The sequence below is a fragment of the Micromonospora sp. IBSANI012 genome (assembly GCF_052814045.1).
The window spans coordinates 6284477-6341896 of sequence record NZ_CP199933.1; the positions used below are offsets into that span (position 1 = coordinate 6284477).

At 73.7% G+C, this 57420-nt stretch carries 47 protein-coding genes, 1 tRNA gene and 1 pseudogene (1 of these 49 running past the window's edge); 23 read left to right on the forward strand and 26 right to left on the reverse strand.

The annotated features are described in order from the left end of the window. Positions 1 to 486: 486 nt before the first annotated feature. Complete coding sequence (locus ACTWM8_RS29155) at positions 487 to 993, forward strand: inorganic diphosphatase (protein ID WP_334570879.1); 507 nt, start codon at positions 487 to 489, stop codon at positions 991 to 993. A gap of 51 nt (positions 994 to 1044) precedes the next feature. On the opposite strand, the gene eccD is transcribed toward ACTWM8_RS29155, so the two are convergent. Beyond that, a complete protein-coding gene (gene eccD / locus ACTWM8_RS29160) occupies positions 1045 to 2445 on the reverse strand; it encodes a type VII secretion integral membrane protein EccD (RefSeq protein ID WP_446211726.1) in 1401 nt (466 codons plus the stop codon). Between the two features lie 101 nt (positions 2446 to 2546). Here eccD and eccCa point away from each other — a divergent pair, with 101 nt between their 5' ends. The 4 genes from eccCa to ACTWM8_RS29180 all read left to right on the forward strand — a co-directional run bounded on the left by eccCa (position 2547) and on the right by ACTWM8_RS29180 (position 9533). Beyond that, entirely contained in the window at positions 2547 to 6500 is a 3954-nt protein-coding gene (gene eccCa / locus ACTWM8_RS29165; RefSeq protein ID WP_446211727.1) for a type VII secretion protein EccCa, read from the forward strand. Positions 6501 to 6575: 75 nt separating this feature from the next. Next, positions 6576 to 7937, forward strand: coding sequence for a type VII secretion-associated serine protease mycosin (gene mycP, locus ACTWM8_RS29170; protein ID WP_446211728.1), 1362 nt, complete (start codon positions 6576 to 6578; stop codon positions 7935 to 7937). A 42-nt stretch (positions 7938 to 7979) separates the two neighbouring features. Beyond that, on the forward strand, positions 7980 to 8780 hold the full coding sequence (locus ACTWM8_RS29175) for a phosphatase PAP2 family protein (protein ID WP_446211729.1): 801 nt from the start codon (positions 7980 to 7982) through the stop codon (positions 8778 to 8780). A 30-nt stretch (positions 8781 to 8810) separates the two neighbouring features. Then, positions 8811 to 9533, forward strand: a complete 723-nt coding sequence (locus tag ACTWM8_RS29180) for a phosphatase PAP2 family protein (protein ID WP_446211730.1) — start codon at positions 8811 to 8813, stop codon at positions 9531 to 9533. A 35-nt stretch (positions 9534 to 9568) separates the two neighbouring features. Here the strand turns inward: ACTWM8_RS29180 and ACTWM8_RS29185 are convergent, their stop codons facing one another. The 6 genes from ACTWM8_RS29185 to ACTWM8_RS29210 all read right to left on the reverse strand — a co-directional run bounded on the left by ACTWM8_RS29185 (position 9569) and on the right by ACTWM8_RS29210 (position 15101). Beyond that, positions 9569 to 10747: a MarP family serine protease gene (locus ACTWM8_RS29185; protein ID WP_446211731.1), complete on the reverse strand. Its 1179-nt coding sequence runs from the start codon at positions 10745 to 10747 to the stop codon at positions 9569 to 9571. A 58-nt stretch (positions 10748 to 10805) separates the two neighbouring features. Then, positions 10806 to 11501, reverse strand: a complete 696-nt coding sequence (locus ACTWM8_RS29190; protein ID WP_446211732.1) for an NUDIX hydrolase — start codon at positions 11499 to 11501, stop codon at positions 10806 to 10808. A 173-nt stretch (positions 11502 to 11674) separates the two neighbouring features. Beyond that, positions 11675 to 12397: a TlpA family protein disulfide reductase gene (locus ACTWM8_RS29195; RefSeq protein ID WP_446211733.1), complete on the reverse strand. Its 723-nt coding sequence runs from the start codon at positions 12395 to 12397 to the stop codon at positions 11675 to 11677. Next, positions 12394 to 13173, reverse strand: a complete 780-nt coding sequence (gene nth / locus ACTWM8_RS29200) for an endonuclease III (RefSeq protein ID WP_088959914.1) — start codon at positions 13171 to 13173, stop codon at positions 12394 to 12396. Before nth ends, ACTWM8_RS29195 begins: the two co-directional genes overlap by 4 nt. A gap of 51 nt (positions 13174 to 13224) precedes the next feature. Further along, positions 13225 to 14382 carry a CapA family protein gene (locus tag ACTWM8_RS29205; RefSeq protein WP_446211734.1) on the reverse strand — a complete coding sequence of 386 codons (1158 nt, stop codon included), beginning with the start codon at positions 14380 to 14382 and terminating at the stop codon, positions 13225 to 13227. Between the two features lie 56 nt (positions 14383 to 14438). Further along, positions 14439 to 15101, reverse strand: coding sequence for an adenosylcobinamide amidohydrolase (locus ACTWM8_RS29210; protein ID WP_446211735.1), 663 nt, complete (start codon positions 15099 to 15101; stop codon positions 14439 to 14441). 222 nt (positions 15102 to 15323) lie between these two features. On the opposite strand from ACTWM8_RS29210, the gene ACTWM8_RS29215 reads away from it, so the two are divergent. Further along, the gene (locus ACTWM8_RS29215; protein ID WP_067306583.1) at positions 15324 to 16001 is read left to right on the forward strand and encodes a Crp/Fnr family transcriptional regulator; all 678 of its coding nucleotides are present in this window, start codon (positions 15324 to 15326) and stop codon (positions 15999 to 16001) included. A 64-nt stretch (positions 16002 to 16065) separates the two neighbouring features. Here ACTWM8_RS29215 and ACTWM8_RS29220 read toward each other — a convergent pair whose 3' ends face one another. Beyond that, positions 16066 to 16638 carry a hypothetical protein gene (locus ACTWM8_RS29220; protein ID WP_446211736.1) on the reverse strand — a complete coding sequence of 191 codons (573 nt, stop codon included), beginning with the start codon at positions 16636 to 16638 and terminating at the stop codon, positions 16066 to 16068. A gap of 193 nt (positions 16639 to 16831) precedes the next feature. Here ACTWM8_RS29220 and ACTWM8_RS29225 point away from each other — a divergent pair, with 193 nt between their 5' ends. From ACTWM8_RS29225 to ACTWM8_RS29265, 9 genes are all read left to right on the forward strand, one after another. After that, positions 16832 to 17575 (forward strand): metallophosphoesterase family protein, encoded by a 744-nt coding sequence (locus tag ACTWM8_RS29225; protein WP_446211737.1) that lies wholly within the window; start codon positions 16832 to 16834, stop codon positions 17573 to 17575. Positions 17576 to 17754: 179 nt separating this feature from the next. Further along, complete coding sequence (locus tag ACTWM8_RS29230; RefSeq protein WP_446211738.1) at positions 17755 to 18420, forward strand: TetR/AcrR family transcriptional regulator; 666 nt, start codon at positions 17755 to 17757, stop codon at positions 18418 to 18420. A gap of 39 nt (positions 18421 to 18459) precedes the next feature. After that, a complete protein-coding gene (locus ACTWM8_RS29235; RefSeq protein WP_446211739.1) occupies positions 18460 to 19317 on the forward strand; it encodes a TIGR03084 family metal-binding protein in 858 nt (285 codons plus the stop codon). After that, a complete protein-coding gene (locus ACTWM8_RS29240) occupies positions 19314 to 21041 on the forward strand; it encodes an acyclic terpene utilization AtuA family protein (protein WP_446211740.1) in 1728 nt (575 codons plus the stop codon). Before ACTWM8_RS29235 ends, ACTWM8_RS29240 begins: the two co-directional genes overlap by 4 nt. Continuing rightward, positions 21038 to 22234, forward strand: a complete 1197-nt coding sequence (locus tag ACTWM8_RS29245) for an acyl-CoA dehydrogenase family protein (RefSeq protein ID WP_446211741.1) — start codon at positions 21038 to 21040, stop codon at positions 22232 to 22234. The genes ACTWM8_RS29240 and ACTWM8_RS29245 overlap by 4 nt, the downstream gene beginning before the upstream one ends. Continuing rightward, on the forward strand, positions 22231 to 23832 hold the full coding sequence (locus ACTWM8_RS29250) for an acyl-CoA carboxylase subunit beta (RefSeq protein WP_446211742.1): 1602 nt from the start codon (positions 22231 to 22233) through the stop codon (positions 23830 to 23832). Before ACTWM8_RS29245 ends, ACTWM8_RS29250 begins: the two co-directional genes overlap by 4 nt. A gap of 11 nt (positions 23833 to 23843) precedes the next feature. Then, positions 23844 to 25877: an acetyl/propionyl/methylcrotonyl-CoA carboxylase subunit alpha gene (locus ACTWM8_RS29255; protein WP_446211743.1), complete on the forward strand. Its 2034-nt coding sequence runs from the start codon at positions 23844 to 23846 to the stop codon at positions 25875 to 25877. Continuing rightward, a complete protein-coding gene (locus ACTWM8_RS29260) occupies positions 25874 to 27064 on the forward strand; it encodes an acyl-CoA dehydrogenase family protein (RefSeq protein WP_446211744.1) in 1191 nt (396 codons plus the stop codon). The genes ACTWM8_RS29255 and ACTWM8_RS29260 overlap by 4 nt, the downstream gene beginning before the upstream one ends. Positions 27065 to 27174: 110 nt before the next feature. After that, on the forward strand, positions 27175 to 28164 hold the full coding sequence (locus ACTWM8_RS29265; RefSeq protein WP_446211745.1) for a hypothetical protein: 990 nt from the start codon (positions 27175 to 27177) through the stop codon (positions 28162 to 28164). A gap of 87 nt (positions 28165 to 28251) precedes the next feature. Here the strand turns inward: ACTWM8_RS29265 and ACTWM8_RS29270 are convergent, their stop codons facing one another. The 4 genes from ACTWM8_RS29270 to ACTWM8_RS29285 form a co-directional block, all read right to left on the reverse strand. Continuing rightward, complete coding sequence (locus tag ACTWM8_RS29270) at positions 28252 to 29292, reverse strand: hypothetical protein (protein WP_446211746.1); 1041 nt, start codon at positions 29290 to 29292, stop codon at positions 28252 to 28254. Next, positions 29289 to 30227, reverse strand: coding sequence for a transporter substrate-binding domain-containing protein (locus ACTWM8_RS29275; RefSeq protein ID WP_446211747.1), 939 nt, complete (start codon positions 30225 to 30227; stop codon positions 29289 to 29291). The genes ACTWM8_RS29270 and ACTWM8_RS29275 overlap by 4 nt, the downstream gene beginning before the upstream one ends. A 150-nt stretch (positions 30228 to 30377) precedes the next feature. Further along, a complete protein-coding gene (locus ACTWM8_RS29280; protein ID WP_446211748.1) occupies positions 30378 to 32180 on the reverse strand; it encodes an alpha/beta hydrolase in 1803 nt (600 codons plus the stop codon). 170 nt (positions 32181 to 32350) lie between these two features. After that, on the reverse strand, positions 32351 to 32488 hold the full coding sequence (locus ACTWM8_RS29285; protein WP_446211749.1) for a hypothetical protein: 138 nt from the start codon (positions 32486 to 32488) through the stop codon (positions 32351 to 32353). Between the two features lie 118 nt (positions 32489 to 32606). On the opposite strand from ACTWM8_RS29285, the gene ACTWM8_RS29290 reads away from it, so the two are divergent. Then, positions 32607 to 32927 (forward strand): hypothetical protein, encoded by a 321-nt coding sequence (locus ACTWM8_RS29290; RefSeq protein WP_446211750.1) that lies wholly within the window; start codon positions 32607 to 32609, stop codon positions 32925 to 32927. Here ACTWM8_RS29290 and ACTWM8_RS29295 read toward each other — a convergent pair. The 7 genes from ACTWM8_RS29295 to ACTWM8_RS29325 form a co-directional block, all read right to left on the reverse strand. Further along, positions 32914 to 34434: a serine/threonine-protein kinase gene (locus tag ACTWM8_RS29295; RefSeq protein WP_446211751.1), complete on the reverse strand. Its 1521-nt coding sequence runs from the start codon at positions 34432 to 34434 to the stop codon at positions 32914 to 32916. The two genes, ACTWM8_RS29290 and ACTWM8_RS29295, sit on opposite strands and share 14 nt — an antisense overlap. 31 nt (positions 34435 to 34465) lie before the next feature. Then, positions 34466 to 34957, reverse strand: a complete 492-nt coding sequence (locus ACTWM8_RS29300) for a hypothetical protein (protein ID WP_446211752.1) — start codon at positions 34955 to 34957, stop codon at positions 34466 to 34468. Between the two features lie 225 nt (positions 34958 to 35182). Continuing rightward, positions 35183 to 38776: an adenylate/guanylate cyclase domain-containing protein gene (locus ACTWM8_RS29305; protein WP_446211753.1), complete on the reverse strand. Its 3594-nt coding sequence runs from the start codon at positions 38774 to 38776 to the stop codon at positions 35183 to 35185. Beyond that, positions 38773 to 39609: an MBL fold metallo-hydrolase gene (locus ACTWM8_RS29310; RefSeq protein WP_446211754.1), complete on the reverse strand. Its 837-nt coding sequence runs from the start codon at positions 39607 to 39609 to the stop codon at positions 38773 to 38775. Before ACTWM8_RS29310 ends, ACTWM8_RS29305 begins: the two co-directional genes overlap by 4 nt. Before the next feature lie 131 nt (positions 39610 to 39740). Next, the gene (locus ACTWM8_RS29315; protein ID WP_154941322.1) at positions 39741 to 40202 is read right to left on the reverse strand and encodes a RidA family protein; all 462 of its coding nucleotides are present in this window, start codon (positions 40200 to 40202) and stop codon (positions 39741 to 39743) included. Between the two features lie 5 nt (positions 40203 to 40207). Then, on the reverse strand, positions 40208 to 40363 hold the full coding sequence (locus tag ACTWM8_RS29320) for a hypothetical protein (protein ID WP_088959894.1): 156 nt from the start codon (positions 40361 to 40363) through the stop codon (positions 40208 to 40210). Positions 40364 to 40409: 46 nt separating this feature from the next. Then, on the reverse strand, positions 40410 to 40886 hold the full coding sequence (locus tag ACTWM8_RS29325) for a hypothetical protein (protein WP_446211755.1): 477 nt from the start codon (positions 40884 to 40886) through the stop codon (positions 40410 to 40412). 329 nt (positions 40887 to 41215) lie between these two features. On the opposite strand from ACTWM8_RS29325, the gene ACTWM8_RS29330 reads away from it, so the two are divergent. Genes ACTWM8_RS29330 through ACTWM8_RS29340 form a run of 3 tightly spaced genes read left to right on the forward strand, consistent with a single transcriptional unit; the run spans position 41216 to position 44007 of the window. Next, the gene (locus ACTWM8_RS29330) at positions 41216 to 41797 is read left to right on the forward strand and encodes an Rv0361 family membrane protein (protein ID WP_446211756.1); all 582 of its coding nucleotides are present in this window, start codon (positions 41216 to 41218) and stop codon (positions 41795 to 41797) included. Between the two features lie 26 nt (positions 41798 to 41823). Beyond that, positions 41824 to 42801, forward strand: a complete 978-nt coding sequence (locus ACTWM8_RS29335) for an ArsA-related P-loop ATPase (RefSeq protein WP_446211757.1) — start codon at positions 41824 to 41826, stop codon at positions 42799 to 42801. A 54-nt stretch (positions 42802 to 42855) separates the two neighbouring features. Further along, positions 42856 to 44007: an ArsA family ATPase gene (locus tag ACTWM8_RS29340; protein ID WP_446211758.1), complete on the forward strand. Its 1152-nt coding sequence runs from the start codon at positions 42856 to 42858 to the stop codon at positions 44005 to 44007. Positions 44008 to 44013: 6 nt separating this feature from the next. On the opposite strand, the gene ACTWM8_RS29345 is transcribed toward ACTWM8_RS29340, so the two are convergent. Next, entirely contained in the window at positions 44014 to 44334 is a 321-nt protein-coding gene (locus ACTWM8_RS29345) for a WhiB family transcriptional regulator (protein WP_088959889.1), read from the reverse strand. Between the two features lie 404 nt (positions 44335 to 44738). Between ACTWM8_RS29345 and ACTWM8_RS29350 the strand changes: the two genes are divergently transcribed. Beyond that, complete coding sequence (locus ACTWM8_RS29350) at positions 44739 to 47177, forward strand: penicillin-binding protein (protein ID WP_446211759.1); 2439 nt, start codon at positions 44739 to 44741, stop codon at positions 47175 to 47177. Positions 47178 to 47239: 62 nt separating this feature from the next. On the opposite strand, the gene ACTWM8_RS29355 is transcribed toward ACTWM8_RS29350, so the two are convergent. Next, entirely contained in the window at positions 47240 to 47695 is a 456-nt protein-coding gene (locus ACTWM8_RS29355) for a GatB/YqeY domain-containing protein (protein ID WP_154941316.1), read from the reverse strand. A gap of 25 nt (positions 47696 to 47720) precedes the next feature. Between ACTWM8_RS29355 and ACTWM8_RS29360 the strand changes: the two genes are divergently transcribed. Both ACTWM8_RS29360 and ACTWM8_RS29365 read left to right on the forward strand, forming a co-directional pair. Next, positions 47721 to 48614 (forward strand): metallophosphoesterase, encoded by an 894-nt coding sequence (locus tag ACTWM8_RS29360; protein ID WP_446211760.1) that lies wholly within the window; start codon positions 47721 to 47723, stop codon positions 48612 to 48614. 87 nt (positions 48615 to 48701) lie between these two features. Next, positions 48702 to 48778 (forward strand) — tRNA-Pro (locus ACTWM8_RS29365). A 170-nt stretch (positions 48779 to 48948) separates the two neighbouring features. Here ACTWM8_RS29365 and ACTWM8_RS29370 read toward each other — a convergent pair. Further along, the gene (locus ACTWM8_RS29370) at positions 48949 to 50175 is read right to left on the reverse strand and encodes an epoxide hydrolase family protein (RefSeq protein ID WP_446211761.1); all 1227 of its coding nucleotides are present in this window, start codon (positions 50173 to 50175) and stop codon (positions 48949 to 48951) included. A 371-nt stretch (positions 50176 to 50546) separates the two neighbouring features. Between ACTWM8_RS29370 and ACTWM8_RS29375 the strand changes: the two genes are divergently transcribed. Further along, complete coding sequence (locus ACTWM8_RS29375) at positions 50547 to 50894, forward strand: DoxX family protein (protein WP_446211762.1); 348 nt, start codon at positions 50547 to 50549, stop codon at positions 50892 to 50894. A gap of 67 nt (positions 50895 to 50961) precedes the next feature. Here the strand turns inward: ACTWM8_RS29375 and ACTWM8_RS29380 are convergent, their stop codons facing one another. From ACTWM8_RS29380 to ACTWM8_RS29395, 4 genes and pseudogenes are all read right to left on the reverse strand, one after another. Beyond that, positions 50962 to 52398, reverse strand: coding sequence for a PKD domain-containing protein (locus ACTWM8_RS29380; protein ID WP_446211763.1), 1437 nt, complete (start codon positions 52396 to 52398; stop codon positions 50962 to 50964). Positions 52399 to 52863: 465 nt separating this feature from the next. Beyond that, positions 52864 to 53310: pseudogene (locus tag ACTWM8_RS29385) on the reverse strand (SRPBCC family protein); the annotation flags it as partial. Positions 53311 to 53467: 157 nt separating this feature from the next. Beyond that, positions 53468 to 56089, reverse strand: coding sequence for a right-handed parallel beta-helix repeat-containing protein (locus ACTWM8_RS29390; protein WP_446211764.1), 2622 nt, complete (start codon positions 56087 to 56089; stop codon positions 53468 to 53470). Positions 56090 to 56275: 186 nt separating this feature from the next. Beyond that, positions 56276 to 57420 carry the 3' portion of a hypothetical protein gene (locus tag ACTWM8_RS29395; protein WP_446211765.1) on the reverse strand. 1444 nt of this gene lie beyond the right edge of the window, so the window shows 1145 of its 2589 coding nt (coding positions 1445-2589); the start codon falls outside the window, past its right edge — the gene reads right to left on this strand; the stop codon is at positions 56276 to 56278.

Below are 57420 nucleotides of genomic sequence, written 5' to 3' on the forward strand. Positions count from 1 at the left end.
GTGGACCTGGCCGGGCCGGGTCGCCGGGGCGTCCCAGGTCGGCGGCGGGACCCGGGCCGACCCGGCGGCCGGCGGCGGCCCGGATGGCACGCGGGCGGAGCCGGCGGCGGGGCGACCGGGCGGGTTCACCTCGGGGAACCGGCCGGCGTTGCGGGGATCGCCCGGCCAGGCCGGCGGAACCGGCCCCGACGGCGGCTGCCCGGCGCCGGGCCCGGACGGGGCAGAACGGTCGGACGGGTGCGCACCGGGCACCGGAACGCGTCCGCTCGCGGATCCACCGGACCCGCGCCCGTCAACCCCCTCCGGGCGGTAGTGTGAATCTTCCCTCCCCACGACCCCCTCCTCCCGCCTCCGGAACCAGCCTGGGTGACACTACTTCGGTCCGAAGACTATGCGGCGTCCGGAGCCGGTGGGTGGCCAATCACCCGTACCGGGGGCGTCTGTGGTTCCGTTCAGCCAGCGTGGGCAGACGAGGGAGCGTGGGAGATGGATTTCGACGTCACGGTTGAGATCCCGAAGGGTCACCGAAACAAGTACGAGGTGGACCACGTGACCGGCCGGATCCGGCTGGACCGCACCCTCTTCACGTCGACCCAGTACCCGGCCGACTACGGCTTCATCGAGGGCACCCTCGGCGAGGACGGCGACCCGCTGGACGCGCTGGTGCTCGTCCCCGAGCCGACCTTCCCGGGCTGCCTGATCCGCTGCCGCACGATCGGCATGTTCCGGATGACGGACGAGAAGGGCGGCGACGACAAGGTCCTCTGCGTGCCCTACGAGGACCCGCGCCAGGAGCACCTGCGCGACATCCACCACCTGGGCGAGTTCGACCGGCTGGAGATCCAGCACTTCTTCGAGGTCTACAAGGACCTGGAGCCGGGCAAGTCGGTCGAGGGTGCCACCTGGGTGGGCCGGGTCGAGGCCGAGGCCGAGATCCGCGCGTCGTACCAGCGGGCCAAGGACGCCGAGGAGCACGGCGACACCGCGCACTGACCTGCACCGCCACGTTGGGCCCGGGCTCACCCCCGGGCCCTTCGCCGTCCCTCAGCCGAGCAGGCCGCGCGCGGCGTCGTAGAGGCCCAGCACGGCGCAGGCCACCGGCACGACGGAGACCACCAGCGCGGTGTCGGTCAGGTCGGCCACCCGACCGACGTACGGCGACACCGGCCGCCGGGCGTACGTGGTGCCGGCCGCCACGGCGGTGAGCGCCACCAGCAGCCCGCCCACGGTCAGCGCCAGCACCCCCGCATCGCCGGCCCCGGCGGCCAGCACCACGCCGAGCACCGCGAACCCGGCCAGCCCGGCGAGCACGGGCGGCACCCGGTGGCGGACCGCCACGAAGAGCCGGGAGCGCAGCAGCAGCACCGCCGAGACGACGGCCACCAGCAGCCGTCCGGCCAGCCCGCCGGTGACGCCGAGCACCAGCGCCGCGGCGAGCGCCAGCGCGCCGTGCCCGATCAGCATCCCGGTCAGCATCTCCTCGGTCCGGGCCACCGCCGCGTGCACCCGCGCCCGGTCGGGCAGGTCCCGCACGCCGTCCGTGCCGCCGGTCGGGCCGGTGGGCAGGGTGATCGGCGGCAGCGGCATCTTGCCCAGCCGGATCGCCAGCAGCGGCAGCCCGCCGAGGGCGAAGACCAGCACGCAGAGCAGCACCGCCGCGGTCTCGGCCGGCCCGAGCAGGAGCCCGCCGAGGGCGGCTGCCGCGCCGACCGCGCCGAGGGTCGCGCCGGCCACGAAGACCCGCAGCCGGGTGGCGGTGCCGAGCAGGCCGAGCACCGACACCAGCAGCAGCGCCACCGCACCGGCCAGCAGCTCGGGGGCGCCCAGCCAGGGCAGTGACCGGAACGCACCGACCGGGTCGCCGGAGCTGACCGCGAGGGCGCCGGCCGCCGCGGCGTACGGCAGCGCGTAGCCGCCGAGGGTGGCGCCGGTCGGGCCGTCCCCGTACGCCCGGGAGGCGACCGTGCCGGCGAGCGCGAGCAGCAGCGCGACGGTGACCGCCAGCGGCCAGCCGGCCCGGTGCTGCGGCCCGCCGGCCAGGACGGCGACCAGCCCGACGGCCAGCGGCACGCCCGCACCCGCGAGCGCGGCGGCCCGGGTGGCGGCCGGGGACCAGGCGCTGCCGCGCCGGCGGGCGCCGTCGGCGATCGCCTCCACGACGTCGTCGTACTCCAGCTCGGGCCACTCGGCGTGGGCCGGCACGAGGTGCAGCACCTCGCCGTCGCGCACCCCCTGCGGGAGCAGCGCCTGCGCGGTCGCCAGCACCGCCCCGTCGGTGCGGCGCAGCACCCAGCCGCCGTGCCGCTCGCCGTCGTCGGCCAGCCCCTCGCCGGCGTGCCGCAGCACCTCGGGCAGCAGCTCGGCGAGGGGCACCTGCTCCGGCAGGGCCACGTCGACGCGTCGTTGCGGAGCGCTGATGGTGACCCTGGCCAGCCCGGTAGTCATCGACTGATCTCCATATCGAGCGGGAGCGGTGGCTGACGGACGACAGGACTTTACCTACCATGAGCCAGGCTCGGGTTACCGAGCGCCACCTTGGAGGGTCAGTGTCCACTGTCGTCATCAAGCGACCGCCGCGCCGTCCGGCGCCGGAGATACCGGTCGGTGAGCTGCCCGTCGAGGCGCCGCCGGAGATCCCCGCAGTTGCCGGCGGGCGCTGGCAGCAGGCGCTGATGGTGCTGCCCATGCTGGGCGGCACGGTGGCGATGGCGATGATGTTCGGCCGGGGCGGCGGCGCCTACTCGTACGTGGTGGGCGGCATGTTCGGGCTCTCCTCGGTGGCGATGCTGGTGACCTCCTGGGGCAGCGCCGCCGGCACCCCAAAGAAGTCGGAGATGATGGCCGCCCGCCGCGAGTACCTGCGGCACCTGGCCGCGCTGCGCCGCCGGGTCCGGCAGACGGCCGGGCAGCAGCGGGCCGGGCTCTTCTACCGGCACCCGGACCCGGGCCGGCTCTGGTCGACCGTCGACAGCCACCGGGTCTGGGAGCGCCGGCCGGGTGACCCGGACTTCGCCGTGGTCCGGGTGGCCGTCGGCCCGCAGACCCTGGCGACGCCCCTGATCCCCCCGGTCACCCGGCCGCTGGAGGAGCTGGAACCGATGACCGCGGGGGCGCTGCGGCGCTTCCTCGACGCGTACTCGGTGGTGCCGGACCTCCCGGTGGCGCTGTCGATGCGCAGCTTCGCCCGGGTCTTCCTCCGCGGTGCGGCCGGGGACGCGCGTGGCGGCACCGGCTCGCCCGGCGCGCAGGCGCTGGCCCGGGCCATGCTCACCCAGCTCGCCGTCTTCCACGCCCCGGACGAACTGCTCATCGCGGTCTGCGCCGGGCCGGAACGGCGGGCGCTCTGGGAGTGGGTCAAGTGGCTGCCGCACGCCCACCACCCCGGCCGCACCGACGCCCTCGGCCCGGTCCGGCTGGTCACCAGCTCCGCCGCCGAACTGGAACGGCTGCTCGACGAGGTGCTGGCCAGCCGGTCCCGGTTCAGCCCGGCCGGCCCGGCCACCGACGGGCCGCACGTGGTCGTCCTGCTCGACGGCGGCGACCTGACCGGGGCGACCGAGCTGGCCGGGGACGGCGGCATCGACGCGGTCACCGTCATCGACCTGGACACCCCGCCGCCGCGGCTGCTCGACCGCTTCGCCCTCCTGCTGGAGCTGCGCGGCGACCGGCTGCACTCCCGGTCGGCCGAGGGGCACGCCGAGGTGGGCACCGCCGACCGGCTTGAGGTCGCCGACGCCGAGGCGGTGGCCCGCCGGCTCGCGCCACTGCGGCTCGCCACCACCGTACGCGGGGGCGAGACCGCGCCCGGGGCTGAGCTGGGCCTGCCCGAGCTGCTCGGCATCGGCGACCCGGAGGGCTTCACCGCCGAGCAGGGCTGGGCGCCCCGCTCGGGGCGGGACCGGCTGCGGGTGCCGATCGGGGTCGGCGCCGACGGCGGCACGATCGAGCTGGACCTGAAGGAGTCGGCGCAGGACGGCATGGGTCCGCACGGCCTGCTGATCGGCGCGACCGGCTCCGGCAAGTCGGAGCTGCTGCGCACCCTGGTGCTCGGCCTGGCCGCCACGCACAGCTCGGAACAGCTCAACTTCGTGCTGGTCGACTTCAAGGGCGGCGCCACCTTCGCCTCCTTCGACCGGTTGCCGCACACCGCTGCCGTGATCACCAACCTGGCCGACGCGCTGCCGCTGGTGGACCGGATGGTGGACGCCATCAACGGCGAGCTGATGCGCCGCCAGGAGCTGCTGCGCCGGGCCGGCAACTTCGCCAGCCTGCGCGACTACGAGCGGGCCCGGGCCGCCGGGACCCCGCTGGCCCCGCTGCCCTCGCTGCTGCTGATCTGCGACGAGTTCTCCGAGCTGCTCTCCGCCAAGCCGGACTTCATCGACCTGTTCGTCCAGATCGGACGGGTGGGCCGGTCGCTCGGGGTGCACCTGCTGCTGGCCAGCCAACGCCTGGAGGAGGGGCGGCTCCGGGGCCTCGACACCCACCTGTCGTACCGGATCGGGTTGCGCACCTTCTCGGCGCTGGAGTCCCGGACGGTGCTCGGGGTGCCGGACGCGCACGAGCTGCCCCGCTCGCCCGGGCACGGCTACCTGCGCGCCGGCACCGACCCGCTGGTCCGGTTCAAGGCCGCGTACGTCTCCGGCCCGGTCCGCCGGCGGGGCACGGCGGCCGGCGGCGGCGCGGGCGGCGGCAACCGGCTGCTCACCTTCTCCACCCACCTGGTGCCGGTGCCGGAGCCGGCCACCCCGGCGCTGCCCGCCGTCGAGGAGGAGACGGAGAACCTGCTCGACGTGCTGGTCGGCCGGCTCGCCGGGCAGGGCCCGCCGGCGCACCAGGTCTGGCTGCCCCCGCTCGACACCGCACCCGCCCTGGACGAGCTGCTCGGGCCGGCCGCCGTCGACCCGCAACGCGGCCTCACCGTGGCCAACCCGGGGCTGCACGGCGCGCTCCAGGTGCCGGTGGCCGTGGTGGACAAGCCCTTCGAGCAGCGCCGCGACGTGCTCTGGCTGGCGCTGGACTCCGCCGCCGGGCACGTGGCGGTGGTCGGCGGGCCGCAGAGCGGCAAGTCGCACCTGCTCCGGACGCTGATCTGCGCGCTGGCGCTCACCCACACGCCGGCCGAGGCGCAGGTCTACTGCCTGGACTTCGGCGGTGGCGGGCTCGCCGCGCTGCGCGACCTGCCGCACGTCGGTCAGGTGGCGGGGCGGTCCGACCCGACGGTGGTGCGCCGGACCATCGGCGAGATCGCCACCCTGCTCGCCGAGCGGGAGCGGCGCTTCGCCGAGCTGGGCGTCGAGTCGATGGCGGCCTGGCGGCAGCGCCGGTCCGGGTTGGCGGGGGCCGGCCAGCCGACCGTCGATCCGTTCGGCGACGTCTTCCTGGTGGTCGACGGCTGGGCCACCCTGCGCGGCGAGTACGACGACCTGGAACCACTGGTCACCGACCTGGCCACCCGCGGCCTGTCGTACGGGGTGCACGTGGTGGCGAGCGCGGTCCGCTGGATGGACTTCCGGCCGGCCATCCGGGACCTGTTCGGCTCCCGGCTGGAGCTGCGCCTCGGCGACCCGTCGGACTCGGCGGTGAAGCGGGTCGCCGCGGCGAGCGTGCCGGAGAAGTCACCCGGCCGGGGCATCACCGCGCAGAGCCTGCACTTCCTCACCGCGCTGCCCCAGCTGGCCGGGACGGAGCCGGCCGACCTGGTGAAGGCGGTCGCCGGAGCCTGGTCCGGTCCGCCCGCCCCGCGGGTGCGGCTGCTTCCGCCGGTGCTCCCCTACGCCGACCTCGACACCTCCGTCGCCACCGGGCTGGCCTTCCCGATCGGCGTGGCCGAGGCGGACCTGCGCCCGGTGGCGGTGGACTTCGCCACCGAGCCGCACTTCGTGGTCTTCGGCGACGCGGAGTGCGGCAAGTCCTCGTTCCTGCGCGCGCTGGCCACCTCGATCATCGACCGGTTCACCCCGGAGCAGGCCCGGATCATCCTGGTCGACTACCGGCGCAGCCTGTACAGCCTGATCGACGACCCGCACGTGATCGGGTACGGCAGCGCGGCGGCGCACACCGCCGAGCTGGTCGAGTCGGTCGCCGGCTACATGCAGGCCCGGCTGCCCGGGCCGGACGTGACCCCGGCGCAGCTGCGGGAGCGGTCCTGGTGGTCCGGGCCGGAGCTGTTCGTGCTGGTCGACGACTACGACCTGGTGTCCAGCGGCCCGGCGAACCCGCTGCGCGGCCTGGAGGAGCACCTGCCGCAGGCCCGCGACATCGGGCTGCACCTGGTGCTGGTCCGCCGTTCCGGCGGCGCCGCCCGGGCCCAGTACGAGCCGATCGTGCAGCGGCTGCGCGAGCTCTCCACCGCCGGGCTGGTGATGAGCGGCAGCCCGGACGAGGGGCCGCTGGTCGGTCAGGTCCGCCCCGGGCCGCTGCCGCCCGGGCGGGGCCGGCTGGTCACCCGGCGTGAGGGCGTACGCCTGGTCCAGTTGGCACATCTGCCCCCACCGTGAGCGTGTCCGGCGGAACGTCCCGCCGGGGAGGGGAAAACCGGTAATCTGCCGAGCAGCACGTGTCACGAACGATGAATGGCGGAGGATGTGACCAGGGTTCGGCACGGCTCCCCGACCGCGCTCCACCGGTTCGCCGGCCGGGCGTTGCTCGGTGTCGCGGCGACCGCCGTGGCGGTCGTCGGCGCGGCGCCGCCACCGGTGTCGGCCGCCCCGTCCCGACCGGTCACCGTCGCCGCGCGGGCCGCCGGCGCGCCGCTGGCCGAGCCGGGTTTCGCCCCGGTGGAGACCACGGCCCGGGCCGACCGGGTCCGCGACGACCAGTGGCAGCTCGAGGAGTTGCGGGCCAGCACCGCGTGGAGCGCCTCCACCGGCCGGGGGGTCACCGTCGCGGTGATCGACTCCGGTGTGGACGCCTCCCACCCGGATCTGGCCGGTCAGGTGCTGCCCGGCATCGACCTGGTCTCCCCCGCCGGCGCCGACGAGCCGGACCCGGTGGGCCACGGGACCACGGTGGCCAGCCTGATCGCCGGGCGCAACGACGACCGGAAGGGCGTGGCCGGGCTGGCCCCGGGCGCCCGCATCCTGCCGGTCCGGGTGCTCGACGACGAGAACCGGTACGACGACGCGATGATCGTCGCCAAGGGGGTGCGCTGGGCGGTCGACAACGGCGCCCGCGTGATCAACCTGTCCCTGGGCGGCAGCGGCGACAGCCCGGCGCTGGCCGCCGCGCTCGACTACGCCTTCGCCCGGGACGTGGTCGTGGTCGCCTGCACCGGCAACCTCGCCACCTCGTCCAGCCCCAAGGTCTGGTACCCGGCCCGGGAGCCCGGCGTGATCGCCGTGGCCGGGCTGGAGGGCAGCAGCGAGAACCTGTGGTCCGGCTCGATCACCGGGCACGCCACCACCCTCACCGCGCCGGCCACCCGCCTGGTCGGGGCCCGTCCGGGCGGGATCTACTGGGGGGTGCAGGGCACCAGCTTCGCCTCGCCGCTGGTGGCGGCGACCGCCGCGCTGGTGCGGGCCCGGTTCCCGGAGATGTCCGCCGGGGACGTGGTCAACCGGCTGCTGGCCACCGCGAAGGACATCGGCCCGACCGGCCGGGACGACCGCTTCGGGTACGGCATGGTCGACCCGGTGGCCGCGTTGACCGCGGACGTGCCGCTGGTGCACCGCAACCCGCTCGACGACCAGACCTCTCCCGGCGTGGTCGGCTTCGGCCCGGCGCCCGGGTCGACCGACGACGCCCAGGCCGGCGGCACCGGCTCCGACCCGCTCGGCTTCACCGCACCCCGGCAGCACACCCCCTGGTCCGCCCAGCCAGCCGGCGCCGAGGACGACACCGCGCCGCGCCGGCTCTGGACCGGCGTGGCCATCCTCGTCGCCCTGGTCACCGGCACCGCGCTGATGATCCGCCGGTTCCGCCTCTGGGGCCGCTGACCCCGGCCTGATCGGCCGCGTCGCTGGGTAAGAGCTGACGCCATGAGCAACCCCGGCCCGCACACCCCCATACGCCCGTCGGCCGGCTCCTGGCGGGGCCGACGCCTGGACCGCGACCACTCGCTGGGCCTGCGGCTGACCCTGGCCTCGGCGGCGGCGTTCCTGGTGCTGGTGCCGTTCGCGCTGCTGGCCGTGCTGGTGGTGGGCGCCTGGCCGCCGCTGCACCACCTGGACGCGGTGGTGACCGACGCGCTGTACCGCTACGCCGTCGACCACCCCGGTTGGGTGCGGGCGATGAACGGGTGGACCACCGTCTTCGGTCCGGGACCGCTGCGGGTGGCGGCGCTGGCCGTGGTGGTCTGGCTGTGGACCCGCCGGGCCCGCCGGCTGGCCCTCTGGGTGGTCACCACGATGACCGTCGGCGGGCTGCTCGGCGCGCTGCTGAAACTGCTGGTCGGCCGGGGCCGGCCGGACCTGCTCGACCCGGTGGCCCGGGCGGCCGGCTTCGCCTTCCCGTCCGGGCACGCGCTGAACGCCACCCTGGCCGCCGGCGTGCTGCTGCTGGTCTTCCTGCCGTACGCCCGGGGCCGGACGGCGGCGCGGGTGGCGCTCTGGGCGGCGGCGGTGCTGGTCGCCGGGGTGACCGGGCTGAGTCGGGTGGCGCTCGGCGTGCACTGGACCAGCGACGTGCTGGGCGGCTGGCTGCTCGGCGTGGCGGTGGTGGCGGCGACCTCCGCCGCGTTCACCACCTGGCGGGTGCGGACCGGCCGGCCCGCCGCCCGGCCCACCGCCGAGGGCGTGGAACCGGAGCTGGCCGACGGCCGGAACGAGCCGGACGCGTAGTTGTGGCCCGGCGGGGGTAATGGGCGGCCCATGTCCGACTTCGCGGTGCAGGTCGTCAAGCGGGTGCTGGTGCCGGTGGCCCTGCTGCTCACCTTCATGGTCCTGCTCGGGGTGCTGGTCACCCGGGTGCTGGACCGGGTCTGGCCGTTCACCGTGGAGGACGCGGTCAACCGGGAACTGGCCGCCGACCGCACCGGTGGCTGGAACGACGTCTCGCTGGTGTTCAGCACGCTTGCCAGCACCCAGGTGATCGTCCTGGTCACCGCGGTGGCGGCGCTGATCCTGCGGCTGGTGCTGCACCGCTGGCGGGAGCCGCTGTTCCTGTGCGCCGCGGTCAGCGCCCAGGCGCTGGTCTTCCTGCTGACCACGATGGCCATCGACCGGCGTCGCCCGGCCGTCGAGCACATGGACGTCTCGCCGCCCACCTCCAGCTTCCCGTCCGGGCACACCTCGGCGGCGGTGGCGCTCTACGTCGGCATCGCGCTGCTGCTGGCGCTGCGGGCGAAGAGCACCGCCGGCAAGGTCACCTGGTGGGCCCTGCTGGTCCTGGTGCCGGTCGGGGTGGCGCTGACCCGGATGTACCGGGGCATGCACCACCCGAGCGACGTGGTGGCTTCCTTCGCCAACGGCGGCATCTGCGTGGCGATCATGGCCCGGGCGGTGCTGGACCGGACGCTGAACTGGGGCCGAGCCCGGCTGCCCGGGGTCACCCCGTCGGGCGGGGACGTGGCCGCCGCCCGCGCCCGGAGCTGACCCCGGCCGCGCTCAGCCGGCCGCCGCGGCGCGGCTCAGGTGCAGTCGCCCGTGCCGACCCCACGGGTACGCTCCGCGCCCTCCAGCGCCACCGGCCGCGCCTCCGCCGCAGTGACCGCGAAACCGGTGTTCGGGTCGTCCGCCGCCGCCGCGAAGATCACGCCGAGCACCAGACCGTTGGAGGAGACCAGCGGTCCACCGGAGTTGCCGCTGCGGACCAGTGCCCGGATCGTGTAGATCTCCCGGGTCACGTCGCCGGAGGAGTAGATGTCCGGCCCGGTGATCCGGTCGACGTCGCGCACCCGGGCCGGCCGGGCGTCGTACGGGCCGTCGAGGGGGAAGCCGAGCACGATCGCGTCCGAGCCGCTGCCGGCCTGCCCGGCGGCGAAGCGCAGGGACGGGCCGGGCAGCCCGGGCACGTGCAGCACGGCGAGGTCGCGGTCCGGGTCGTAGACGACCACCTCGCCGTCGTACCGCTCGCCGCGCAGCTCCACGGCGACGGAGCGGGTGCCGGCCACCACGTGCGCGTTGGTCATCACCCGGTCGTCGGCGTACACGAAGCCGGAGCCCTCGATGCGGCGCGCGCAGCTCGGCGCGGAGCCCAGCACCTTGACCACCGACCGCTGGCTGTTCGCCACCACCTGGGAGCCGGCGAGGGCCGGGTCGGGCGGGGAGACCTGCCGCGCCTGGGTGCGGCCCAGGCCGTTGAAGACGTCCGGGAAGCCGTCGGTGTCCACCGTGTCGCGCAGGGCGGTGGAGAGCTCCTGTGCCCGGTCGGGCAGCACCCGGTCCACCACGGTCAGCAGCGCGCTGTTCTTGACCGAGGCGGACAGCCAGGGCAGCGGGGAGGAGGCCAGCGGGACGGCGACCAGCCAGGCGACCAGCATCACGGCGAAGAGCGAGACGAACGCGCCCCCGATGTCGTCGGCCCGCTTCGCCACGTCGTTGGTGATCGTCCTGCGCAGGTGCGAGCCGAGCCAGCCGGCGAGCGCCTGCCCGAGCACGGCCAACCCGAAGACGGCGACCAGGGAGATCAGCACCCGGGTGCCGCTGTCGACGAACTGCCGGGCGAAGATGGGGCCGATCTGGAGGCCGAGGAGCGCGCCCAGGAAGAAGCCGGAGAGCGAGAGCGCCCCGATGGCGAAGCCTTGGCGGTATCCGCTGATCGCGAACACGAGCATGAGCAGGAGCAGGACGAGATCCACGACGGACACGCGTCAAGGGTACGGGCACCGCGCACGACCGGGGCGTTGCGCTTGCGGAACGTGACGGTCAGGTCAGCGGGCCAGCCATCTCGTCGACCTCGTCGGTGCCGGCGGAGGGCGCCGGGGTGGCCCCGGCGGGCGGCAGTTCGATCACCCGGCCACGCGGCCAGGGGCGGGCCCAGCCCCCCATCTCCAGGAGTGTGGCGAGCACCCCGGCGGTGAAGCCCCAGACCAGCATGCCGCGCACGGAGAACGCGGGCCCGATCCAGCCGCTCGGGTGGCGTACCCGCATCCGGTTCTCCGGGTCGACCAGCTCGGCGACGGGCAGCCGGGCGACGTGGGCGACCTCGGCCGGCTCCCGGGGGTGCACCGGGTGCGGCGCGTGCCACCAGGCCAGCACCGGGGTCACCACGAAGTCGCTGACCGGGATCCACAGCCTGGGCAGCTCGGCCAGCACGGTCACGCTGGCCGGGTCGAGGCCGACCTCCTCGTTCGCCTCGCGCAGCGCGGTTGCGGGGGCGTCGGCGTCCTCCGGGTCGGCCGCGCCACCGGGGAAGGCCGGCTGGCCGGCGTGGTTGCGCAGGGTCGCGGCCCGCTGGAGCACCAGCACGTCCGGGCCGACGCCGGGCTCCTCGCCGAGCAGCACCAGCACGGCGCTCTCCCGGCCGCCCTCCTCGGGGGTGGTGAGCCGGGTGAAGTCCTCCACCCGGGCGGTGCCGAGCCGACCGAGCAGCGGGTCGATCCAGGCCGGCGGGCGGGTCACGGTGCCACCTTCGTTCGCGACTGCGGGGCTCGCAGAACCGGCTCACTCCTCGCACTCACGGTGCCACCTTCGTTCGCGACTGCGGGGCTCGCAGAACCGGCTCACTCCTCGCACTCACGGTGCCACCTTCGTTCGCGACCGCGGGGCTTGCCGGACCGGCTCACTCCTCGCGCTCACTGGGACACCTGCACGCCGAGGTGCTGCCGGACCAGCGCGGCGAGCCGGGCGTCGTCGAGGGCGCCGGTGGCGTCGGTGTGGCGTACCCGGCCCTGCGCGTCGACGAGGAGGGTCAGCGGGAGGGCGTTGCGCCCCAGCTCCCGTTGCAGCGCCTCGCCCTGGTCGAAGAGCATCGGGAAGCGGATGCCGTAGTCCTCGCCGATGGACTGGGCGGCGGTGCGGGTGTCCCGGCTGTTGACGCCGACCACCTGGAGCCGGCCGGCCGCACGCTCGCTGAGTCGCTGGAAGGCGGGCAGCTCCTTGCGGCAGGGCGGGCACCAGGAGGCCCAGACGTTGACCACGGCGGGGCCCCGGACGTCCCGCAGCGCCACCGGCGTGCCGCCGGTGAAGCAGGACAGGATCAGACCCGGCAGCACCGCCTCGGCACCACCCGCCCCGACGGCTCCGCTGGCGGCCGGCGCGTCACCGGTCCCGGCGGCGCCAGGCGTCGCGGTGCCGGTCAGGGCGGCGCCGGGCGTGGCGGGGGCGGTCGCGGGGGCACCGGAGGGCGTGGCGGCACCGGTGGCGGCCGGCGGGCGGGTGAGCGTCGCGCAGTCGGCGAACGGCGAGGGGCGTTCGGCCCGGGCGGTCGGGGTGGTGGCGCTGCTCTGACCGGTGGCGGTGCAGCCGGCCACGGCCAGCAGCGCGGGGAGGAGCAGGGCAGCCAGCCGCCGGTTCACGGCACCTCCGCGGCGACGGCCTGCCGCGGCACCAGCTCGGGGTCGACCCCGGCGGCGGCCGCGAGGTCCCGGGCCCGGGGGCCCTTGAGCAGCTTCGCGGCGGCGGCCGGCTCGGTCGGCCCGGTCCCGTACGACGGGCAGAGTTTCGCCAGCGTGCAGGCCCCGCAGGCCGGCTTGCGGGCGTGGCAGACCCGCCGGCCGTGGAAGATGATCCGGTGCGAGAGCATGGTCCACTCGCGCTTGGGGAAGAGCGCGCCGATCTCGTGCTCGATCTTCACCGGGTCGGTCTGCGCGGTCAGCTTCCAGCGCTGCACGAGCCGCTGGAAGTGGGTGTCGACGGTGATCCCCGGGACGTCGAAGGCGTTGCCGAGGATCACGTTGGCGGTCTTGCGGCCGATCCCGGGCAGCGTCACCAGGTCGGCCAGCCTGCCGGGGACCCTGCCGTCGTACCGCTCGACCAGGGCCTGGCCCAGCTTGATCAGCGAGTCGGTCTTGTTGCGGTAGAAGCCGGTCGGCCGGATCAGCTCCTCCAGCTCCGCCCGGTCGGCCCCGGCATAGTCGGCGGCCGTCGGGTAGCGGACGAAGAGCTTCGGGGTGACCTCGTTGACCTTCTTGTCGGTGCACTGCGCGGAGAGGATGGTGGCGACGGCCAACTCCAACGCGTTGGAGTGGTCGAGTTCACAGTGCGCGTCGGGGTGCGCCTCGGTCAGCGCCCGGCCGATCCGCCGGGCGCGCCGGGTCCGGCCGAGGTCCGTCTCGGTGGAGCTGATGGTCACGCCGGCCAGCCTACGTCGCCGGGACGACCACCCGCCGGGCCCACGCCCGGCTCAGCCGGCCTGCGGCGCGCTGATCCTGCCCTCGGTGTCGAACCGGGCCCCGGTCCGCGGGAAGTCCGCCCGGCTGAGCTGCTTGACCAGCCCGAGGCCCTGGTCGGCGGAGTCCATGGTCGGCTTGCCGACGGAGTTCATCCGGGTGGAGGTGAAGGAGCCGCCGGCGAAGCTGCCGTCCGGCTTGAGCGACACCTTGAGCACCCCGCCCCAGCCGAGCCGCCCGCTCGGGTTGAGCGACCGGCCGCCGCCGGCGAAGTTGCCGAGGCTGTAGGCGATCAGCCGGCCCTGATAGAACTCCATGCCGCGCAGCACGTGCGGGCCGTGCCCGACGATCAGGTCCGCCCCGGCGTCGATCATGGCGTGGGAGAACTTCACCGGGTCGCCCCGGTTCTCGCCGTAGAACAGCTCGGTGCCCGGCTTGACCTTGGTCCGGTCGGCCCCCTCGGCCCCCATGTGCACCTGCACCACGACGAGGTCGGCCATGGTCGCGGCCTTCTTGACCACGGCCGTCGCCGCGTCGATGTCGGTCAGGCTGTTCGACCAGGGGTACGACGAGAAGCCGGCCACCGCGATCTTGACGCCCTTGACCTCCACCACGGTGATCTGGTCCGGCGCGCCGGTGTGCTTGAGGCCCTGCTTCTCCAGCGCCTTCTGGGTGTTCGTGTACCCCTGCGGGCCGTAGTCGTAGCCGTGATTGTTGGCCTGGTTGAGCAGCTCGAAGCCGGCGTCCTTGAGGTGGGCGGCGTAGCTGGACGGGGCCCGGAACTGGAAGCAGGCGGTGGCGTTGGCCCCGCACTTGCCGGTGCCGGTGTCCTCGGTCAGCGGCTCCTCCAGGTTGCCCATCACCAGGTCGGCGTCGAGCGCGTCGGAGATCTCGTCGAAGAAGCCCCGCCCGCCGTTGGCCGGAAGCCGGGAGGGGGCGTTGCCCATGATGATGTCGCCGGTCGCCGAAAGCGAGACGGCCTCGCCGGCCGGCTCCGAGGCACCGCCGGACGGGACCGGCGCACCGGTGGCGCCTCCGCCGCCGCCGCGCTGCCAGACCGGCGTGGCGTCGTCGTCCGACGTGCCGCAGCCGGCGGTGAGCAGCACGGCGAGGACCGCGCCGACGGCGAGTGCGGCACGGCGGCGGGTCCTGGAAGGCGCGGGAGCGGACATCGCTGGCGACCCTACCGGGTAGGTAAGGGCACGACGATGGCCGATCGGACCAAAGTTCATCCCGCCCGCCGGTCCGACCAGGGCACGCAGGGCACCGACCCGCCGTCCCGGACGGCGGCGCGCACGGCCCGGGCCAGCGGGGCGCCCCAGGTCGACCGGGGGCCGCCGTAGGGCTCGGCGGGGCCGTCGGCCGGGCAGAGCACGGTGACCGCGTCGGTGGGCGTACCGGTGGCGGGCAGGCCCAGCTCCCAGATCGCCTGCGCCTTCGCCTCGGTCGCCGTGGCGACGGCGTTGACCAGGGCGGCGTCGCCGAGCGCCGCCGGGACGTACACGATGATGTTGACCGTGCCCACCCGCTGGGCCGGCGCCGCCGGGGCCGGCGCGGCGGCCCAGACCGGCATGCCCAGCCCGACCGTCGCCCAGGCCCGCACGCCGGTGTCGGCCCGGGCCACCACCTCGGTGACGTCCACCCCGGTGAGCAGGCCGACCCCGGGTCCGGCCAGGCCGAGGCCGCCGGCCAGCGCGGCCAGGTGGGCGGCCGGGTCGTCCCGGTGGTACGACATCGGCACGGTCGCGTTCAGCACCCAGTTCCGGACGCCGATCCCGCCGCCGAGCGGGCCGGAGCTGGCCGCCCGCAGGGGCGCCCCGGCGCGCCACACCAGCAGCGGGACGTCCCGGCCGTCCTCGGGACGGCTGGTCAGGGTGGGGTCGCTCAGCACGTCCGTCACCCTACGGCCATCGACGGCGACGCCGGGTCACTACCCGGGTACGGACGCGCGATCTTAGCCCCTGATCAGGGCGGGAAGGTTACGTCCAAGGATCAAGATTCCAGGGGTGCGCCTCTGATTCGTGCTTACGTGCGCCTAGACTTGTCGGCGCGCGAGGGATAAGCGGACGGCGGACCCGGCCGACGGACGGCGACGCGCAACCGGAGGTGCGCGATGGACGAGGTACTGGCCCGCAGCGGGATCTTCCAGGGTGTCGACCCGGAGGCTGCCGAGGCGCTCGCAAAGGAGATGGAGACGATCGACGTCCGCAAGGGCGAGATCGTGTTCAACGAGGGCGAGCCCGGCGACAGTCTCTACATCCTCCTGTCAGGCAAGATCAAGGTTGGGCGTCGGGCGGCCGACGGCCGGCAGAACCTGATCGCCGTGATGGGCCCGTCGGACATGGTCGGTGAGCTGTCGCTCTTCGACCCCGGTCCGCGTACAGCCACGGCCACCGCGGTCACCGACACCCGGCTGGTGCGGCTGCGCAAGCAGGCGCTGCGGCCCTGGCTGAACAACCGGCCCGAGATCGCCGAGCAGCTGCTGCGGGTGCTGGCCCGCCGGCTCCGCCGGACCAACGACTCGCTGGCCGACCTGATCTTCACCGACGTGCCGGGCCGGGTCGCCAAGAACCTGCTCCAGATGGCCGGCCGCTTCGGCACCCGCGACGGCGGCGTGCTGCGGGTGACCCACGACCTCACCCAGGAGGAGATCGCCCAGCTCGTCGGCGCCTCCCGGGAGACGGTCAACAAGGCGCTGGCCGACTTCGCCTCGCGGGGCTGGCTGCGACTGGACGGCAAGAGCATCATCATCCTCGACCCGGAGCGTCTGGCCCGCCGCGCGCGGGTCTGACCAGGTCAGGACGAACGTCCCCGGCCCGGCCCGCCGTCGTGCGGTCCGGGCCGGCCCTTCGGCGTCACGGCAACGAATCGTCGCGCTGCTCCGTCCGCCACGGGTCCTGCCGCTTGCCGAGCCTGGGCACGGGCCGGCGGTGTCGCCACCGCTCGGCCTGGTTGCGCCAGCGGTCCCAGGTCCACCGCAGGTAGGCGAGGCAGATCGCGGTGGCCAGCAGACCGGTCGCGAGGATCAGCCAACCCTCCTTCTGGGAAGGCTTGTCGCCCAGGTAGACGTAGTCTCGATCCTCCGGGTCGTAGACCACGGTCAGCCGCTCGCCGGGCGTTGGCAGGTCTTCGGGCGGTCCGGCCACATCTGCCACGACCCTCTCGCCCTGAGTCGTCGTGAACCCCACCTTCAACGACGACCCCCGCCGCAACTCGCGGGCCTCGACGACCACCCCGGCGGCAAACTCGCCCCGCTCCTGATAGTCACGTGCTTCGCGCAGGCGGCCGACGCCGCACGCGACGAAGGTCAGCGCACCGAGACTTACCACCAGAACGGCGGCGAAGGCCGGGTGCCGCAGCCAGTAGCCGGGACGCCATCGGCTCCGTGGTTCGTGCTGCACCGGGTCAACCGGTGCGGTCGACGCCACGGCGGACGGTTGGCTGCGTCGCCTGCGCCGCTCGTTCCGACTGGCCACCCACCGCCTCCCGCCCGCTCCCGACCGGCAATCTCGGGCTCACGGTAGACGCCGGCACCAAGGTAGGCGGTGCCGGCGATCCGGGCGCGGTCTGCCCGGCGCAGAATTCCTGGACTCCGGCGCGGGTCGGGGCCAGGCTGGGGCGATGCGTGAACGTGTCGCCGTCCTCTCCGACGTCCATGGTGCGCTGCCCGCGCTGGAGGCCGTACTGGCTGAGCCGGACGTGGCCGCCGCCGACCTGATCGTGCTCACCGGTGACATCGCCGCCGGACCGCAGCCGGTCGAGGTGCTGGACCTGCTGGTCTCGCTCGGCGACCGGGTCCGCTGGGTACGCGGCAACGCCGATCGCGAGCTGGTCGAGGCGCGCGCCGGCCGCCCGTCGCCGATCGACGTGTCGAACTGGGCCGCCGCCCAACTCCGCGACGACCACCTCGCCCGGCTCGCCGCGCTGCCGCTGACCGTGACCCTGCCGGTCGACGGCCTCGGCCCGACGCTCTTCTGCCACGCCACCCCGCGCGACGACGAGGAGGTGGTGCTGGTCGACTCCCGGCCGGCCCGCTGGGCGGAGGTGTTCGCCGGGGTCCCCGCCGAGGTGCGGGCCGTCGTCTGCGGGCACACCCACATGCCGTTCACCCGGCTGGTCGACCGACGGCTCGTGGTCAACCCGGGCAGCGTGGGCATGCCGTACGGCGGGCCGGGAGCGTACTGGGCGCTGCTCGGCCCGGGGGTGCAGCTGCGGCGTACGGCCTTCGACGTCGAGGCGGCCTGCGCCCGGGTGGTGGCGGAGTCGGGCTTCCCGGACGCCGCCGACTGGGCCGACGAGTACCTGCGCTCGCGGCACAGCGACCTCGACGCGCTCGCCGCCTTCGGCCCACGCGACGGCCGCTGACCCCCGGCCCGACGTCCCCGACCGGCCCGCCTCCGGCTCCTGATCAACTCCACTTCGGCGGAGCTGCGGTGTCCGGCGGCCGGTGACCCCGCCACACCGGCGAAACGGAGCGCACCACGCAGCCCGGCAAAGAAAAAGTCAGGCTTGACTGTTTGTTTCGGGGGCGGCACGCTGTCCTCGTGTCCACCGCATCGACGCGCGTCCCTCAGCAGGAGCGCAGCCGCGCCACCCAGGCCCGACTGCTGGAGGCGACCGTCGACTGCCTGGTGGAGTACGGCTGGTCCGGCACCACCACCACCGTGGTCGCGGCCCGGGCCGGCGTCTCGCGCGGCGCGCAGCTGCACCACTACCCGACCAAGGCGGCCCTGGTGACCGCCGCCGTCGCCCACCTCGCCGACCGGCGGGCGGCGGAGCTGCGCACCGAGGCGGAGGCCCTGCCGGCCGGGCCGCAGCGGCTCGACCGGGTGGTCGACCTGCTCGGCGTGGCCTTCACCGGGCCGCTCTTCGTCGCCGCGCTCGAGCTCTGGGTCGCCGCCCGCACCGATGCCGAGCTGCGCCGCGCCCTGGTGCCGCTGGAGGCCCGGGTCGGCCGGGAGATGCACCGGCTGACCGTGGCGCTGCTCGGCGTGGACGAGCGCCGCCCCGGCGTACGGGAGGCCGTGCAGGCCACCCTCGACCTGCTCCGCGGGCTGGGCGTGGCCAACCTGCTCAACGACGACTCTGCCCGCCGTACCGCCCTGCTGCACACCTGGAAACGCCAGCTCGCCGCCCTGCTCACGCCCGACGCCGGCCCACCGGGGCACGCCACGCCGGCCGGGGCGGGGCCCGAGCGCGACAGGCAGTGACCCGCCCGTCCTGACCGGCACACCCCGCCCGGAGGCACCATGGTCGACCTGACAGCACTGCTCGCGGATCTCGCCGCCGAGTCCGAGCAGCTCGACGCCCTCGTCGCGCCGCTGCCGCCGCAGGCGTGGTCGCGGCCCACCCCCGCTCCCGGGTGGACGGTCGGCCACCAGATCGCCCACCTCGCCTGGACCGACGAGATGGCCCGGCTCGCCGCCACCGACGTCGACGCCTTCTACGCCTCGGTCACCTCGGCGCCGGACGTCAGCCGGCTCGTCGACGACGGCGCGGAGCAGTTCCTGGCCCCGCCGGCCGAGCTGCTCGCCCGCTGGCGTGCCGGCCGGGCCGCGCTCATCGACGCCCTCACCGCCGTCCCCGCCGGAGACAAGCTGCCCTGGTACGGCACCCGGATGTCGCCCGCCTCGATGGCCACCGCCCGGATCATGGAGACCTGGGCGCACGGCGAGGACGTGGCCGACGCGCTGGGCGTCACCCGCGCCCCGACCGACCGGCTGCGGCACGTCGCCCACCTCGGCTTCCGTACCCTCGGGCACGGCTTCGCCGCCCACGGCCGGGCGCTGCCGACCGCCCCGGTCCGGGTCGAACTGACCGCGCCAGCGAGCGCGAGCAGAGCGCTCGCGAGCCCCGCAGCCGCGAGCGAGGGCGGCTCGGCCGGCGACATCTGGGCCTTCGGGCCGGCGGACGCGGCGGACCGGGTCACCGGCCCGGCGCTCGACTTCTGCCTGCTGGTCACCCAGCGCCGGCACCGCGCCGACCTGGCCCTGACCGCCACCGGCGCCACCGCCGACGAATGGCTGGACGTGGCGCAGGCCTTCGCCGGGCCGCCCGGCGCCGGCCGGGAGCCGCGCGCGGCGAGCGGCGCCGGAGCCCCGGCATGAGCGCCCCGCTCCGGGTCGGCAACGCCTCCGGCTTCTACGGCGACCGCGCCACCGCCTGGCGGGAGATGCTCGACGGCGGCGAGCTGGACGTGCTCACCGGCGACTACCTGGCCGAGCTGACCATGCTGATCCTCGGCCGCGACCGGATGCGCGACCCCGCGCTGGGATACGCGAAGACGTTCCTCCGCCAGCTCGAAGGCTGCCTCGGCGCCGCACTGGACCAGGGCGTGCGGATCGTGACCAACGCCGGCGGGCTGAACCCGGCCGGCCTGGCCGCCGCGATCGGCTCGCTCGCCGACCGGCTCGGCCTCACCGCCCGGATCGGGTACGTCGAGGGCGACGCCCTCGCCCGTCCCGACGCGCTCACCGCGAACGCCTATCTCGGCGCGTTCGGCATCGCGGCCTGCCTCGACGCCGGGGCGGACGTGGTGGTGACCGGCCGGGTCACCGACGCCTCGCTGGCCGTCGGACCGGCGATCGCCCGGTTCGGCTGGGGCCGGGACGACCTGGACGCGCTGGCCGGGGCGACCGTCGCCGGGCACCTGATCGAGTGCGGGGCGCAGGTCACCGGCGGCAACTTCAGCTTCTTCACCGAGCTGCCCGACGGCGGCCACCGGCCCGGTTTTCCGATCGCGGAGATCCACCCGGACGGTTCCTCGGTGCTCACCAAGCACCCGGGCACCGGCGGCGCGGTCACCGTCGAGACGGTCACCGCGCAGCTGCTCTACGAGGTGGGCGGCCCGGCGTACCTGGGGCCGGACGTGGTGACCCGGCTGGACACGGTGCGGCTGCACCAGGACGGGCCCGACCGGGTGCGCGTCTCCGGCGCCCGGGGCACGCCGCCGCCGGACACCCTCAAGGTCGGCGTCAACAACCTCGGCGGGTTCCGCAACTCGATGACGTTCGTCCTCTGCGGACTGGACGTCCCCGCCAAGGCGGCCCTGGTGCGCGGGCAGCTCGAGGAGGCGGTCGGCAAGGAGGGGCTGGAGTTCACGCTGGCCCGTACCGACCACCCGGACGCGGCCGACACCGAGGCGGCGAGCGCGCTGCTGCACGTACACCTGCGCGACGGTGACAAGGCACGGGCCGGGCGGGCCTTCTCGGCGGCCGCGGTGGAGCTGGCCCTCGCCTCCTACCCCGGCTGCACGCTGACCACGCTGCCCGGCGACGCCACCCCGTACGGCGTCTTCACCGCCGACGTGGTGCCGCAGGACGCGGTCGAGCACGTCGCGGTGCTGCCCGACGGTGAGCGGGTGCCGATCCCGCCGCCGACCCGGACCGACGCCACCGCCGCGCTGGCCACGGAGCCGGCACCGGACACCGGCGATGCGGCGGCACGGCCGGAGGGCACCGGGCCGACCCGACGGGCGCCGCTGGGCGAACTGGTCGGGGCGCGCTCCGGCGACAAGGGCGGCGACGCCAACCTGGGCGTCTGGGCCCGCACCGACGCCACGTACGCCTGGCTGCGCGGCTGGCTCACCGTCGAGCGGCTGGCCGAGCTGCTGCCGGAGACCGCCCCGCTGACCGTCGAGCGGTACGAGCTGCCCCACCTGCGGGCGGTCAACTTCGTGGTGCGGGGGCTGCTCGGGCAGGGCGTGGCCGCCTCCACGCGGTTCGACCCGCAGGCCAAGGCGCTCGGGGAGCTGCTGCGCTGCCGGGTCGTCGACCTGCCCGCGCACCTGCCGGCGGGGTCACCGGAACGAGTCGGGGAGGCCGGCGCATGAGCATCGTGGACACTCCGGAACGGCGCCAGCTGCGCGAGCTGACCCGGGCCTTCGTCACCCGGGAGGTGCTGCCGCACCTGGCCGACTGGGAGCGGGCCGGCGAGGTGCCGCGCGCGCTGCACGCCACCGCCGCGAAGATCGGCCTGCTCGGCATCGGGTTCCCCGAGTCGGTCGGCGGCAGCGGCGGCGACCTGTTCGACTCGATCGTCGTCACCGAGGAGATCATCCGCTCCGGCGGCTCGTCGGGGCTGATCGCGGCGCTCTTCACGCACGGCATCGCGCTGCCGCACATGGTCGCCGCCGCCGGCGGCCAGAGCGGCGGCCTGCTCCGCGGCCGGCTCGGCGGCGGCCAGCTCCGGGGCGACGACGACCTGGTCGACCGGTACGTCCGGCCCACCCTGGCCGGGACGATGATCGGCGCGCTGGCGATCACCGAGCCGGACGGCGGCTCGGACGTCGCCGCGATCCGCACCACCGCCCGCCGGGACGGCGACCACTACGTGGTGAACGGCTCGAAGACCTACATCACCAGCGGGGTACGGGCCGACTTCGTGACCACCGCGGTCTGCACCGACTTCCCGGGCAGCGGCGAGCTCAGCCTGCTGGTCATCGACAAGGGCACGCCCGGCTTCACCGTCGGGCGCCGGCTGGAGAAGCTGGGCTGGCACTGCTCGGACACCGCCGAACTGTCCTTCGTCGACGTCCGGGTGCCGGTGACCAACCGGATCGGCGAGGAGAACACCGGCTTCCTCGCGATCATGCAGCACTTCGCCGCGGAGCGGCTCTCGCTGGCCACCCAGGCGTACGCGACCGCGCAGCGCTGCGTGGAGCTGGCCACCCGCTGGTGCCGGGACCGGGAAACGTTCGGCCGCCCGCTGGCCAGCCGGCAGTTGGTCCGGCACCGGCTCGCCGAGATGCACACCCGCGCCGAGGCGGCCCGGGCGTACGTGCACGAGGTGGCCGCCCGGGTCGCGGCGGGCGAGCCGGTGGTGACCGAGGTGGCAATGGCGAAGAACGTCGCGGTGGCCGCCTGCGACCAGGTGGTCGACCAGGCGCTGCAACTGCACGGCGGCTTCGGCTACCTGCGCGACGCCGAGGTGGAGCGGCACTACCGGGACGCCCGGATCCTCGGCATCGGCGGCGGCACCACCGAGATCATGAACGAGATCATCGCGAAGGGCATGGGCCTGTGAGCACACTGGACAGCACGCTCGACCCCGCTTCGCCCACCTTCCGGGCCAACCGGGAGGCCCTGCTGGAACGCCTCGCCGAGCTGGACGCCGCGCTGGACCGGGCCCGGGCCGGCGGTGGCGAGAAGTACGTGACCCGGCACCACGCGCGCGGCAAGCTGCTCCCCCGGGAGCGGATCGAGCTGCTGCTCGACCCGGACAGCCCGTTCCTGGAGCTGTCCCCGGTGGCGGCGTACGGCACCGACTTCCCGGTCGGGGCCAGCGTGGTGACCGGCATCGGCGTGGTCGAGGGCGTGGAGTGCCTGGTCGTCGCCAACGACCCGACGGTACGCGGCGGCGCGGTCAACCCCTGGTCACTGGCGAAGACCCGACGGGCCGGCGAGATCGCCCTGGCCAACCGGCTGCCGATGGTCAACCTGGTCGAGTCGGCGGGGGCGGACCTGCCCACCCAGGCGGAGATCTTCATCCCGGGCGGGCGGGTGTTCCGCGACCTGACCCGGCTCTCCGCGGCGAAGATTCCCACGGTCAGCGTGGTCTTCGGCAACGCCACCGCGGGCGGCGCGTACGTGCCGGGGATGTCCGACCACGTGATCATGATCCGGGACCGTTCGCAGGTGTACCTGGCCGGGCCGCCGCTGGTGAAGATGGCCACCGGCGAGGTCACCGACGACGAGTCGCTGGGCGGGGCGGCGATGCATGCCACCACGTCCGGGCTGGCCGACTTCCTCGCCGAGGACGAGCGGGACGGCATCCGGCTGGCCCGGCAGTGCGTGCGCCGGCTCAACTGGCGCAAGCAGGGCCCGCCGCCGCGCAACCCGGTCCCGCAGCCACCGAAGTACGACCCGGAGGAGCTGCTCGGCATCGCCAGCGCCGACCTCAAGGTGCCCTTCGACCCCCGCGAGGTGCTGTCCCGGGTGCTCGACGGCAGCGAGTTCGACGAGTTCAAGCCGGCCTACGGCACGGCGCTGGTCACCGGCTGGGGCGAGCTGCACGGGTACCCGGTCGGGGTACTGGCCAACGCCCGGGGCGTGCTGTTCAGCGAGGAGGCGCAGAAGGCGGCCCAGTTCATCCAGCTCGCCAACGCCGCCGACACTCCGCTGATCTTCCTCCAGAACACCACCGGCTACATGGTCGGCACCGAGTACGAGCAGCGCGGCATCATCAAGCACGGCGCGTTGATGATCAACGCGGTCTCGAACTCGACCGTGCCGCACCTGACGGTCAACCTGGGCGCCTCCTACGGCGCCGGCAACTACGGCATGTGCGGTCGGGCGTACGAGCCGCGATTCCTGTTCACCTGGCCGAACGCGAAGTCGGCGGTGATGGGGCCGGCGCAGCTCGCCGGGGTGCTCTCCATCGTCGCCCGGCAGGCCGCCGCCGCCCGGGGGCGCGACTACGACGAGGAGTCCGACGCGGCGATGCGGATGATGGTCGAGCAGCAGATCGAGTCCCAGTCCGGCGCGCTCTTCCTCTCCGGCCGGCTCTACGACGACGGGGTGATCGACCCCCGGGACACCCGTACCGTCCTCGGGCTCTGCCTGTCGGCGATCCACAACGGACCGGTGAAGGGCGCCGACGGCTTCGGCGTCTTCCGGATGTGAGGGGCACACTCATGATCACCCGACTGCTGGTGGCCAACCGGGGCGAGATCGCCCGCCGGGTCTTCGCCACCTGCCGGGCGCTCGGCGTCGAGACGGTCGCCGTGCACTCGGACGCCGACGCCGACGCGCCGTTCGTCGCCGAGGCCGACCACGCGGTCCGGCTGCCGGGGAACACGCCGGCCGAGACGTACCTGCGGATCGAGAAGATCCTGGACGCGGCCCGGAGGACCGGCGCGGACGCCGTCCACCCGGGCTACGGCTTCCTCGCCGAGAACGCCGAGTTCGCCGCGGCGGTGACCGACGCGGGGCTGACCTGGGTCGGCCCGCCGGCCAAGGCGATCGCCGCGATGGGCGACAAGATGGAGGCGAAGGCGCTGCTCGCCGAGGCGGGCGTGCCGATGCTGCCGACCTGGACCGACCCCGACCAGATCACCGACTTCCCGGTGCTGGTCAAGGCGTCCGCCGGCGGCGGCGGGCGGGGCATGCGCGTGGTCCGCGACGCCGCCGACCTCGCCGAGGCCGTCGCCTCCGCGCGCCGCGAGGCGGCCGCCGCGTTCGGCGACGGCACGGTCTTCATCGAGCGGTACGTGGAGCGCGGCCGGCACGTCGAGGTGCAGATCTTCGGCGACACCCACGGCACCGTGGTCGCCCTCGGCGAGCGGGACTGCTCGATCCAGCGCCGGCACCAGAAGATCGTCGAGGAGGCCCCGGCCGTCGTCGGGCCGCAGGTGCGACAGCGGCTGCACGAGGCGGCGGTGGTCGCCGGCCGGGCCGTCGACTACGTCGGCGCGGGCACGGTGGAGTTCCTGCTCGCCCCGACCGGCGAGTTCTTCTTCCTGGAGATGAACACCCGACTCCAGGTGGAGCACCCGGTCACCGAGGCGGTCACCGGCCTGGACCTGGTCCGGCTGCAACTGCTGGTCGCCGAGGGCGAGCCGCTGCCGGTGGCGGCGACCCCGCCGACCGACGGCCACGCGATCGAGGTACGCCTCTGCGCGGAGGACCCGGCCCAGGGCTTCCGTCCCGCGACCGGCACCCTGCACCGGTTCGCCGTCCCGGGGGTGACCGGGGCGTTCGCCCCGACGAAGGGGCTGCGACTGGACTCCGGCGTGACGGACGGCTCGACGGTGGGCGTGCACTACGACTCGATGCTGGCCAAGCTGGTCGCCTGGGCGCCGACCCGGGCGGAGGCGGTCCGGGCGCTGGCGGGTGCGCTGGCCCGGGCCGAGTTCCACGGCGTCGCCACCAACCGGGACCTGCTGGTCCGGGTGCTGCGCAGCGCCGAGTTCGCGGCGGCCGAGGCGGACACCGGTTTCCTGGACCGGCACCCCGAGGTCTTCGCCCCGCTGCTCCCCGCCGACCGTTGGCCGCTGGCGGCGCTGGCCGCCGCGCTCGCCTCGGCCGCCGCCCGCCGCGCCGAGGCGGGCGTGCTCGCCGGGCTCCCCTCCGGCTGGCGGAACGTGCCGGCGTTTTCGCAGGTCACCCGCTACGCCGGGCCGGACGGCGGCGAGATCGAGGTGCGCTACCGACTGGACCGCACCGGCGCACTGGCGCAGTGGCACACCGACCCGGGCGTGACATCGACCGACGGGCCGTCGGCGGGGGCCGAACGGGCCGGAGCCGACCGGTCCGGGCAGCCGCCGACGGTGGCGCTGGTGGAGGCGACCCCGGACCGGGTCGTGCTCGACGTGGACGGCGTGCGCCGGGCGTTCCGCGTACACCGGGTGGGGTCGGCAGTCTTCGTGGACGGCCCGGACGGGGCGACGAGCCTGACCGAGCTGCCCCGGTTCCCGCTGCCCACCACGGAGCTGGCGGCCGGGTCGCTGCTGGCGCCGCTGCCCGGCGCGGTGAGCCGGGTGCACGTGGCGGTCGGTCAGCGGGTCGCCGCCGGCGACCTGCTGCTGACCCTGGAAGCGATGAAGCTCGAACACCCCGTGCTCGCCCCGACCGACGGCGTGGTCGCCGAACTGCCGGTGCCGGCCGGCGGCCAGGTCGACACCGGCGCCGTGCTGGCCGTGGTCAATCCCGAGGAGGACCCGCGATGAACTTCGACCTCACCCCCGAGCAGGACCAGCTCCGCGACGCCGTCCGCGCGCTGGGCCGCAGGTACGGTCACTCCTATTTCGTAGCGAAAGCGAAGTCGGGGGAACACACCACCGAGCTGTGGAGCGAGGCCGGCCGGCTCGGCTACCTCGGCGTCAACATCCCCACCGAGTACGGCGGCGGGGGCGGCGGCATCACCGAACTGGCCCTCGTCTGCGAGGAGCTGGCGGCGGCCGGCTGCCCGTTGCTGCTGCTGGTGGTCTCCCCGGCCATCGCCGCCACGGTGATCAACAAGCACGGCACCGACGAGCAGCGCAAGCGCCACCTGCCCGGCCTGGCCGACGGCACCCAGAAGATCGTCTTCGCGATCACCGAGCCGGAGGCCGGCTCGAACTTCCACCGGCTCGGCACGGTGGCCCGCCGCGACGGCGACGACTGGCTGCTCTCCGGCCGCAAGTGCTACATCTCCGGGGTCGACGAGGCGCAGTACGTGCTGGTCGTGGCGCGTGTCGCCGGCGCAGACGGCAGTGCCGGCTCAGCGGACGCGGCTCCGCAGAAACTAAAGCCGGCGCTGTTCATCGTGCCGACCGACGCGCCGGGGCTGACCCGCTCCAAACTGGACATGGAGATCCTCTCCCCGGAGAACCAGTTCCTGCTCTACCTCGACGACGTGCGGCTGCCCGCCGACGCGCTGGTCGGTGAGTCCCTGGACGCCGGGCTGCCGGCGCTGTTCGCCGGGCTCAACCCGGAGCGGATCACCGTCGCCGCGATGGGCGCCGGCACCGGCCGGTACGCCATCGAGCGGGCCAGCGAGTACACCGCCACCCGCAAGGTCTGGGGCGGGCGGAGCATCGGCTCGCACCAGGGCGTGGCGCACCCGCTCGCGCACGCGGCGGTGCAGGTGGAACTGGCCCGACTGATGATCCACAAGGCGGCCACCCTGTACGACGCCGGCCGCGACCTGGAGGCCGGCATCTCCGGCAACATGGCCAAGTACGCCGCCGGCGAGGCCGCCGCGCTGGCCGTGGACACCGCCGTACAGGTCCTCGGCGGGGCCGGCATGACCACCGAGTACGGCGTCGCCACCCTGCTCGGCGCGGTACGCGCCGGCCGGATCGCCCCGGTCAGCCGGGAGATGATCCTCAACTTCGTCGCCCAGCACGTCCTCGGCCAGGACAAGTCCTACTGACCCGGGTGGATCCGGCAGTGCCGGACCGGAAAGGGTGGCCGGACCGACACCGTGATCCGACGACTCCCCACTGTCACGATCAGCAGTGACAGACCACAGGGGAGGGTGTCATGGACAGAAGAGCCGTACTCAGAGGGCTCGCGGGCGCGGCGGTGGCCGCGCCGGCCGCCGGGCTGCTCGGTGCCGGGCCGGCCGAGGCCGCGACCCACTACGTGATGGCGACCGAGCAGGCCAGCGGTCGGATTCTCAGGTTCAACCCGGCCGCGTGGAGCAGCGGCACGGTGCTGTGGAAGGCGCCGAGCACCACCGGTACGTGGACGAACCTCTCCGACGTCAAGCGGCGGGGCACCGCGAACTGGGGCAACGTCATGCTGGTGACGTCCTCCGGGGTGGGTGACTACCTGGGCCGGGCCGCGATGATCGACGAGAGTGCGATCGGCTCCTCGCGGACCGGGGGGATCGTCTGGCAGGCGGCGGTGGACGGCAACCCGCACTCGATCGAGCGGATCGAGGGCAAGGGGGCGATCGTGGTGGCCACCTCCAAGGGGCCGACCGGCTCGGCCAGCGGCGGCGGCCTGCACCTGTTCGTGCCGTCGTCCAACGGCGGCAAGCCGGGCACCCGGGCCGTCAAGTTCTACGGCTTCCCCGGCGCGCACGGGGTCATCTACAACCAGAACGGCTTCGTCATCGCCGTGGGCACCGGTGAGGTGCGCCTCTACGGGATCACCGGCAACGGGTCCAGCACCCGGTTGTCGTACCGGACGAAGCTGACCTTCAGCGACGGCGCGGGCCGGGCCAAGGTCGGGCACGACATCCTGCCCGACCACGACGGCAGCGGCTACTTCTTCACCTCGTCGTACAACGTGCGCTCGCTGCAACTGGTCTACGCCGGCAACAGCTGGCAGTTCACCTCCAGCCAGGTCAGCGGGGCCGACCATGTCAAGGCGTACACCCGGCTGCCGAACGGGGTGCGGACCTGGGTGGTGCCGGGCTCCGGCGAGGGTGACTGGAGCCGCACCATCCACTTCAGCTCCGGCAACCACAGCAAGAGCGGTGCCCGCTTCTACCGGGTGCGGTACTACACCACCGCGTTCGGCTGACCGGCCGCGCGCCCGGGGCCGGCGGGGCGACGCCGGGCCCGGGCGCCGAGCGGGCCGGTCGTACCCGTGGTGGCCCCTCCGGGCGCCTCAGCGCACGGCGCGGCAGGCGGCGTCGATGCGGTGCACCGGGCGTACCCGCCGGCCCGTCCCCTCCAGCAGCGAATCCTCGACGTGGAAGTCGCGGATGCGCAGCCGGTGCCGGGGCAGTTCCTCCTCGCTGGGGCAGAGCACCTGGGCGCGCACCTGGTCCACCGGCACGTAGCGGACGCCGCCGCGCTCCTGGAGCAGCACCACGTTGACGTCGTCCACGGTCACCACGTGCCCGCGGACGTCCTCGGTGACGCCGGGCGTCGACTCCACGGTGGTGACGGTGAGCGGCAGCACCGGCGTGCTGATCACCGGCAGCGCGGCCCAGACCAGCATGGCGAGCACGGCCGCCTCGGTCAGCGAGGCCAGTGGCCGGATCACCGCCGCCGGCAGCGGACCGGTGACGCCGAGCGCGAGCAGCGGCGGCGCGACGAGCAACAGCAGGGCCAGCAGCTCCTCCTGCCGCCAGGCGTCCCGCAGGGTCGGCGCGAGCAGCCAGGCGTACCCGACGAACAGGGCGGCGAGCAGCAGCAGCCGGGGGGCGATCTGCTCGTGCAGCCGAGCCGGGGTGAGCTGAAAGGCGGCGACGAACGCCGGGACCAGCAGCGGCAGGTAGAGCAGCTGCCAGGTGACCAGGGCGAGCAGGAAGCTGGCGACCACGAACCAGGCCGGGGTGATGTCCACCCAGCGGGCGAAGAGCGGCCGGCGGATCCCGGCCGGCATCCGCTCCACGCTCACCCGGAGCACCGCGCCGAGCGCGAAGACCGCGACCAGGCCGGTGGAGAGCAGGCGGGCGGCCGTGGTGAGGAAGCCGGCCAGCAGGTTCACCGGGCCGACGTTCGCCACCAGGAGCAGGGTGGTCTGAAGTTCGCCGCCGGCCTCGACGCCGAGCCGGAGCACGGAGAAGATCGCCGGCACGCCGACCACGGCCGTCCAGAACGACTGGCTCGCCCGGGCCCGCCGCTCGGCCGGGTCGCTCCCCTCCCGCGCCGGCCCGGCGGGGCCCACGTCACGCTGGGCGGGCACCGCCGGGGCGCTCACCGCCGGGGCGCCTTGTCGTCGAAGTCGACCAGCTTGGGTACGTCCAGCGGCTGCGGCTGCGACTTCGGCCCCTTCATCCAGGGCCCCAGCGTCCGGTTGTACGCGGTCAGCCAGGGACTGCTGATCCCGCTGCGCCCCTGCTGATAGCTCTTGTCGAGGAAGAAGGCGACCAGGTCGCGCAGGGCCGGATCGCCGATCGGCACCCCGATGCCGAGCGTCTCGCTGGTGCCGAACGGCATGTCGACGATCTCGAACTCGGTCGGGTACTGGGAGAGGAAGCCGGCGAGGATGGTCTCGTCGGAGCTGACCGCGTCGTACCGCCCCTCGCGGATGCCGTTGACGCAGTCGCCGACCCGCTTTACCACCAGCGCCTTGACCTGGTGTTTCTCCAGCTCGGCCTCGGTGGTGGAGCCGCCGCTGGTGCAGATCTTGTACGCCGGGTCGCGAAGGTCCTCGATGGTGCGGATCTTGTCCTTCAACCGGTTCGGGACCATCACCTCCTGGGTGGTGACGAAGTACGGCCCGGCGAAACCGACCTGCTTCTTGCGCTCCTCGGTGATCGAGAAGCTGGAGACGACCAGGTCGACCACGCCCCCTTGGAGGGCCGGGATGCGGTCCTCGGTGGCCAGCGAGACGAAGTCGATCCGCTGGTCGCCCTCGTAACCCAGCGAGGCGGCGATGTACCGGGCGATCTCGACGTCGAAGCCGACGTAGGTGCCGTTGCGCAGCTCGCCCATCAGCGGCTCGGTGGCCGCCACCCCGATCCTGATCTTCGGCTGGCCGTCGAGGTGCGACTCGCGCAACTTGTCCAGCACCGAGGGGAGCGGCGGATCCTGCCGGTTGTCGCAACCGGCCGCGGCGGCCAGCGTCAGGGTCAGCGCCACGGCCAGCGTGGTCGCGATCGAGCGGAACCTCGGGGAGGAGCTGTCGTTCATCGAACTACCTCGCTGACGGACACGGCCGGCGGGACACCGAGAGTAGCGGTTTCCCACCACTTCGGTGGCCATTGGGACGGCGTGAAAAGTGACCGGGGTACGACAGGCGACCCGATCGCCCGCCGTACCCCGGCGTCCTTCAGCGCACCGTCAGCGCACGGTCAGCGTCCCCACGGCGGGCCGCGGCGCGACGACCGGCGGCAACCGCTTCGGCTCGCCCCGGGCCGGCTCGCCCTCGGCGGCCAGCGCGTTCTTCGGCGCGGCGGCCCGCGACGTCTCCGGCTCAGCCGGCACCTCGACGAAGGGCTGCACATCACCGGTGCAGAGGGTGCCCTTCTTCGGCAACGTGCCCTTGAGCAGGTAGGCGTCGACGGCGCCGGTCACGCAGGCGGACGTCCCGTAGGCAGTGTGCCCCCAGCTGTCGCTGCTGAGCAGCCGGCTGTTCGGCAGCAGCTTCGCCGAGCTGACCGCCGCGTCGTAGTTGGTGGCCGGGTCCCAGTAGTTGCCGACCACCAGCACCGGGGCGCTGGTCTTCCGGTTGAACGGACCGGTGTAGGCGTCCTCGTCGCGCACCGTCCAGGTGTCCCGGGCGCACGGCGCGGCGCTCCAGCCCCAGGCCCGCCCGAAGTACGGGGCCCGCTTGTCCTCCTTGGCCGTCAGCGCCGGCCAGGCACCCGCGTCCGTCGGGTGGTACGCGTCGGTGCAGTCGACACCGAGGAAGGTCTCCAGCCCGTTGTTGTACGGGAAGTCGTACCGGCGCTGCTGCCGGGCCTGCTCGGCGCGCTTGGCGACGGCCGTGCGGGCCTGCGCCAGGCGGGCCGCGGTGGCCGCTCCCGGATCGGTGAGCACCAGCAGGTCGGCGGTGATCGAGGCGATGTCGGCGTAGCCGTACGGGCTGTAGAGGGAGCTGAGGCTGGCGCCGACGAAGTCGGCGTAGCTGACAGTGAACGAGCCCGCGTCCGGGTCGTCGATCACCACCGGCTTCTTGCGCAGCCGCTGCGCCACCAGCTCGTACGAGGCGACCGGGTCGCCGGCCGCCAGCGGGCACGCCTGCTCGCCGGCCTTGTCGCAGCGGAGCAGGATCTCGTGCAGCGCCCGGTACGCGCCGTCGGCGCTGCGCAGCCGGGTCTCCTGGAGGTCGCCGCGGGTCTTGCCCTGGCCGACCCAGGCGTTCGGGTCGAGCACCCCGTCGACGACCAGCGCGCGGACCCGGTCCGGGAACATGTTGGCGTAGTACTGGCCGAGCGCGGTGCCGTAGCTGAAGCCGAGGTAGCTGAGCTTCTTGTCGCCCACCGCCCGGCGCAGCACCTCCATGTCCCGGGCGACCTCGGCGGTGGACATCGCCCCGGTCAGCGGCTTGCCGGTGGTGGAGCAGGCCCGACCGACCGCCTTCGACGAGTCGACGTACGCCTTCTCCTCGGCCTTCGTCCACGGGAACGCCACGTTCAGCCCGGCGTACGCCCTGGTCTGGTCCTTGACCGACGGGAAGCACTTGACGTTGTCACTGGCGGCGACGCCGCGCGGGTCGACGCCGACGATGTCGAAGCGGTCCAGCAGCTCGTCGGAGAGGAAGTACGGCGCGGCGAGCGCGATGTCGGTGCCGGAGCCGCCGGGGCCGCCCGGGTTGAGGAAGAGGCTGCCGATCCGGCTCTGCTGGTCGCGGGCCTTGACCCGGAGCAGCGCGATCTCGGTGGTGGCCCCCTTGGGCTGGTCGTAGTCCAGCGGCAATCGGGTGGTCGCGCACTCGGCGTAGCCGTAGCAGGCGTACCAGTCGAGCTTGGGGGTGGGCACGCGGTCGACCCGCCGGGCCTCGGCGGGACTGGTGCGGTCCGCTGTGGTGGGTCGACCCCAGCCGGCGGTGACGGGCGACGCGGTTGCGGGCGCGACCGCCGATCCGGCGAGGAAGAGGCCGGCGATTCCTGCCGCGGCCAGGGACCGGGAAGTACGTGGCATGTGCTGCCTTCCGGTGGAGGACGGGGATTGTCGAGGTGACCCTCGACCTCCGTCACCCTAGGGGCGGCGGACAATGATCGCGGCCCGGCGAAACGCCACCAAAGCGACCAATTATCCGGACGATGTAACGAAATTTTCATTGTCGACGCTATCTTGCATCCTTTCGCCACTCAGGAGCCGACCTCCTCGAACCAGTCCGGCTCCGGCCCGGACGTCGGCCCGCCCGACTCCGGCGGCACCCCCGACCCGCAGGCGCCGAGCGGGCCCGACACCAGCAGTGCGACGACGATCCGGGACGTCCGGCGCATCGGCGTTCCTCCTTCGGACGAAGTGGTCGGATCATCGCACCGGGTGGCCGGCGGATCCGCGGTCGTGACCCACCGGTGCGCGGATTGACAGCGCGTCCCACCCGGAGATGCTTGTCGGGTGGGACGAATCCTCAGGCCGGACCCGCGCGCCGTGGCGGCGGTCGCGTCGCTCGCCGCCGTCGCGGTGCTGGTGATCCTGCTCGTGCGGCACCCCGCCAACATCCTGACGGTGGGGCTGGCGCTGCTCTGCGTGCTGCTGGCCACGGTCGCCGGCACCGCCGTGGCCGCCCTGCGCGAGCAGCCCCCGACGCCGGGCGTCACCCCGCCGGGGCCGCCGGACGCCGGCCCCCCGGTGCTCGACGCGGACACCCTCGACGCGCTGGACAGCGCGGCCGTCCGCGCGAAACTGGAGGAGCTGGACGAACTCAGGGACCGATGAGGGTGGGCGAGGCGAGCGCGTCCACGCCCTTGCCGGCCAGGCAGCGGTACGTCCGGCCGGTGTCCGTGCCGCTCGGCGGCAGGACCTCCAGGTTCCAGCCGGTGGGGTAGGCCAGCCCGCTGGTGAGCCGGAAGGTCCGCGCGTTGCAGACCCGGCGGACGGCCGGGTCCGCGCTGACCGCCGCGTGCCCGGCGCCGACCAGCGCGGGAGGCAGCTCACCCTCCACATAGGCCTCCCAGGTGTGCCGTCCGTCGCAGGACACCTGCGGCGCCACGGCCCGGTCGCCGCGCAACCGCACCGGCCCGAAGCACTCCAGCCCCGACGCGCAGTGCGCCCCGGGGGGCAGGGTCAACATGGACGAACCGGCGACGCAGCCCGGCAGCGAGCCCCACGCGGCCGGCGACGTGGACGCGGTGGCGGTCGGCGTCGGCGTGGGGGCGGCCACGGACGCGGCGTTGCCGGCGACCCAGGCACCGGCACTCGCCGAGGCGGCCAGGGCGAGGACCCCGGCGCCGCCGAGGAACCACCGCCGTCGCCGGCGTCGCCCGTGCGGCACGGTCGGGTGGGCGTCCTCGGGCACCGGCCGCGGCGGGCCGGAGCGGTCCACCGGGTACGGCCCGGAGGGGCCCCCGGAGATCGGCGCTCCGCTCACCGGCGCCCCGCTGACCGGGGACGGGACCGCGCCGAGCGGCAGGGCGGTGAGCAGGTCCCGCAGCTCGAGCGCGGAGGGACGCGCGCCCGGGTCGTTGGACATCCCGGCGCGCAGCACGTCGACCAGTTCGGTCGGCACCCCGGGCAGCTCCGGGATGGGCTGGTTGAACATCTCCAGCACGGTGACCAGGCTCGGGTTCCGCTCCGACTGCCAGCGCGGCGGGCGGCCGTGCATCACCGCGTAGAGGGTGGCGCAGAGCGCGTACACGTCGACGGCCGGCGAGGGCGGGCTGTGGCTGAACATCTCCGGCGGGGCGTACGCCGGGGTGAGCACCTCCAGGGTGACCGAGGCGTCGCGCACCTCGGCCAGCACCGCCAGCCCGAAGTCGGCCAGCACCGCCGGGTTGAAGTGCGAGTGCAGGATGTTGGCCGGCTTGACGTCGCGGTGCAGCACCCCGGCCGCGTGGGAGTGGGCCAGCGCGTCGGCGATCTTGATGCCGAGGTCGCGGGTCTCCGCCGGGCCGAGCGGCGAGGTCCGCATCCGCTCGGCGTACGAGCCGTCGCAGAGCTCCATGATCAGATAAGGGTGCTGGTCGACGGTGACCCCGACGTCGAAGAGGTCCACCACGTGCGGGTGGGACGACATCTTCCCAGCGGCGCGCGCCTCCCGCAGGAACCGGGCCTGGTCCCGCTCGCTGTCCAGCGTGCGGTTCTCCACCTTGACGGCGACCTCGCGCCCCACCGAGATCTGCGTGGCCCGGTAGACGGTCGCGTAACCACCCCGGGCGAACACCTGCAGATCGGTCAGACCGGGCACGATGGGCAGCCGGAGGGCGCCGGGCGGGGTCTCGGTCACAGCTCTGAAAATACCCGTCCCGCCGGAGCGCTCAGCGGACCGTACCGGCGGCCGGTGCGGGACCGGCGCTCTCACCGGCACCCGGCCCGACGCCGTCCGGGCCATCGACGGATGTCGGCGCGACCGCCCGGCGGGCGTCCCAGCGCAGGCCGACGGCGGTGGCGAGCGCCCCCAGCCCCTCCCATGCAGCGACGCCGAAGAAGCGGTCCGGCGCGACGTCGGCCAGCACGATCAGGGTGAAGACGGTGAAGGTGACCAGCCGGAAGACGACGGTGAACCGGTAGAAGGCCCGCCACTCGGTGGCGACCGCCAGCAGGTAGTAGACGCCCATGTTGAACGAGGCCATCGAGGAGGCGGTGAGGAACGTGCCGGTGTAGTCGCCGGCCGCCCGCCGCGCGGGCACCTCGAAGCCGAGCATCCGCAACTGCGCCTCGGGCCAGACCAACCCGAGCGCGCCGAGCAGCAGCGCCAGCACGCCGAAGACCGCGATCGTCCAGCCGGCGCCGGAACGCGGCAGCCTCATCTGTCCTCCCCACCCCCAGGGCGCGGCCGGGTGACCGACCGCGTGGAAGGACACGCTAACCGCCCCCACCGACGCGCACATCCCCGAAACCGCCAGACCTGCCGCTCTCCCTCACCCCCACCCCTTTGGCGCGCACTTTCAGAGAAGGAGTGGCTATCCGCACTGGAATAGCCACTCCTTCTCGGAAAGTGCGCTCAAGCGCGGGGGGGCGTGGGGCGGCCGGGGTCAGGGGGTGGGGGTCAGGCGGGCGCGGAGGGCGTCGGCGGCGGCGCGTTCGCTGCGCTGCTCGGTCGCGTACGCCAGCCGGACCGCCTCCTCGGCGCAGGCCAGCGCCTCGACGGGCCGACCGCAGGCGGCCAGCGCCTCGGCCAGCACGCTCGCCCCGATCACCTTGCTGCGCATGTCCTCGGCGGGGGCGGCGACGGCCCGGCGGGCCCAGTCCAGCGCCTGCTCCCGCTGACCGTGGGCGAGCAGGGCGGAGGCGTACCGGGCCATCGTCTGGCGGCGGGAGAAGAGCAGCGTCGGGGCGTTCGCGGCGGTGGTGGCCACCGGGGCGAGCAGCCCGACCGCGGTGGCCGAGTCGCCGGCGGCGAGCCGCGCGGTCGCCAGCAGCACCCGGGGCGCGACCTGGGCCGGCGCCTGCGGGTTGTGCGGTTCGACGGCCGTCAGCACCGCCCGGGCGTCCCGCTCGGCGGTCTCGCAGTCGCCCATGTCCAGCGCGACGAAGCCGCGCAGCGTGCCGGCCATCCCGGTGAGCAGCGGGTGCGAGGTGCGCTCGGCGTACGCGAGGGCGTCGGTGAGCAGGTCGGCGGCGTGCTCCGGCTCGCCCAGGCCACGCGCCACCACACCCCGCACCACCAGGGCGAAGCCGCGCCCCCAGTCGTCGGAGACCTCGGCGAAGTCCCGGTACGCCCGGCGGGCCGACCGGTCCGCCTCGGCGATCTCGCCCAGCTCGGCGCCGGCGAACGCCTCGACCGCGCGCAGCGTGCCGACCGCCCACGCCTCGCCGACCCGCTCGCCGAAGGGCAGGAAGACGTTCGCCAGCCGGCACGCCTCGTTTAGCCGGCCGGCGAGCAGCCGGGCGAACGCGGTGGTGCCGCGCAGCCAGGCCCGCCCGTACGGGTCCTTCAGCTCGGCGAAGAGCCGGGCGGCCCGGCCGAGCACCGCGTCGGTGCCGGCGAAGTCCCCCCGGGTGGTGGTCACCCAGGCCAGGTTCTGCAACGACCAGGCCTGCCCCCGCCGGTCCTGCGCGGCGAGGCTGACCTGGTACGACGCGGCGAGGCGGCTGCTGGCCTGGCCGAGCCGGCCGGCGATGAAGTCGGCCATCCCGAGCCGGCGCATCGCCGAGGCGCGCAGCGTCGGCAGCCCGCCGGCGGTGGCCACCTGCAACGCCTCCTGCCAGCAGGTCACCGCCCGACCCTGGTCGCCGAGGGTCTGATGGGCCTGCCCGGCGAGCAGGAGCGCGCTCGTCCGGGTGGCCGCGTCGTCGCCGGCGTTGGCCGCGATCTTCTCGGCGAAGGCGAGCGCGTCGGCGGGGCGGCCCACCTGGAGCAGGGCTCGGGCGTGCACCACCCGGTCGGCGGCGGGCACCCCGTCCCGGGCCAGCTCGGCGGCGCGTTCGGCGTACTCGACGGCGAGGGCCGGCTCGCCGGCGTGCATCGACCGGCGGACGGCCCGGCCCAGCGCGGCCACGCCCAGCGGGGCGACCGTGCGGGCCGGCGCGTCCGGCCGGAGCTTGACCGCGTCGGCGAGCACGGCGGCCCGCTCGACGTGCTCGGCGACGAAGTCGTCCCGGGCCGGGTCGGTGAAGCCACCCGGCGGGGTGACCGGGCTGTCCGGCGCCGGGGCCGCCCACCGGGCCAGCGCGGCGTGCCGCTCGGCCAGCTCGGCCTTGCTCACCCCGGCGTACGCGGCCTCCCGCATCAGCGGGGTGGCGAAGGCGTACCCGGTGCGGGTGCGGTGCAGCATGCGGCGTTGCAGCAGCTCCTCGACGGCCCGCTCCAGCTCGACCGCGGCCACCGCGGCGGGCCGGCCGTCCCGCCCGGCGCGCAGCTCGCGGAGCGCCTCCAGGGTGCCGGTCGGCACGGCGTCGCCGACCACGGCGGCGTCCCGCAGCACCGAGCGGGCGTCCGCCGGCAGCGCGTCGATGCGGGCGGCGAGCACGGCGGCCAGGTCGCGGGAGAGCAGTCGGCTGCCCAGCGAGCCGGGCACCAGCCGCCAGCCGCCGGGACTGCCGGCGCCCCGCTCGGCGACCGCGGTGAGCGCGCCCCGCTCCATCAGCAGGGTGACCAGCTCGGCCAGGTAGAACGGGTTGCCCTGGGCAGTGGCGAGCAGCCGGTCCGCGTCGGCCTGCGGCAGCCGGCCGCCGCCGAGGTAGGTGGTGAGCAGCCGGGCGGCGTCGGCGCCGCGCAGCGGGGGCAGCGCGTGCACCTCGGCGTCGGCGACCCGGGTCAGCGCCCCCGCGGTGCGCACCAGCTCCGGCCGGCCGAGCAGCAGCACCAGCGCCGGGCCGGTGAGCCGGGACAGCGTCAACCCGAGCGCGCTGATCGTCTCGGCGGTGGCGTCGTGCAGGTCGTCCACGACGATCACCAGCGGCGCCTCGGTGGCCAGGGCGCTGAGCAGGCCGGCGACCGCGTTCGGCACCGCCTCGGCGTCGGCGGGCGCGCCGCCGACGGTCCACTCCCCGTTGTCGGTGGCGCTGCCGTGCCCGCCGGGCAGCTCGGCGTACCCGAGCAGGGCCAGCAGCTGGTCGGTGGCGAGCGGCGTGCCGCCCTGCCGGCCGAGCCGCTGGCCGAGCCGGCGCAGCCGCTCCTCCACGGCCGGGCGGGTGAGCGCGGTGGACGTGTCGTTGGGCAGGCCGACCGCGGCCCGGACCAGGTCGGCCAGCGGGGCGAGCCGACGCCGCTCGCCGAAGGCGGCGCAGCGGACGGAGAGGACCCGGGCGCCGGTGTGCGCGGCGTACCGGCCGGCGCCGACGTCGTAGCCGGCGGCGAGGCGTTCCACCTCGGCGGCGAAGCGGGACTTGCCGATCCCCGCCTCGGCGGTCATCAGCAGCACCCGGGGCTCGCTCCGGTCGATCACCTCGGCGAGCCGGCCGGCGACCCGGCCGATCTCGGTCTCCCGGCCCACGAACGGCGCCTCGTCGCCGAGGCCCGAGCGGGTACCCGGGGCGTCCAGGAGCCCCAGCAGTTCGTACGCCTCCACCGGCTCGCGCTTGCCCTTGAGCCGCAGCGGGCGCAGCGCCCGCCAGGAGGCGACGTGCCGGGTGGCGGCGGAGGTGCGTGCGCCGCCGTAGACCGCGCCGACGGCGGCGGCGTCGGCGAGCCGGGCGGCGGTGTTCACCGTGTCGCCGATGACGGTGTACTCGATCGCCGCCTGGATGCCGGCGATCACGTCGCCGGTGTTCAGGCCGACCCGCAGGCCGAGCGGCGCTCCGCCGCCCCGCTCGTCGTCGAGCACCCGGCGGACCGCCCGCTGCATGGACAGCGCGGCGCGGACCGCCCGTTCGGCGTCGTCCTCGTGCGCGACCGGCGCGCCGAAGACCGCCATGATGCCGTCGCCGGTGAGCTTGTCGACGTGGCCGCCGAAGGTCTTGACCGCTCCGGCGAGCGCGGCGAGCACCCGGTCGGTGACCGCGCCGACCCGTTCCGGGTCCAGGTCCTCCGACCAGGAGGTGAAGTCGGACAGGTCGCCGAAGAGCACGGTGACGACCCGCCGCTCGGCGGCGGGCAGGGTCGCGGCGGCCGGCAGCGCGGCGCCGCAGTTGTGGCAGAAGCGGGCGCCGGGCACGGCGACGGTGCCGCACACGGGGCAGGTCACGGCTGCTCCAACTCCGTGACCCCGGTGCCGGATTCCCGGGAGGCGAACCCGAGGTACTCCAGTTGGGCCCGGACCGACCACTCGGCGGCCCACCAGAGCGACCGGTCGACGTCGGCGTAGACCCGGGCGACCACCTCGGGCGCGGTGGTGGCACCCTCGGCGACCGCCTGCCGGACCTGGTCGAGCCGGGCGCGGCGGTGGGCGAGATAGAACTCGGCGGCGGCCCCGCAGTCGGCCAGCGCCGGGCCGTGCCCCGGCAGCGCCGGGATCCCCCGGTACGTCGAGAGCAGCTCCAGGCTGGTCAGATAGTCACCGAGATGACCGTCGGGGTGGGCGACCACGGTCGTGCCCCGGCCCAGGATGGTGTCGCCGGTGAGGACCACCCGCTCGTCGCCGTGCTCGACCAGGAAACAGACCGAGTCGGCGGTGTGCCCGGGAGTGTTGAGCAGGTGGATCTTCAGCCCGAAGCCGCCGAAGGGCTCGCCCGCGTCGGTCAGCGGTTCGCCGCCGATGGTGTGCGCGGGGTCGGCGGCGAGGACGTGGACACCGCCGAGCAGGTCGCGCAGGCGGGCCGAGCCCTCGGTGTGGTCCGGGTGCCTGTGGGTGATCAGCACGAACCCGACCGGCCCGTGCGCCGCGATCGCGGCCAGATGCTCCTCGTCGGCGGGCCCCGGGTCGACGACGACCGCGTACTCCCCGCCCGGGACGCGCAGCACCCAGGTGTTGGTGCCGTCGAGCGTCATCGGCCCCGGGTTCGGCGCCCGCAGCAACGTCACCCAGCCCGGCAGCTCGTCGGCCAGCGCAGCCGCGGCCCCGGTCACATGCCCGCCCATGGCAGCGATCGTACGACCCCGCCCGCCACTCCCCGCGATCTTGCAGTCAGGGCCACTGATTCGTGCCCGTTCGGGGCTTTCGCCAGGGGCGAGAGGTGCAAGATCGCGGGGACGGAGGGTGACGGGGCCGGTCAGGCGACCTCGACGATGACCTCGACCTCGACCGGGGCGTCGAGCGGCAGCTCGGCGACGCCGACCGCGGAGCGGGCGTGCCGGCCGGCCTCGCCGAAGACCGCGCCGAAGAGGTCCGAGGCGCCGTTGATCACGCCGGGCTGGCCGGTGAACCCGGACGCGCTCGCGACGAAGCCGGTCAGCTTCACGATCTTGACGACGTTCTCCAGGCCGACCAGGGCGTCGACCGCCGCGAGGGCGTTCAGCGCGCACCGCTCGGCGAGGTCCTTGGCCTGCTCGGCGGAGACGCCGGCGCCGACCTTGCCGGTGGCGAGCAGCTTGCCCTCGGCGATCGGCAGCTGACCGGAGACGTAGACGTGCTGGCCGGACTGCACCGCCGGCACGTAACTGGCCACCGGCGGCACGACCTCGGGCAGGGCCAGCCCGAGTTCCGCCAGCTTGGCGTGAGGCCCGTTGCTCATGCCCGTCAGCCCTTCGGACGCTTCAGGTAGGCGACCAGCTGGTCCGGGTTCGGGCCGGGGACCACGGCGACCAACTCCCAGCCGTCCTCGCCCCAGTTGTCGAGGATCTGCTTGGTCGCGTGGACCAGCAGCGGGACCGTGGCGTATTCCCACTTCTGCATCGGTGGAAGGCTCCCTTGCCTGCGTGGACTGGTTTCCAGGCACAGCCTACGGTTTGGGCGTCGGCCGGGGCGCGGGACGCTGCTCGGGGGCGGTCGGCACCTCCCCGCACGGGCCCTCGTGGTCGTACGGCTGCGGGCAGCGGGACTTGTCGGGCAGCAGCAGGTCGCAGAAGACCCGGTGCCGGTTGTTCTGGTCGTCGGCGGTCGAGACGGTGGTATCCCCGGCGTCCAGCTCGGGCAGGAAGGCCAGCGAGACCGCCACCGTGCCGGCCAGGGCGGTGGCCGCCGACAGGTCGGCCACCCGGATCGGCAGGTGGATGACGTAGCCGGGCTCGTCCTCGTCCCGCCCGCCCGCGTGGCTCAGGACGCGCAGCACCTCGTTCGGCTCGGCGCACCGGCGGTACGACCGCTCGTTCACCGGGAGACCGCCGAGCGGCCCGTCCGCGTCCCCCCGGTCGGCGAGCCGGCCCGCCCGGTCGCCGGGCGGGAACTGGGCTCGAGCGATGTTGTCCGCGTCGCGCATGCACTTGCCTCCGGGCCTCAAAACATGAACTGACCGCCGTCCGGACCGGACCGACTGTCCGACCCGCTCCCCCGCCGGCACCGAACGTAGGACCGCAGCCCAGACGGCCACAACGAGACGCGCATGGTTGATCACCTGGAGTCACATATGCGACACATGCCCCGTCCGGAACGTGACGACGCGGGCCCACGGCTCGTGAACGGTGCGCCACGGAAGGACCCGTCGACCGCTACCCTTCTGCCTCGGACGGGCGAGCGACGTCGCCCGCCGCGCCCGAACCCTCTTCCACGCCCAGCGGCGGCGAGGATGCCCATCCCCCGGGGGACCAGATGACCCAACCGCCGAACGACGGAGCGACCGGATCGCCGGCCACCCCCGCGCCGGGCGACACCGCCCCCGACGAGGCCGGGCCGGGCACCATCCCGCCGCCCCCGCCCGCCTACCCCGCGTACCAGGCGCCGGTGGCCCGGCGCCGGCGCGGCCTGCTCATCGCCTCGCTCGTACTGGCCGGCGCTCTCCTGCTCTGCGGCGGGGGCGGGACGGCCGCCTTCCTGGCGCTGCGGAACACCGAGGACGGCGAGGGCGCCAAGGAGCCGGCGGTCGCGGTGGACAACTTCCTCACCGCCGTCTACCGGGACCAGGACGCCAAGAAGGCGGCCGACTACGTCTGCTCGGACTCCCGCGACCAGGAGAAGCTCGACGCCAAGGTGGCCGAGGTGCGCAAGTATGCCGCCGGCTACGCCAACCCGCGCTTCCGCTGGGCCAGCCCGAAGGTGGACAACCAGACCGGGGACCGTGCCACCGTCACCACCAAGGTCACCATGACCACCGCCGACGAGAAGGTCGCCGAGCAGGCGCTGCGCTTCACCGTCGTACGGAAGACGGGTTGGTGGGTCTGCGAGGTGGCCTGACGCCGCCGGGTGGATAGGCTCGACGGGTGCGAGCAGCAGAGCGGCCGGCCGACCCGGCCTCCCCCGGATGGCCGGCCCGCCTGCACGTGGTCACCGGCAAGGGCGGCACCGGCAAGACCAGCGTCGCGGCGGCCCTGGCGCTGGCCCTGGCCGACGGCGGCCGGCGCACCCTGCTGGTCGAGGTCGAGGGGCGGCAGGGCATCGCCCAGCTCTTCGGCACCGACCCGCTGCCGTACGAGGAGCGGCACCTCACCGACGCCCCGGGTGGCGGCGAGGTACGGGCCCTGGCGGTGGACGCCGAGGAGGCCCTGCTGGAGTACCTCGACATGTTCTACAAGCTCGGCGCGGCCGGCCGGGCGCTGCGCAAGCTCGGCGCCATCGACTTCGCCACCACCATCGCGCCGGGGCTGCGGGACGTGCTGCTCACCGGCAAGGTGAAGGAGGCGACCACCCGCACCACCGGCCAGCGCCGGGCGTACGACGCGGTGGTGCTGGACGCGCCGCCGACCGGGCGGATCGGCCGCTTCCTCAACGTCACCGCGGAGACCGCCCGGCTGGCCAAGGTCGGCCCGATCAAGACCCAGAGCGAGGGGGTGGCCGCGCTGCTGCGCTCCCCGATCACCGCGGTGCACGTGGTCACGCTGCTGGAGGAGATGCCGGTCCAGGAGACGGTCGACGCGATCGCCGAGCTGACCCTGCTGGGCTTCCCGGTCGGGCGGGTGATCGTCAACGGCGCCCGGCCGCCGGTGCCGGCCGGGCGTGAGGTCACCCAGGCCGAGCTGAAGCGGGGGCTGCTCGCCGCCGGGCTGCCGGCCGACCGGGCCACCGTGGCCGGGCTGGCCGGCGAGGCACGGGACCAGCAGATCCGGCGCGAGCTGGAGGACTCCCTCCGGACGGACCTGATGGAGCTGGGGCTGCCCCTGACCGAACTGCCGCTGCTCCCCGACGGGGTGGACCGGGCCGGGCTGGATCGGCTCGCCGAACTCCTCGGCCGGGCCGATTGACTCACACCTGACCTCGGCACGGGCGCGCGGACCCCACCGGCCCGATACGCTCGATTGGTGCCTTCCGAAGACGCGGCGCCACGGCTGGACGTCGACCAGATCCTCGCCGATCCCGGCGTGCGGATCGTCGTGTGCTGCGGCGCCGGCGGTGTGGGTAAGACGACCACGGCCGCCGCGCTCGCCCTGCGGGCGGCCGAGCGGCACGGCCGGCGGACGGTGGTGCTCACCATCGACCCGGCCCGCCGGCTGGCCCAGTCGCTCGGCCTGACCGAGCTGGACAACACGCCCCGCCAGGTCAAGGGGCTCGACGTCGAGGCCAGCGGCGGCGAGCTGCACGCCATGATGCTGGACATGAAGCGCACCTTCGACGACGTAGTGCTCCAGCACACCGATCCGGCGAAGGCGGCGGAGATCTTCGCCAACCCCTTCTACCAGGCCATGAGCTCGACCTTCGCCGGCACACAGGAGTACATGGCGATGGAGAAGCTGGGCCAGCTGCATGCCCGCGGCGAGTGGGACCTGATCGTGGTGGACACCCCGCCGTCCCGCTCCGCGCTGGACTTCCTGGACGCCCCGGCCCGGCTCTCCCGCTTCCTCGACGGGCGGATGCTGCGGCTGCTGCTGGCGCCGGCGCGCAGCGGGGGGCGGAGCATGTTCAGCCTCGTCACCGCCAGCTTCGGGATGTTCTCCAAGGTGGTGCAGAAGGTGCTCGGCGCGCAACTGCTCACCGACCTCTCCGGCTTCGTCGCCGCGCTGGACTCGATGTTCGGCGGCTTCCGGCAGCGGGCGGAGCAGACGTACCGCATCCTGCAGGCCCGGGAGACGGCCTTCCTGCTCGTCGCGGCGCCGGAGCCGGACGCGGTCCGGGAGGCGGCCTACTTCGCCGGCCGGCTGCGCGACGAGCGGATGCCGCTGGCCGGCCTGGTGCTCAACCGGGTGCACCGGCCGGCGGTGCCCGACCTGGGCGCGGCCGAGAGCGTCGCCGCCGCGACACGGCTGGCGGAGCTGGGCGGGCACGACGCAACCGTCGACGTGCTGCGGGCGCACGCCGCGCTGGCCCAGCAGGCGGTCCGCGAACGGCAGGTGGCGACCCGGTTCACCGAGGCGTTCCCGACGGTGCCGGCGGTGTCGGTGACGGCGCAGCCCGCCGACGTGCACGACGTCGACGGGCTGCGGACGATCGGCGCGGCGATCAGCCGGCCGTGACCGGCGTCAGCCGGCGGCGGTGACCAGGACCTTGTCCTTGCCGGTCTTGTCCTTGGCGTTCTTCTTCATCGCGGCCTCGAACATCTTGCGCCAGCTCGTCACCTGCGGGTGCCGGCGCAACAGCGCCCGGCGTTCGCGTTCGGTCATGCCACCCCACACCCCGAACTCGATCCGGTTGTCGAGCGCGTCGGCCAGGCACTCGTACCGAACTGGGCAGCTCCGGCAGATCCTCTTTGCCACGTTCTGTTCGGCGCCCTGTACGAACAACGCGTCCGGGTCCCCGTTCTGACACGCCGCCAGTGACGGCCAGTCAGTGATCATGCCCATGTGTACACGTCCCCCCTTGCAGTACCTACCGACCTCGTGCGACCAGCCGTGAATTCCCCCCGGCCGTCCGGCCCGTTCCTTCCCCAAGGAGGCACGGACGACGTGTGGCCCTGTCGCCGCCACCATCATGCTCTGTAGTCGCCTGATTACGCAACGTTGTCGGCGAAATCCATCATTCCGGACACTCCCGGCTTCCCGGGCCTTCGCCCGCCGCTTACCCGGCCCGGGTACGTGAAAACGCTGCGGACGCTCCATCGTTCGGTGGAGACTCGCGGCAGGTCACACGCAACCACGTACCGGGGGTCGTGCGTTTAGCACAACGAGGTCGGCGCGCGCAGGAAATGGGGAAAGAACGCCCCGGCGCCCCTCGTTCCCTACTCGCGTACCCTGTCGAGGTGACCTGGATGCGGAAACGTGACCACAATGTCTTCACCAACGCCGCATCGCTGCTTGTCTGTGGCCTGTTGGCCGGCGTGGTGGTCGCGGCGGCGGCCTTCCCCGCGGTGGCGATGTCCGGCTTGGCCGCGAAGGCCGGCGCCGAGACCTTCGGCGCGTTGCCGAAGGAGCTGACCGTGGCCCGCGCGCCGCAGATCAGCTACCTGCTCGCCTCCGACGGCAAGACCCCGCTGGCGACCATGTACGACGAGAACCGGCGGGACGTGAAGCTGGCCGACATCGCGCCGGTCATGCAGAAGGCGATCATCGCCGCCGAGGACCACGACTTCTACAAGCACAACGGTGTCGACCTCAACGGCGTCGCCCGTGCCTTCGTCAACAACCAGTCCGGCTCCAACTCCCAGCAGGGCGCCTCGACGCTGACGATGCAGTACGTCCGGCTGGCCATCGCCTACTCGGCGACCCACCCGGCCGACGTGGTCGCGGCGACCGAGGACACCAGCGCCCGCAAGCTGCGCGAGATGCGCTACGCAATCCAGATCGACAAGGAGTTCTCCAAGGAAGAGATCCTGGAGCGCTACCTGAACATCGCCTCGTTCGGCAACGGCGCGTACGGCATCTACGCCGCCAGCCAGGTCTACTTCGGCAAGCCACCGAGCAAGCTGAAGATCGAGGAAGCGGCGATGCTGGCCGGCATGGTCAAGGCGCCGACCACCAACGACCCGACCACCCGTAGCGGCCGCCCGCTCGCTCTCGACCGGCGCAACTACGTGATCGACAACATGGTCAAGATCGGCGCCATCAGCCAGCAGGAGGCGGACGCCGCCAAGGCTGCCCCGATGGTGGTGAAGGACAAGCGCACCCCGAACGGCTGCGTCTCCACCAACGAGAAGGGCTGGGGCTTCTTCTGCGACTACTTCTACCGCTGGTGGATGCAGCAGGAGACGTTCGGCTCGACCACGTACGACCGGGAGCGGCGGCTCAAGAGCGGCGGCTACACCGTCATCACCACGCTCGACGCGCAGGCGCAGCGGGGTGCGGACCGGGCGGTGCGCAAGGCGAAGAAGGAGACCGCCAAGGAGGCCGCCATGGTCGCCGTGGTGGAGCCGGGCACCGGTCGGGTCCGGGCGCTCGCGGTGAACCGGTCCTTCAAGATCGACGATCCGAAGAACCCGAAGAACAAGATCTCCAGCGACCCGGCGAAGTCCAAGAGGAAGATCCGCGGTAACTACCCGAACACGGTCAACCCGCTGCTCACCGGTGGCCAGGGCATCACCGGCTACCAGGCGGGCTCGACCTTCAAGATCTTCACCATCGTGGCCGCCCTGGAGAAGGGCATCCCGCTCAGCTACACCATCAACGCGCAGCAGAAGTTCAAGTCGGAATACATCATCGACAGCAGCTCCCCGGCCGCCTGCCCGGGCACGCACTTCTACTGCCCGACCAACTCGACCGGCAAGGCCGGCGGCGTGCTGAACATGTGGACCGCCTTCTCCCAGTCGACCAACACCTACTTCGTCCCGCTCCAGCAGCAGGTCGGGGCGGAGAACGTGGTCGACGCGGCGAAGCGCCTCGGCATCCAGTTCCGGGCCGCCAACGACGCCAAGTTCGCCGGCACCAAGGACGCGGCGCACCAGTGGGGCGCGTTCACCCTCGGCGTCTCGCAGACCACCCCGCTGGAGCTGGCCAACGCGTACGCGACCCTCGCCGCGGACGGCAAGTACTGCGAGCCGATCCCGGTGCAGGAGATCAAGGACCCGGAGGGCAACAAGCTCGACATCGCCAACCCGCGCTGCGAGAAGCGGGTCAGCACCGAGGTGGCCCGGGCCGCCATCGATGCCGCCCGCTGCCCGGTCGGCGACAACTCCTCCACCAGCAAGTGCGGCAACAGCCGTACCGCCCGCCAGGTCAAGACGATCGTCAACGCGCCGGTGGCCGGCAAGTCCGGCACCACCGACTCGGAGAAGACCGCCGCCCTGGTCGCGATGACCAAGCAGTACGCGGTCGCCGGCATCATGGCCGACCCGGACTGGCCGCAGACCAACGTCAAGATGAAGCACAACGAGCCCGACGGCATCAACCCGCCGGTCTGGGAGACGCTGCGGGACGCGATGAAGGGCAAGGAGCGGATCAACTTCGAGCCACCCGGCAAGAAGATCTCCGAGGGCGACCAGCGCTCCATCCCAGGCGTCACCTGCCTGGACCTGGACGCCGCCAAGTCCCGGATCAACGGGGCCGGCTTCGAGGCGGTCGTCTCGGACGTCAAGGTCCCGTCGAGCTGCCCGGCGGGCAAGGCCGCCGGCACCAGCCCGGAGGGTCGGACCATCAAGGGCGGCGTGGTCACCATCCAGGTGAGCAGCGGCGGCGGCACCCCGCCCGGGACCACGGGCCCCGGCGGCCCCGCCACCCCGCCGACTCCGGGCCGACCCCCTAAGCCCCGCGGCTGACCTCCGCACGAACGACGGGCGGGCACCCTTTCGAGGGTGCCCGCCCGTTTCGCGTACGCGGATCAGAGGCCGAGCTGTCGGCGTACCTCGGCGGCCACCCGGCCCCCCTCGGCCTGGCCGGCCACCGCGGCCTGGGCCGCCTTCATGGCCGGGCCCATCTGCGCCTTGCCGGTGAAGCCGCCGGCCGCGAGCGCTCCCGCGACCAGCTCGGCCAGCTCGTCGTCGGAGAGCTGCTTGGGCAGGTAGCGGTCCAGCACCTCGCCCTCGGCGGTCTCCTTGGCGGCCTGGTCACCCCGGCCGGCCTCGGCGAAGGCGGTGGCGGCCTCGCGCCGCTTCTTCGCCTCCTTGGTCAGCACCGCGAGCACCTCGTCGTCGGTGAGCTCGCGCTTGGCCTTGCCGGCGACCTCGGCGGTGCCGACGGCCGCGAGGGCCATCCGCAGGGTGGAGGTGGTCAGCTCGTCGCGCGCCTTGAGAGCGGCGCGCATGTCGGCAGTGAGGCGGTCCTTCAGCGTGCTCATGGACGGTCAAACTACCCTGAACGGCATGCGAAAGCGCACACTATTCCGCCTCGCCGCCGGAACCGTCGCCGCGGGCGCGGCCACCCTGGCGTACGCGTCGCTCATCGAGCGCAACATGTTCACCCTGCGGCGGTACGACGTGCCGGTGCTGCCGGCCGACGCGGAGCCGCTGCGCGTGCTGCACCTGTCGGACCTGCACATGATGCCCGACCAGGCACGCAAGCAGCAGTGGGTGGCCTCGCTGGCCGCCCTCGACCCGGACCTGGTGGTGGTCACCGGCGACAACATGGCCCATCCTGACGCCGTCGAAGGGGTGCTGCGGGCCCTGCAACCGCTGCTCGACTTCCCGGGCGCGTTCGTCTTCGGGTCGAACGACTACACCGGGCCGGTCTGGAAGAACCCGTTCACCTACTTCCTGCCCGACCGGGAGTACACCGAGGGCGTCGAGCTGCCGCACGAGGAACTGCGGGACGTGTTCACCGGGGCCGGCTGGGCGGACCTGAACAACGCCCGGACGTCGGTGAAGGCCGGCGGCCGCCTGGTGGAGCTGGTCGGCGTGGACGACCCGCACATCGAGCGGGACGACTACGACGCCGTCGCCGGGCCGGTCGCCGCCTCGGCGGACCTCGGGATCGCGCTCGCGCACTCCCCCGAGCCGGCGGTGCTGGACCGGATGGCCGCGGACGGCTTCAGCCTGCTGCTCGCCGGGCACACCCACGGCGGCCAGGTCTGCGTGCCCGGCTACGGGGCACTGGTGACCAACTGCGGGCTGCCCCGCTCGATGGCCCGCGGGCTGCACCGCTGGCCCGGCTCGGACTCCTGGCTGCACGTCTCCGCCGGCCTGGGCACCCACCCCACCGCTCCGGTGCGGTTCGCCTGCCCGCCGGAGGCGAGCGTGCTGACGCTCATCCCGCGCTGAGCCCCCGGCGCCTGCGCCCCGGACCGGGCCGAGGGGGTACCGAGTTTGACCATCGGACCGGGTGGGCTACTATTTGTCGGCACGCCTCGGGGTGTGGCGCAGCTTGGTAGCGCGCTTCGTTCGGGACGAAGAGGTCGTCGGTTCGAATCCGGCCACCCCGACCAGAGGTAAGTGAAGGTCAAGGCCCCTCCACGGAGGGGCCTTGATCCGTTCCTGGGGCTCACTGCTCGGTCGGAGGAAGCACGGCCACCCCCGGAGGGGGGTCCCGTGCCTGCCACCTCCGCCGGGTCGCCCCGCCGAGCGAGGGCATGGGCACCCGGTCGGACCCGGTCGGCTAGCGAAGCGACCGGAAGCCGGTGCGCAGCTCTTCGGACAGCAGCTGTGGCTGTTCCCAGGCCGCAAAGTGCCCGCCCTTGTCGAGCTTGTTGTAGTGGATGAGATTGGGATACGCCTGCTGTGCCCAACTCTTCGGGGCCTGATACATCTCATTCGGGAAGACGCTCACGGCAGCCGGGACGGAGACGCCCTTGGCGGCGAAGAAGGAGAGCTTGTTCTCCCAGTAGATGCGGGCCGCGGAAGCTCCCGTGTTCATCAGCCAGAAAAGCGTGATGTTGTCGAGGACGTCGTCCCGCGTGAGGCCGACGGATTTCCCGGCGAAGGCCTGGCAGATCAGGTCCAGGCTGGCCGCGTCATGGTCGATCATGTAGCTCGCCAGCGCGATGGGTGAATCCGCGAATCCGGTCAACGTCTCCGGACGCGTTCCCATCATGAGGGCGTAGGCGGAATGCTTCCAGAAGAAGTCGAGCTGCTCGCACGTTCGCTTCTCCTCGTCGGAGAGGTTGGACGGCAGCGAGGCCAGCGGGTTGGCGGCTCCGGTGACGCCGGTCTGGAGCAGCGTGTCGATGTCGGGCGGAATCACACCGGGCATGTTGGTGTGAATGCCGAGCAGTTCCGGCGGCGCCTGCAGACCGATGAGGTCCGTGATGAGCGCGCCCCAGTCGCCGCCCTGCGCGACGAATCGCGTGTAGCCGAGGCCCTTCATCAACTCGATCCAGGCGCGTGCGATGTGCTCGGCGTCCCAGCCGGGCGTGGTCGGCTTGCCCGAGAAGCCGTAGCCGGGCATCGACGGAATCACCAGATGGAAGGCGTCCGACGCGTCCGCGCCGTGTGCCGTCGGGTCGGTGAGCGGACCGACGATCTTCAGCTGCTCGATGATCGAGCCCGGCCAGCCGTGCGTGACGATGAGCGGCAGCGCGTCCTCGTGCTTCGATCGGATGTGGAGGAAGTGGATGTCGAGCCCGTCGATCTCGGTGATGAAATTCGGTAGGGCGTTCAGCCGCGCCTCGACCTTGCGCCAGTCGTACTCCTTCTCCCAATAGCGGGCGAGCGCCTGGCTGGTCTCGAGCGGCACGCCCTGGGACTGATCGCCGACGGTCTGCTTCTCGGGCCAGCGGGTGGCCGCGATACGCGCACGCAAGGCCTTCAGGTCCGCCTCGGGAATCTCTATCGTGAACGGCCGGATATCTGCAATCCTCGCTGGCGCTTCGGTCTTGACAGCCATGTGCCACCTTCCGTTCGAGCTGATGAGAGGTCGAGCGGGAACCTTCTGCCCTCGTACCGAGACAAACGGCAAGCACCCCGCTCCTGCCTCGCGGGGGCATTTCGATGACGGCACGACCCGGACTTGCGGCAGGTCACAGAGGTGCGCGGCCCATCTGCCCAGAGCGTAGAACGCCTCTCCACGGGTCGCGGGCCATACAACCGATCCCGCCCGGCCCTCCGGGCCGAGTCCGCCCGAGTGTCCAAATACCGGTGCTGCGGCGCTGATCACGTTCGCGAACGCCTGTCACAACCGTGCGCGGCCCGGGGTCAGTGCGGTGAGGAACCCCGGACGACCCGCCCGGGTGAGCCGCACCCCGAGGAGCGCTCCTGATGTCCACCACGCACGTCGTCGTGACCCTGCTGGCCGCCGCCATGGTCGGCTTCTCCGCCGCCTCCGTCTTCCTCCGCGCCCCGTGGGTCGTGCAGCCGCTGGCCGACTACGGCGTACCCCGCTCGTGGTGGCCCTGGCTCGGCACCGCCAAGGCGGCCGGCGCGGCGGGACTGGTCGCCGGCCTGTTCGTGCCGGTCATCGGCGTGCTGGCCGGGATCGGCCTGGTGCTCTACTTCACCGGCGCCGTCGTCACCGTGCTCCGGGCGCGCTCGTACTCGCACATCCCGTTCCCCCTGCTGTACGCGGCGCCGGTGGTCGGCTCCCTGGCGCTGCTGGCCGCCTCCTGAGCGGCGCGGAAGCCCCGGACGGGCCCGGACGGCGCGGTGCGACCGCGCCGTCCGGGGCGTCGACGGTTCAGGCGACCTTGACCGGTGCCGAGCGCAGTTCGTTGTCGTACGGGAGCGCGTCCCGGGCGTCGAGCAGTTCGGCGACGGCCCGGAAGGAGACCTTGCCGACGGCCAGATCCTCCGCCGTGACCGTGTAGTCGATGACGAAGCGAGTGGTCTTCCCGCTGTCCGTCGCCGGCACCGGACGGGTGGACGATCCGGCGGGCACGTAGCCGGTGGGGGTGCTCCGCTCGAGGTCCACCCGGACGTTCTCGTCGTACCGGGTGTTGCGGACCTGGACGGTGACCCCGATGGTCTGCCCCACCCGCGCCGTCGACGGCACGTTCAGCTTCACGATGGCGACGTCGTGGGTCCGGACCGGCACCACGTGGCTGACCGACGCGGTGCGCCCGTCGAGGGTGCGCACGGAGAGCCGGACGGTCCAGTCGCCGTCGCCGGGGAACCGGTGCACCGGGTACGCCTCGGTCGACGTCGTTCCGTCCCCGAAGTCCCAGGCGAAGGAGGCGATGCCGGCGCCGGCCGGGTCGTAGGCGGAGCTGCCGAGGCTGACCTGGTCGTACGAGCTGGGGTCGCTCGGGTAGTGGTAGAAGTCGACGGTCGGGTCGGCCGCCACGTCGAGCTGGAAGGTGTGCGCGGAGCTGCCGTCCGAGCCCACCTGGAACAGGTACGTCCGGCCCGCCTGCGCCACGAAGGTCAACGGGTCGTAGTCGTAGAGGGACTTGTAGCCCATCAGGGACAGCGAGGTCAGCGAGGAACCCGTGTAGGCGGCGATGCCGGCGTAGCCCGGGTTCGTCCGGGCCGTGATCGAGCCGGTGGTCGTCGGCGTGTACGCGTACCAGGCCGTGTAGGCGGAACTGACGTAGAACGAGGGCTCGCCGGTCTCGGCGGTCGCGCCGGCGTAGTTCCGGGTGTCGGCGTACGGCAGCGCGCCGACCGTGATCGCGTCGGTGAAGTCGTCGTTGGCGGGGGCCACGGCCTGGTCGAGCGAGAACCGCAGCGAACCGCCGGTGGTGTCGCCGAAGCCGCCGGTGCCGACCATCAGGTGGTACGTCGTGCCCGCGGTGACCGCGAAGCGGATCCTCGACCGCTGGCTGCCGTTGTCGTCGTTGCAGGCCACCTGCGTGAGGGAGCCCTGCTCACCGGTCCAGGCCGAGAGCACGCTGTAGTAGTCGCTGCCGTACGTGTGGGCCTCGACGCGGCCGTCCACGGTCGGGGTGAAGCTGAACCACACGGACCCCCGGTTGGCGCACCCGGTCGGGTCCGTCGGGTCCGTGGTGGCGCCGGTGGTGTCGATGGTGGTGGTGAAGGGAGTGGTCCCCACCGTCGTCGCGGCGGAGAAGTCGTCGTTCGTCGGTGCGGCGTAGGCGGCGGTCTGCCCCGCGACGAGCAGGGCGACCACCCCCGCAAACGCGACGGCGAGCCGGGCGACACTGCGTCTGATCACTGGAATCCTCCTGGGCCCCGTATCCCACCTGGATGGTGGCCGTCCGACCGTACGGCGACGGGTGCAGCGCCATAGTTAAATGGATCACTGGTTTTGGTTAAGGGGCACAGGCGCGGGGCCTGGCGGTCCGACCGGGTGGTCGGTCCGCCGGGCCCCGCAGGGGGTACGTCAGAGCTGGCGGTTCGGCTCGCTGACCGGGCCACCGGGGTACGTGGTGGTGGCCGGGTCGGGCACGACCTCGACGTCGGTCACCACGTACTCGGTCTCGGTGGTGGTGGTCGTCGGCGTCCGGTCCTCGTCGTCGCCCGTGCGGTGCTTGGCGGCGGCGATCCCGGCGGCGGCAGCGGCCCCCGCGGCGGCGGCACCGGCCGCGACCGCGGTGCCCGAGACACCGGCCTTGCCGCTGTCACCCTGGGACGACGCCGCGTGCGCGACCCCCGGCGTGCCCACGCCGAGCCCCTCGCCGACCGAGCCGCGCCAGGCGCCGGTCTCGGCGCCCCGGGACTCGATGAAGCTCTTGAACTTCTCCAGGTCGGACTCGGCCTGCTTCTCGACGATGTTCAGCTTGTCGCCGGCCTTCTCGACCAGCCCCTCCGGCTCGTACTCCAGGTGCAGCCGGACCATCGTGCGGCCCGCGCCCACCGGCTGGAAGTAGACCGCTCCGGCGTTGGTCGCGCCCTCGGTCGCCGCCCAGGCGACCTTCTGGTCGGGCACCTGCTCCAGGACCCTGGCGTCCCACTCGCGCTTGACGCCGGCGATCTGGGCGACCCAGTGCATCCGCTGGTCGTCGAGCTGGCGCACCTCCTGCACGCCGCCCATGAAGCGGGGGAACTCCTCGAACTGCGTCCACTGGTTGTAGGCGGTGCTGACCGGGACGTCGACTTCGATCGACTTCTCGACCACGGTGGTCATGGCAATCCTCCTCGTTCCGGTCGACCTCCCTCCACGCGGGAGGGAGCAGCGTTTCTCGTCCACCAGAATCCCTACCCACCGTCGGACGGCTGAACCGGAAAATGCCGAAGCCGGCGACATCCCGCTGGTCACGGGGGTCGCCGGCTCCGGCCGTACGTCAGGACGCGGGTGCGATGAAGTAGCCCGCCTGGTCGACGATCAGGTCCGTCCAACCACTGCTCTGGTGGTACGCGCCGACCTTCATGGCCGTCCCGGTCCGCACGATCGCCAGGTTGGCGGCCGTCTCGCCGGCCACGAAGTTGACGTTCGAGGCGGTGGGCGGCGCCGCCCCGGTCTCCGGGTACACGGTGAGCACGCCCGCCGCGCTCGGCCTGGCGACCGTCAGGTTGAGCACGGCGGCGGTGGCTGCCGGGCAGCCGCCAGGGCAGCCGGTCCGCTGGGACGCCGGCACGAGGGCGACCTTCTCGGCCGGGGTGAGCTGGCCGGTGGACGTCCTGCCCTCCAGGCCGATGGACTGCCGGGTGTCGACGATGCGCTGCGGCCCGAGCGGCACGTAGCCGTCGGTGGCCCCGGCGGCGGCCGATCCGTAGAAGCCGGCCAGGTCGGCGACCACGTGGGTGGTGCCGGAGCTGGCGTTGTGGATGCTCACCTTCCCGGCGACGACCGGGACGATCACCAGGTTGGGGATGGTCTGCCCGGTGACGAAGTTGAGGTTCGACGCCACCGGCACGGCGGCGCCCGCCGGGAAGACCTTCAGCACCCCGTTCGCGGTCGGCTTGGTCACCGTGACGTTGAGGATCGCCGCGGTGGCCCCGGGCGGCAGGATGCCGGAGAGGTCCAGCTGCCGGGTGGTGTTGGCCGGGAAGGGGCCCGCGGTGCCGGCGCGGGTGTCGAGCACCCGGGTCGGCGCGAGCGTCTTCAGGCCGCTACCGCTCGCGCCGTACCAGCCCTGGAGGTCGGCGACGACGTGCACGGTGCCGCTGCCGGTGTTCCGTACCCGGATCTTCCCGTTGCTCATCGGCACGGTGACCAGGTTCGGCACCGTCTCCTTCGCGACGAAGTTGACGCTGGACGCGTTCGGCAGCGGGGTGCCCGCCGGGTAGACGGTCAGGAAGCCGGCGCTGGTCGGCTGGGTGGCCGTCACGTTCAGCACCACGGCGGTGATGTCGGCGGCCGGCACGCCACCGATGCCGGGGATGGCGAGCTCGATCTCCGAGTTGCCGGGCACCGGCGTCCGGGTCGGCACCCCGATCGCGGCCCGGGTGTCCAGCACCCGGGTCGGGTCGACCGGCTGGTACAGCGCCCCGACGGCCGTGGACAGCTGCCCGACGTTGATGTCACCGGCGGCGGCGACGACCGCCCGGTCCGCCTTGCGGAAGCCGAGGTAGTTGACCCAGGCGCTGACGGAGACCGGGCCGGCCCGCCGGAACGTGTGGGTCACCGACGCGTCGTTGCCCACCCGCCAGAACCGTTCGTCGCTGAACTTGACGGCGACCGTCCCGCCAGGACCGTCGGTCGGGTACGGCAGCTTCGGCGTGACCGTCGCGGCCACCTCCAGCGGGCTGCCGCCGACCGTGCGGCGGAAGCTCTGGCCCGCGACCGAGCCCGTGCCGACGTACTCGACCGCGCCACGATCGTGGTAGCCCGCGCCGGTGCCGGTGTTGGCCACGTCGGGCAGGTCGGCGTGCGGGTTGCGGAGCAGGTCGGTGCCGAGAGCGCCGGGCGCCGCCGCGTCCGCCGAGTCGATCGCCGGCGACGCCGGGGTGGGCCAGTACCAGCCGAACGAGGTGCTGGCCGATCCGTCGATCCAGGCCCGGGCCACGATGTCGTGACCGCCCTGGCCGCTGGCCGCCTGGAACGCGGCGAGGCTGGCGTGGGCGGTGCCGGCCCAGTTGTACGGGGCGCCGCCGCCGGTCGGGTCGATCAGGTTGTGGTCGACCACCGTCCCGGGCGTGGAGCCGGCCGACACCGTGATCGCCGTCGCCGCCGACGGGGTTGCGCACGGGGTGGGGGCGTTGGTCGCGCCGGCCGCCGCCTGGACGATGTTGTTGCGCAGCGAGACCCCGGTCGAGGCCCCGGTGACCAGGACGCCGACGTCGCAGCGGGTGACGATGGTGTTGCCGGTGACCACGGTGCCCGGGGCGTCGGCGACGACCAGTCGGCTGTCCCGGAGCGCGTTGCCGGTCACCACCGTCCCGGTGACGCCGGGGTCGACGGCGACGCCCGCCGACCCGCCGTAGAAGGCGAGGAAGCTCCGGCTGACCGTGACGTCTCGCGACTCGCCGGTGATCCGTACCAGCGCCTTGGCGTCGAGGTAGTTGCGAACGGAGAGGCCGTCCAGGGTGATCCGGCTGGAGCTGTCCACCACGACGGTGTCGCCACTGCCCCACGCGCCGACGTAGAAGCCCTGCAGGACGATGTCGTGCACCCGCCACAGGTCGAAGACCGTGTCGCTGATCTGCGTGTTCTGGTACGAGCCGACGAAGACCTCCCCGTCCGGTCCGTTGACCGCCCGGAAGGTGATCGGCGCCTCCGCGGTGCCGGACCGGGGGAAGTACACCCGCTCCGGGTAGATCCCCGGCTGCACCAGCACGGTCTGCCCCGGCTGGGCCACCAGCGCCGCCGCGGTGATGCTGCAGAAGGGTTTCGCCATGCTGCCGTCGGTGTCCAGCGGCACGCAGTGCTTCTGGCTGACGTACAGCTCGGTACCCGGCGTGGCCGCCTGGGTGACGGCCGTCGCGGGCGCCGCCGGCCCGATCAGGCTGAAACTCGCGGCCACCGGTATGAGCGCAAGCTGCGCCAGTCCACGTTTTGTCATCAACCGCCCCCGTGACGTGTCGAATGTGTGCCGCGGCAGCGTACCGGGGGATCGATGGGTCCGGTGGCCCCGTCGGACGGGCGTGACCGGAGACGGCAAGCGGCCACCCGTCGCGTGGACGGGTGGCCGGTGCCGGTGCCGGTCCGATCAGGAGGCGGGTCCGATGAAGTACCCGGACTGGTCCACGACGGCGTGGGTCGTGCCCGCGCTGCTGTTGTACAGCTCGATGCCGGAGCCGACCGCGACCACCGCGGCGTTCGAGGCAGTCTCGCCCGTGACGAAGTTGACGTTCGAAGCGGTCGGCCGCGGCTGACCGCCCGGGTAGGCGATCAGCACGCCCGGCGCGGTCGGGCCGGTCACGGTCAGGTTGCCCACCAGAGCGGTCGGGGTCGGGCAGGCCGGCAGGCAGTTCTCCCCGGAGAGGAACGGCTGGAACCGTACGGTCTCGCGGGCCGCGAGCGGCACGGAGCCACGGCCGGGAAGCCCGGTGCCGTTCCGGGTGTCCACGATCCGGGTGGGGGTGATCGGCACGAAGGTCTGGGTGGCGTCCGGGCTGAACCAACCGGCCAGGTCGGCGACGACGTGAGTGGCGCCGGAGCTCTGGTTGTGGATGCTGACCCGGCCGTTCACCACCGGCACGGTGACCAGGTTGGGGATGGTCTGCCCGGTGACGAAGTTCAGGTTCGACGCGGTGGGCACCACCGAGCCGTACGGGAAGACCTTGAGCACCCCGTTCGCCGTCGGCCTGGTCACCGTCACGTTGAGGACGGCGGCCGTCGCGCCGGCGGGCAGCCGGCCGGACAGGTCGAGCGGACGGGTGCGATTGGCCGGGAGCGGGGTGCCGGCGCCCTCCCGGGTGTCGAGCACCCGCACCGGCGACACCGGGGCGAAGCCCGACCCGGATTCCGCGTAGAAGCCCTGGAGGTCGGCGACCAGGTGGACGGTGCCCTGGCCGGAGTGGTGGAACGAGACGGACCCGTTGACCACCGGAACGGTGACCTGGTTCGGCACCGTCTCCTTGGCCACGAAGTTGACGTTCGACGCGTTCGACCAGCCGCCACCGGTCGGGTAGACGGTGATGAAGCCGGCGGCGGTCGGTTGGGTGACGGTCACGTTGAGCACGACCGCGCTGATGTCCAGGGCCGGAATCCCGGCGATGCTCTCGATCGGCAGGGAGATGGTGCCGTTCGCCGCCACCGGGGCGGCGTAGTCGACGCCGATCGGGATCCGGGTGTCCAGCAGCCGGGTCGGTGCCACCGGCACGTACCGTGCGCCGACCTGCGTGCAGACCG

Bases quoted from the DNA above. Each gene is read 5' to 3' on its own strand.
- ACTWM8_RS29320 (WP_088959894.1), bottom strand. From the start codon at position 40,363: ATGCAGAAGTGGGAATACGCCACGGTCCCGCTGCTGGTCCACGCGACC.
- eccD (WP_446211726.1), bottom strand. From the start codon at position 2,445: ATGACTACCGGGCTGGCCAGGGTCACCATCAGCGCTCCGCAACGACGC.
- ACTWM8_RS29215 (WP_067306583.1), top strand. From the start codon at position 15,324: ATGGACGAGGTACTGGCCCGCAGCGGGATCTTCCAGGGTGTCGACCCG.
- ACTWM8_RS29350 (WP_446211759.1), top strand. From the start codon at position 44,739: ATGCGGAAACGTGACCACAATGTCTTCACCAACGCCGCATCGCTGCTT.
- mycP (WP_446211728.1), top strand. From the start codon at position 6,576: ATGGCGGAGGATGTGACCAGGGTTCGGCACGGCTCCCCGACCGCGCTC.
- ACTWM8_RS29265 (WP_446211745.1), top strand. From the start codon at position 27,175: ATGGACAGAAGAGCCGTACTCAGAGGGCTCGCGGGCGCGGCGGTGGCC.
- ACTWM8_RS29205 (WP_446211734.1), bottom strand. From the start codon at position 14,382: ATGTCCGCTCCCGCGCCTTCCAGGACCCGCCGCCGTGCCGCACTCGCC.
- ACTWM8_RS29280 (WP_446211748.1), bottom strand. From the start codon at position 32,180: ATGCCACGTACTTCCCGGTCCCTGGCCGCGGCAGGAATCGCCGGCCTC.
- ACTWM8_RS29180 (WP_446211730.1), top strand. From the start codon at position 8,811: ATGTCCGACTTCGCGGTGCAGGTCGTCAAGCGGGTGCTGGTGCCGGTG.
- ACTWM8_RS29300 (WP_446211752.1), bottom strand. From the start codon at position 34,957: ATGAGGCTGCCGCGTTCCGGCGCCGGCTGGACGATCGCGGTCTTCGGC.
- ACTWM8_RS29315 (WP_154941322.1), bottom strand. From the start codon at position 40,202: ATGAGCAACGGGCCTCACGCCAAGCTGGCGGAACTCGGGCTGGCCCTG.
- ACTWM8_RS29330 (WP_446211756.1), top strand. From the start codon at position 41,216: ATGACCCAACCGCCGAACGACGGAGCGACCGGATCGCCGGCCACCCCC.
- ACTWM8_RS29375 (WP_446211762.1), top strand. From the start codon at position 50,547: ATGTCCACCACGCACGTCGTCGTGACCCTGCTGGCCGCCGCCATGGTC.
- ACTWM8_RS29275 (WP_446211747.1), bottom strand. From the start codon at position 30,227: ATGAACGACAGCTCCTCCCCGAGGTTCCGCTCGATCGCGACCACGCTG.
- ACTWM8_RS29175 (WP_446211729.1), top strand. From the start codon at position 7,980: ATGAGCAACCCCGGCCCGCACACCCCCATACGCCCGTCGGCCGGCTCC.
- ACTWM8_RS29285 (WP_446211749.1), bottom strand. From the start codon at position 32,488: ATGCGCCGGACGTCCCGGATCGTCGTCGCACTGCTGGTGTCGGGCCCG.
- ACTWM8_RS29310 (WP_446211754.1), bottom strand. From the start codon at position 39,609: ATGGGCGGGCATGTGACCGGGGCCGCGGCTGCGCTGGCCGACGAGCTG.
- ACTWM8_RS29240 (WP_446211740.1), top strand. From the start codon at position 19,314: ATGAGCGCCCCGCTCCGGGTCGGCAACGCCTCCGGCTTCTACGGCGAC.
- ACTWM8_RS29155 (WP_334570879.1), top strand. From the start codon at position 487: ATGGATTTCGACGTCACGGTTGAGATCCCGAAGGGTCACCGAAACAAG.
- ACTWM8_RS29260 (WP_446211744.1), top strand. From the start codon at position 25,874: ATGAACTTCGACCTCACCCCCGAGCAGGACCAGCTCCGCGACGCCGTC.
- ACTWM8_RS29355 (WP_154941316.1), bottom strand. From the start codon at position 47,695: ATGAGCACGCTGAAGGACCGCCTCACTGCCGACATGCGCGCCGCTCTC.
- ACTWM8_RS29255 (WP_446211743.1), top strand. From the start codon at position 23,844: ATGATCACCCGACTGCTGGTGGCCAACCGGGGCGAGATCGCCCGCCGG.
- ACTWM8_RS29345 (WP_088959889.1), bottom strand. From the start codon at position 44,334: ATGGGCATGATCACTGACTGGCCGTCACTGGCGGCGTGTCAGAACGGG.
- ACTWM8_RS29370 (WP_446211761.1), bottom strand. From the start codon at position 50,175: ATGGCTGTCAAGACCGAAGCGCCAGCGAGGATTGCAGATATCCGGCCG.
- ACTWM8_RS29225 (WP_446211737.1), top strand. From the start codon at position 16,832: ATGCGTGAACGTGTCGCCGTCCTCTCCGACGTCCATGGTGCGCTGCCC.
- ACTWM8_RS29325 (WP_446211755.1), bottom strand. From the start codon at position 40,886: ATGCGCGACGCGGACAACATCGCTCGAGCCCAGTTCCCGCCCGGCGAC.
- ACTWM8_RS29245 (WP_446211741.1), top strand. From the start codon at position 21,038: ATGAGCATCGTGGACACTCCGGAACGGCGCCAGCTGCGCGAGCTGACC.
- ACTWM8_RS29360 (WP_446211760.1), top strand. From the start codon at position 47,721: ATGCGAAAGCGCACACTATTCCGCCTCGCCGCCGGAACCGTCGCCGCG.
- ACTWM8_RS29235 (WP_446211739.1), top strand. From the start codon at position 18,460: ATGGTCGACCTGACAGCACTGCTCGCGGATCTCGCCGCCGAGTCCGAG.